A 56,071-nucleotide genomic window follows, 5' to 3' on the forward strand; every position below is an offset into this window, starting at 1 on the left:
GACGGCCGTGGGATTCACATCGTCGCAACACGACGATGTAGACATGATGGTGTCGGGACTCGTCGAATTTCCGAAGCGTATCGGTCTGACGTTTGATTGTGCGATGTGGGCTGCTCCCCGTAACACGCTCGAAATTTTGGGCAGCGATGGGCGGATCGAAGTGGTGAATGCGTTTGTCGGGGAAGATATGTCAATTCAGGTGATCACGCCGCGTGGCGAGCGCGTGGAGGCGTTTCCGAGTTTTGACCCGTACACTTTGCAGGCGGACGACTTCGCCGAAGCCGTGCTCACGGGTGCACCGCTTCGCTTTCAACCTGTGGACGCCATCGCCAATATGCGCGTCATCGACGCGTGCTTGCAGTCGATGGCGTCTTGTCAGCGGATTGAGATCGCGAAGTAATTCAGTTGCCCATCTCCCAAAGTCGGTCAGGCCGCAGGTGTTCGGCGAGCAGTTTACTTTGTTCGCGGTGGCGCTTGCGGGCCTCGGCGCGCGCGGGGGCTGTTTCGTGCAGCTTTTTTTCTTCAGGGGACTCGGGAATCACTTTGGGTACGGGGACGGGACGGCCATCCGGGCCGAGTGCGACAAACGTCAAAAATGCGGTTGCTGCAATCATCCGCTCCCCGGTGCGCAGATGCTCGGCGACGACTTTGACGAACACCTCCATCGAGCTGCGCCCAGTCGACGTCACATACGACGTTAAGCAGACCGAGTGACCTTCGCGGATGGGAAGTAGGAAGTCGACGCTGTCGGTGGAGGCCGTGACGCATTCGGCGCGCGCGTGCCGCTCAGCCGAGATCGAAGCCACATCGTCAATATAGGCCATCAATTTGCCGCCAAACATCGTGTTATGGTCGTTCAAATCAGAGGGGAAGACCCGTAGAATCTTCGTGGCGCGCGATTCTTTGCAAAACTTTTCTTCGCGATTGGGTTCCATCTGAACCTCACCTTTCTTTAGGCTTGCTTGACCCCATTTAGGAACCATTTCATTTCCGAAAAAATTGTATCGCAGCGGGCGTGAACCAGCCAAACAGGTAAAACGGATTCAAGACCTGTCAATTTCGACAAACACACAATTTCGTCATGTTTTAACCAGATCTGCAATCGTCAAAGGCCCCCCTGGGTGCTACCATGCGTGTAGCTTAATCCGGGAGGGCTTCTGGTTGAGGTTTCGCTTGCGGTTTGTTCCGCTCAGTTCCCGCTTGCTGCCTGGCTATGGCACACTCGTTCTCGCCATCACGCTCGTCGGCATTGGGGTTTCCATCACGAGACCCTATTTGTCGTTGTTCGGCACGGACGTCGTCCATATGTCAGCGGCGGAACTCGGGCTATTCATGTGTGTCAACGGCATTGGTGGCATTTTGGCGAGTACCTGGCTTGGCAGGCTATCCGACTTGCGTGTGGCGAAAAAATACATCATGCTCGTCGCGGCAGCCTGTTCTGCCTTGGGCTATGGTAGTTTTCTCGTCATACACAGCTATTTGCCATTACTCATCGTCTCGACGGTGCTGCTCGGCCTTGGTGCCTCCGCGTTTCCCCAGTTATTCGCTTACGCGCGCGAGACGGCCAGTCGGGTGCCGGACGTCGATGCGACGTTTGCCACGTCATCACTCAGGTCGTTTTTTTCGTTGGCCTGGGTCATCGGGCCGTTATTGGGTTCCTATTTGTTGCAGGCCTATCACTTTTCTGGACTCTTTGCCGCGACAGCTTTGTTGTTTGTCGCCGTGCTCGCCATCGTCTTCTGGCGGATAGAACGGCGGCCACCTGCAGGCATTCTGGGTTCACAGCCAGTAAAGTCGTTTGCCGTGTTGCGAGATCGCCATATCGTCACCGCCTGTGTGTCGTACGTCGCCGTATATACTGCGTCCTCGATGAATGGACTGTATATGCCGCTCTTCGTGACGAAGGCGTTACACGGCTCAGACAGAATGGTTGGTTCGGTGGTCGCGCTGAGTGCGGGCCTCGAAATTCCCATTATTCTTGGGCTTGGTGCGCTAAGTGCGCGGCTTGGCAAGCGGCCGTTGTTGCTCTTCGGCTCCTTTTGCGGCGCCTTGTATTACGTCGGAGCCTGGTTTGCACAAAGGCCGTGGGAAATGCTCGCGTTGCAACTTTTTTGTGCGACGTTTATCGCCATCAGTGTGAGTATTGGCATGAGCTATATGCAGGATTTCATGCCTGATGCTCCCGGGTCTGCGACGGCGCTGTACAGCAATACGAACAACCTTGGACAGATGCTCGGCAGCTTGCTGGGTGGCGCCATCGCACAATGGGCCGGGTATCGCGAGGTGTATCTCGTGTGTGCCGCTCTGGCTGTCGTCAGTTGGCTTTTCTTGCTACGTGGCAAACGGTTCAAGGCGCAAGAGCAAAAGGCTCTACGTGCCGCCTTGACATCGCAGGATATCGAGACGACCCAAACACGGCGAGCGGCAAACGGAGATTAGTTGGCCGGGGTCATCACTGATACCGATGGCCGGGCATCGTCATGCCAGGTTGTTGCGCTTGTGGTTGCGATCCGCTCGTATACTGGGCGGCCGGCTGATGGTACGGCACCTCTTGGTAGGTTTGCGCCAGGTTTTGTACAGCTTGGGCAGGTGCCTGTTGCGCCGCATACCAGCCTTTGCGGACTGCGTATTGCCACACTTCAAACGCTTGGTGCGAGCACATCCGGAAGGCGTCCTCTAAAAATGTGCGCATCTGTACGGTGGACGTCTCGAATGCAGCCCAAGCGTATTCGCGGCCGGCCCGCTTGAGTGTCAGCAAATACGACGTCGTAATGGCGCGATCGTCCAGTTGTTGCAACTTGATTTGCGGTTGCACGGGCTGCACGGACATAGGGTGCATCGGCATGGGTTGCATAGACGGCAACGGGGGAACGTCGAGCGTATCGGTCGAACCCTGTTGCTGTTTGGCAAATTCCACTTTCATGTTGTAATCCTGCACGTGCACCGCGTAGTGCCGGGCAATCATGTCGCGCAGCTCTTGATCCTGAGCTTGGTTTAAAAAGAGCGCCATCGATTGAATCGAGTTGGTGCAGCTTAGCAAAAGCTCGTTGAGTTCGGCCATCTCGTGCGTCAACATCTGCATCGTATCATCCTCCAAAAGAGATCACTTGTTTCCTCGTCGATTAACATGTGGATCCTTTTGTGGGTTATACACGAAAAATCCGGATGGAAAGCAAACGTGTGCAGGCGATGGCGCAGGTGAAGATGCTTATGAAGAAAAACAAAAAACCGCCTCCCAATGCTTCGCACATTGAGAAACGGCTTCCTATGTACCCCGTTCTGCCGTGGGACAATCGGTTTTGAACCTGCTCTCACAGGTGGGTATCCTATCGCTTGATTCAACCTTCCACTCACGGAGGCATGGCATCTTCAAGCTGGAGTCGGATTCCCATATTACTCGCCATAGATTAAAACCAAAAAATGTCCCACCAACATCACAGGAGTTTGTGTTCGTCAGTGTAACACGTTTCGCAAGGGATCGCCAGCGAAACGGTGTGTAAATTGTTGGGTATTTAAAGGTGGCGGTTTACGTACGGTCTGGCGTACCCTGCCCGAGAGTTACGGCATGCCTTTTACACGTATGGGCCGTCGAGAAGCACCACTTTGCATCATCTTCGTTCGCCCATGCCCATCGGCGCCGACTTTTATCGCCCACATGCTGTACAATGCGGCCAACAGACACAGGCTTGCCATGAGCCCAAACACCCAGACTTGCCCAAGGGCGGATAACAGCGACACGGTGAAGGGGCCGGCGGCCACGCCTAAAAAGCGAGTGCTGGTATACACCGATGTGATGGAACCACGTTGTTCTTTGTCAATGCTTTCTGTAATAAGCGCGTCGACGGCTGGCAGAACCGCACCAATGCCAATACCGATAACACAAACGGACATGGCGAGCGAAAATGCGCCAGGTACCATCGCACCGCTGACCGAGCCGCCGCATGCGACGAACCCGCCGCCGACTGTAGCGTACTTCATGCGACGTGCGCGATCGCTGATGATATGCCCGACCAGATAGGAGGTCAAGCACAAACAGCAAAGTGGAACCGCGAGAACCAATCCCTTTAAGATGCCATCTAAGTTCCAAGTCGACTCCAGCCTGTCTGACAAATAGACAAGTGTGCCAAACAAAACGAACATGGCCGAGGCACCCATGACAAACACAGCCGATAACCAGCGCAGATGCTTGCGCAAGAGGGACAGTAACACGGCTACGCGGACTGGATGCGGGGGTTTCTCAGCATCGTGTTTAGGCACGCGGACACATAATGCAACCATGCTGCCGGAGATGAGACACAGCACAGGAATGGCGTAAAACGGCAACGAAAACACCCACATAGCCAGTGCCGCGCCAAGGATGGGGCTTAGCACTTTGCCCAACGTGTTGGACGTCTCGATGGTACCTAATGCCTTGCTCACATCTTCGTCGCGCTTTAACATATCCCCGACAAGTGGCATCGCGATGGGCATGGCTCCGGCCGATCCGGCGCCCTGGATGAAGCGTCCTGCGAGTATCCAGCCATAACTGTGCAAGAGACTGGCTCCCATGCCTGCAATCAATCCGCCCGCGGCCGTGACCCCAAGTGCAGGCAGAATGACGCGTTTGCGGCCCACCCGATCCGAGATGAATCCTGCCACAGGAATGAGGACGATCGCGATGATCGAGTACGCCGTGATGACGAGGCTACTTTGGACCGCATTAATGTGGAGCTGACGTTGAAGGATGGGGAGTACGGGGATCATCATGGCATTGCCCAGGGTTATGATGAGTGGAATCGTTGCGATGCTCACGATGCCCCACCGTTTACTTACCTGCATGGCAAATCCCCTCCCAGGCCATGCACACCGAGCGTAAGGTGCGTCGTTCAACCATGAGGGCGTTTAAAGAGAAGCGCCGACATGGCAATAATACCCACGACGTCAAAGTATGCGAGTGAGTGATCGACGACGGAATAGGGACTGGTCGCCCAGGTGACGTTTGTCCAAAACGCTGGACTTAAAATGAGATCCATCGCACACATGACGAGGATTCCCGCGCCGACGCCGCGAAAGCCTCCGAATAAGGCGATGGCACCAAGCACGACGGCCGCTGGTTCAAGTCGCAATACGCCAAACGTGGGAGCGATGGCGCACAAAATAGCGATGGAAAGTGCGATGAGCCCACATATCCGAGCGTATTTAGGTACCGAAGCAGCGGACTGTAGCCATTTCTCCATATCGATTCCCCCAAGGTGGATGATCTTCGGGTCCAAAGCGGATTCAGCAAAAGTATCCGTTTCATCTGCGACGGATGCCTTACAATCTGGTGTGCCACTGGCGAAGGCGCGCTATACCCGTTCCACCTATACTTCACACACGTTTCCACATTTTCATGGAAGATTGGTACAATTACCTGCGGAAGTGATGCCATGATAGGAGTCAAACGCGAATTGGCAGCTTATCAGCAGACGATGAAACCAGAGTCTCTTGCGATGGCCATCGTGGGCCCCGGCAGGGTGGGAACGGCTGTGGCCTGTGCTTGCCAAGAGATGGGTGCCGATATTCTCTGCGCTTTTCGCAAGGACGAGGGCAGTCGCCGCGCTTTCGCATTTCGCCAAAGGACCGGCGTGCCTGTGTTGGATTGGCGTGACGCCGCCCCGGTGGCTCGCGCTGCGGATGTGATTTGGATTACAGTTCCGGATCGCGAAATTGTGAGCGTTGCCGCACAACTGTGCGAGCTCGACGCGATCCGCCCCGGACAAATCGTCATCCATACATCGGGAGCGCTGGCGAGCACAGCCCTCGCCGCAGCTGCGGATTGCGGCGCTCGTGTGGGCAGTGTGCATCCACTGCAGACGTTTGCGGATCATGGAGATGGCGCCAAGGCATTGTCAGGTATCGCGATCGCCGTGGAGGGCCATCCCGACGTCGTGCAGGCAGCTTTTGCTTGGGCAAGGCGGTGGGGGAGCCAGCCTTTCGTGTTGGCTGCCGAGGACAAGGTCGCGTACCACGCCGCGGCGGCCCTCGCATCAAACGCCTTGGTGGCACTTTTGGCAACAGCTTCGCGGCTGGCCCCACTGCCAGACGGTGTGCGCAGCTTGTTGCCTTTGGTTCGTGGCACCATCGACAACGTGCAGCGGCTGGGCATTCCCGAGGCGCTCACTGGGCCCATCGAACGAGGCGACGTCGCAACTGTGGCGAAACACCTCGAGGTTCTCATGGGCCATCCTGAGGCGCGCGCCGTTTACCTCGCATTGGCGCGGGCAACGGTGCCTATCGCCGAGGCGAAGGGGAGCATCGGTGCGGCACAAGCTGACGAATTTATGCAATGGCTTGGATCTAAAACAGGGGGAGACTAAATTGGCAAAGAACGTAACCGTGCGAACACTCGCCAAGATGAAGCAAGCTGGCGAAAAGATTGCCATGATGACGGCGTACGACTATCCCACGGCGCACCTGTTGTCGGAAGCAGGCGTGCATATATTGTTGATTGGCGACTCGCTTGGCATGGTTGTGCAAGGGCAGACGACGACTGTCCCTGTGACGTTGGATCAGATGATTTACCATGCGAGTATGGTGTCGCGCGGCGCGACAAACGGTGCGATGGTGGTTGCCGATCTGCCGTTCTTAACCTATCAGGTGTCACCCGAAGACGCCATGCGCAGTGCAGCCCGCATAATGCAAGAAGGTGGCGTGCATGGCTTGAAGTTGGAAGGCGGCAGGGAACTGGCGCCGACGATTGCCAGACTTGTACGGGCGGGCATTCCTGTGATGGGGCATATCGGCCTCACGCCGCAGTCTGTACACGCGTTTGGCGGGTTTGCCGTGCAAGGAAAGACGGCCGATGCAGCCATGCGCATGATTGAGGATGCAAAGGCGCTTGCGGAAGCAGGGGCGTTTGCCATCGTCCTTGAGGCTGTACCTGCGGAAGTGGCCGCTGCGGTGACCGAGCAGCTCGCGATTCCCACCATCGGGATCGGCGCTGGGCCTCAGTGCGACGGTCAGGTGCTCGTCTTCCACGATTTCATCGGATACACGTCAGGGTACATCCCCAAGCACAACAAGCGGTACGCTTCCATTGCCGAGACCATCGTAACGGCTGCACGGCAGTATGTCGATGAGGTAAAAAGCGGTGCCTTCCCAGGTGAAGAGCAGACGGTTCATCTACAGGCCAGCGAACAAGAGGCGTTTCTCGATTTGTTGCAAAGAAAGGGTGAGCGTCGTGGCTAAGTCGTTTAGGCAAAGTGAAACCATTCTCGACTTGCGCCAAGCGGTCGCAGCGGCAAGAGCGAATGGCCAGCGGATCGCGCTCGTGCCGACGATGGGGTATCTGCACGAGGGCCATCTCGCGTTGGTCGAAGCCGCAAGCCTCGAGGCGGATTTTGTCGTCGTCAGCATCTTCGTCAATCCGCTGCAGTTTGGTGCCAATGAAGATTTGAGTAGCTATCCGCGCGATCTCGCCCGCGATCTGCGCTTACTCGCCGCGACCGGTCAGTGCGATGTTGCGTTCACGCCGGCGGTTGCTGAGATGTACCCGCGGCCGATGGCGACGACCGTCCAGCTCCCAGATATGGCTGCAAAGCTATGTGGGAAAACGCGTCCCGGCCATTTCGCTGGCGTTGCGACTGTCGTCTCGAAGCTATTTCACATCGTGGCACCGGATGTGGCGTGTTTTGGCCAAAAAGACGGCCAGCAACTCGCCATTATCCGTCGCATGGTCGCCGATTTGAACATGCCCATCGAGATTGTCTCCGTGCCGACGGTACGCGAGCCCGACGGGCTGGCGAAAAGTTCGCGCAATATCTACCTTTCTCCCGAGGAGCGCGATCACGCGACTATACTCTACCGCACTCTCAGCTGGGCGCGCGAGCAAATCGCGAATGGCAATCGCGATGGCAAGGCGATTGCATCCGGCATGCGTGAGCGCATTGCGGCAGATCCCATCGCTCGTCTTGATTATGCCGAGGTCGTGTCGCTTGCCGATTTGGAGTCGATCGACGTGATCGAAGGCGATGTTATGCTCGCGGTGGCGGCGTATTTCGGCAAGGCGCGACTGATCGACAATCTACAGTTAAACGTTTGACGATGCTGTAAAAACCACTTGAAAATGTATAGGGAGTCCGGTATGGTGAGGCGGCGAGTTGTTTACGAATGAATTGAGGAGGGAAATCTCGAGTGCGACACACAAACCGCCAAATGGTGACGGTTGCGATGTTGGTCGCCGTGTTCCTCGTCGCTATCGACGTCACGGTCGTCAGTACGGCGATGCCACACATCGTGCGCGAATTGCACGGTCTTAGCCTTTATAGTTGGGTGTTTGCCATTTATACCTTGACAACCAGTGTGACGACGCCCATTTACGGAAAGTTGGCCGATCTCTTTGGCCGGAAAGTCATATTTAGCATTGGTGTTATTTTATTCGTTCTCGGTTCTGCGCTTTCCGGTGCTTCACAGAACATGACGGAATTGGTCTGGTTTCGCGCGTTCCAAGGGATTGGTGCCGGCGCCGTGATGCCCATCACGTTCACCATCATCGGCGACCTCTTTCCTGGCGAACAGCGCGCGCGTATGCAAGGGTTATTCAGCTCCGTATGGGGTGTGGCTGGGCTGCTCGGACCTCTTGTCGGTGGGTTGTTTGTCGATCACGTCAGCTGGCGCTGGATCTTCTATATCAACGTGCCGGTAGGTGCTGTGTCGTTTGTCCTAGTTCTCTTGTTCTTGCATGAAAAGTTTGAACGGCACGCCAAATCTATCGATTATCTTGGGGCGGCCGTCTTCACCGTCGGCGTATCTGCTTTACTGTACGCGCTGTTGAATGGTGGCGGTCAATACGCGTGGGATAGCGGTACCATCATCGGTCTGTTTGTCGCGGCTGCAGTTTTTCTTGCAGGTTTCGTCTGGATCGAGCGAGTGGCAAAAGAGCCGATGTTGCCACTGAGCCTATTTTCGAACCCGGTCATCGCCGTATCAAACATCATCGGCTTTCTTTCGAGTTTCGTGTTGATTGGCGCCAACGTCTATCTGCCCATGTGGATCCAAACCATACTTGGCCACAGTGCAACCAGCTCGGGTCTCACCCTGATGCCAATGTCGATTGCCTGGCCGCTTGGCTCGACGTTCGCCGGTCGTTTCATGTATCGGGTGGGAGCAAAGCGGACCACGGTCATTGGCGCCATTTTAGTAGCCTGTGCAACGCTCTGGTTGTTGGCCGTCGCGTTACACTCGCCCTATTGGTTCTTTGTCGGCATCATGGTGGTCATGGGCCTTGGTATGGGCTACGTGACGACTCCGACGACGGTCATGATTCAATCGGCGGTGCCGTGGCAAATGCGTGGTGCGGCGACTGGTTCGAACCAGTTCTCGCGATCTCTCGGGCAAACCATCGGGGTCACGGTCTTTGGGGCACTCTTTAACGCAGGAGTTCAAGATTACGCCGCGCGACATGCAAATGGGTTAGCAGGGCTCAGTTCAAGCCGGCTCACGGGTATTCTGAACCAACTCAGCGGTGGGGGTTCGGCGACAGGCCTCTCGGCAGGCCTAAAGGCGTTTGTCGATCAAATGCTCGCTCACGCCTTACACCATATTTTCATCACGATGTTCGGCATCGGGTTGCTGACGCTTGTCGTCTCTTGGTTCCTCCCTTCGCACCAAAAGGTGATGGAACAGCAGAAGCAGGTCGCATAAGCCTGTGGTATGGATTGTCCATTCCCGGCTACACTACGTGTGACGATCACATTCGGTAGACGGGGGGATGCCTGTGAAGAGGCCGTATGTGCCAGAGGTGGAAGTTGACCATCGTTTGCACGACGATGGTGAAGGTCTGCGCGTGACGCGCGAGCAGATCCGAGATGTCTACTTTGCCGGCACCAGTGACGGCATCGTCTTTCTTGACGAGGGCCGCGTACGGAATTTGCAGGCGACAGCCGGCATCCCGGATGACGTCGAATGAGGATTGTCTGAACACAGGGCGGACTGGCCATCACGTGTGGCGAGCCGCCCTGTTTTGCGTCTTCTTGCCGCCGTTCGGCGTTTTGTCCATGTCAATCCGGGACAAGGCCGCATTGTATACGGTGTGTTCGCTTCCATGGGGCGGGCACAAATGGCAGGAAGGCAGGTGAAGGAACGTGAAAACGGCAACCGTGGTTTTGACCATTGACAACCGGACGAATCGGGTCCTGCGCTCCATCAGCAGTGCAGGGGCTCCGAAGTTCCGCCGTGGTGCGCTGGCGCGCACGGCCATCTATCGCCTCTTGCACAACGGCTACGTCGAGGCGTCGAGCTTTGAGGGCAAGTTCTACACTGTCCTTGGCTTCGTCGAAGAAACCGAAACAGGCATCGAGGAATAACCTGGAACAGGCGAGGAGGCCGACCTTTGGGGTCGGCCTCTTTGTCGTACGCATTTCCCTACATGTCGTTAAACCGCCAATCGTTTTTCAATCTAGGCAGGCTATACTGGTTAATGTTTATTCATGTGGGGGCGGGTGTTGTGGATGGCCAAGCAAATGAGCAAGCAGCTCATTGCCATGTGCACGGTAGCGCTCGGCGCAATGTATGCAGCGGGCTATGCCGTCACCGCACCATTTGCAGATCAACCGGTGGCCGGCGTGCCAAACGGATCGAATACAACGCAGCAACGCGCCGAGTCTGCTTTGACGGACAAGACAAACGATGCAACCACAAACGGCAGCGGCGGGACAAGCTCCGTGAAATCGGCCAAGTACATAGATGGTACGTATCAAGGCACGGGATCCGATCAAATAGGCACGGTCGACGTGGCGGTGACCATCCGGAACGGCAAGATTGTGCGGGTGGAGATCACTGAGTGCGACACGCATTATCCGCAAAGCGATATCGATCCCGTGCTGCCAAACGAAGTGATTGCGAAGCAGAGCGCCAATGTGGACTTCGTCTCTGGCGCTACGCTCAGTTCGTACGCGTTCGCGATGGCTGTCCAACAGGCCCTGAGTCAGGCCCAGAATCCAAACGACAAAGGGTGATGCAAATGGGGCGGCCGGCCTTAGTACAAAAGGAGTTCGTCGCGATGGACACGCGTGTTGCCATCACTGGGGTTTCGCGAGCGCATTCAGAAGACGCCATCAGACAGCGCATCGACAACGCAATCACGCTGTTTTATGACGTCGAAGCGAGTTGTTCGCGGTTTCGGCCTGACAGCGAGGTGAGGCGGTTGCTTCTGTGCGTCGGCGAACCTGTTGCGGTGTCGCCTTTGTTGTATCACCCGCTGCGGTTTGCGCTGACAATCGCCGATATCACCGCGGGTCGCTTCGATCCCGCCGTCGGCCGCCGCATGGAGCAGCTTGGTTTTGTGGTCGACTATCAGTCCGGTCGTTCTATCGCGAGCTCATCTGCGCCGGAAGACGCGTCGTACCGGGACATCGAATTGGACGACGAGCACCAGACGGTCACGTTGCATAGACCTGTTGTTATCGATCTCGGTGCTGTCGCCAAGGGGTTTGCCGTCGATCTTGCTGCCTTGCAACTGCAGGCACTCGACGGGTTTGTGATCGATGCAGGTGGCGACATTTACGCCGGCGGAGTTCGCCCGAGCGGCGAGCCGTGGCGGGTAGGGATCCGGCATCCGCGCATCCCTGACGCCATGGTGACGACATTAGCCATATCCAATCGCGCGGTCTGCACATCGGGCGATTACGAGCGAAGAAGTCCTGTTGTACCAGACGCATCGCACATTGTGTTGCCGAGGGGCGGGGGCAAGACGCCGATAAGTGCGACTGTGATCGCCCCCTATGCCATGATGGCGGATGCTTTATCGACCGCGGCGATGCTCCTGCAGCCCGACGAGGGACGAGCCCTACTTACCGATTGCGGTGCCGAAGGGTTGCTTATCATGCCAGACTTATCAACTTGTTGCACGGACAGGTGGGAGGTGTACATCCATGAGTGAAACGCGGACGGTACCGCTAGAGCGGCGGCGGCGCACAGGTCTTATGCGCTATTTGCGGACGCCAAAAGGGTTGGTACTCACGCTGTTGTGTCTGTTATTGTGCATAGGCGCCATCGACAGTGGAACGCTGCACGGTATTTTCAACGTCTGTGTCGCGGTCATCACTGCTGTTGTCTGCGATACCATCGCGCTTTGGTTGCAGCGCTACCCCATCCGCTTGTCTGACGGTGGGCTGGTGACGGCCCTGATCGTCGGGCTGGTGCTTGCCGCAGACACGCCGATTGCAGTTGTGATCGCGACGACGGCCATCGCCATCGCGTCCAAGCATGTGCTGAGAATTGGCCGCAAACCCATCTTCAACCCGGCGGCGGTCGGCCTGCTTGCCGCGATTGTGGGGTTTCACGCAAGCGAAAGTTGGTGGGGGGATTTGTCCGCGATGCCAGCGTGGAGCGCCGCGATCGTGCTTGTCGTTGGTTACGCCATCGTCCAACGCGTCAACAAGTTCCCGCAATTCTTCTCCTTTTTTGCAGTCTATTTAGCCTTTTTTGCGTTCGAAGGCGCTTTTCACGTCGCCTTGGCTGCGGATGCGTTTCGCAACCCTATCATCAACTCCGCTTTGTTCCTAGCGTGTTTTATGTTGACGGATCCGCCCACTTCACCGGCGCGCTATCGGCATCAGATTGGCTTTGGTGCCATCTCGGCCATCGTCAGCGGTCTCATCTATCTGACGTTTGGCGGCCTTTCGTATTTATTCATCGGCCTCCTCTCGGCAAATCTGTGGAAGCTTTGGATAACGCGTCAGAAAAGTGTGATAGGATAGGTAGGAACGGAGGCGAATATGGGATGCGCTTAGAAGCAAACAGCAAACTCGTGATGATTGGCGACTCCATCACTGACTGTGGCCGCCAGCAACCGATTGGCGAAGCGCCCCGCGGAGGGCTTGGTTTTGGCTATGTTGCGTTCGTCGACGGTATGCTACAGGCACTATATCCAGACCGGCCGATACGTGTCGTCAACGTCGGGACGAGTGGCAACACCGTGGTCGACTTGCAAGAGCGCTGGCAGCGCGACGTGATCGATCAACGCCCTGACTACGTGTCGGTGATGATAGGCGTCAACGATGTTTGGCGGCAGTTTGACGCGCGCCTATTGTACGAGAACCATGTCAGCCTGGATCGCTACCGAGAGACATTGCGTTCCCTTGTGGCGAAGACGCTCCCGCGCGTTAAGGAGATGTTCTTGTTAAGCCCATTTTTCCTCGAGCCCAACCGCAGCGATCCGATGCGTGCCATGGTGGACGCATATGCGGCTGCGATGAAAACGGTTGCTGATGAGACCGGCGCGACGTTCATCGACGTGCAGGCCGAATTCGATGAGCGCCTGCAACATCTGAACACATGGAGCTGGTCTGGCGATCGCGTCCATCCATACATCAATGGGCACATGGTCATTGCCAGGGCATTTTTGCGTGAAATTGGCGCGCAATGCTAGGCATCATGAATGGTTATCGGCGCCGGGAGATACGCACCCGGCGCCGATTGGCCAATTCACTTACCAGGCATAGGCTTCGGGCGCAGGCTTGCCCGGGCCAGGGAAGATTTCCTGTAGACGTTCCATCACGTCGTCGGTCAGCTTGACTTCGACGGCGCGCAGCGAGTCCTCAAGCTGCTCTATCGTCCGCGGTCCAATGATGGGAGCCGTGACGGCTGGATTGGCAAGAAGCCAGGCGAGCGCAATCACATCTTGAGGTTCACCGAGTTCGTCGGCCAATTTCTTGAACGCTTCCAATTGGGCTCGGTGTTTCTCGACTTCCGCATGTGCGCGCGCACTGCGCGATCCGGTCCGATTCAAAGCATTGCGCCCGAGCAAACCGCCGCCCAGCGGGCTCCAAGGAATGACGCCGATGCCGTGTGCCTGTGCACTCGGCAACACTTCAAGTTCCGGTTCACGACACAGCAAGTGGTATTTATGTTGTTCGGAGACGAGTCCGAGGAAGTTGCGCTGTTTTGCGGCAGCTTGGGCGACAGCCAAATGCCATCCGGCAAAGTTACTTGCACCTACATAACCAATTTTGCCTTGGTAAACGGCAACTTCGAAGGCACCCCAGAGTTCGTCCCAGGTGACACGCAAATCGACGTGGTGCATTTGATACAGCTCAATATGATCGGTCTGCAGGCGTCGCAAGGAGCCCTCGAGGTGTCGACGAATTTTGTAGGCCGAAAGGCCGCGTCCCTCATTCGGTCCATCGAGTGGATCTTCCATGATGTTGTAAACCTTGGTCGCGAGTACAACCCGTTCGCGGCGCCCACCTCCCTGCGCGAACCAACGGCCGATAATTTCCTCTGTCCGGCCACGGTGACCTTCGCCACCGTACACGTTCGCAGTATCGAAAAAGTTGATCCCAGCGTCGAGCGCTGCGTCCATAATGCGAAATGCGTCCTTTTCATCGGTTTCGGGTCCGAAGTTCATTGTGCCAAGGCACAGTCGGCTGACCATCAGCCCAGTTCGGCCAAGCTTGGTAAATTCCACACAAGACACCTCTTTCGCATCGTGATATCATGTCTATCAATAGCACGTTCGGGTAACGCTTTCAAATATGAATCGGCGAGAAAATTGGAAAGCGCGAAAATTTCTCATAAATAGCAGCTCATGAAAAGGGATTTGCTTGCGATTCACGAAGGTATACAATGTGACTAAGAGGTGCCGAAAGCGATTTCGGACGTTGCTTGAGCGCGCCAGAGGATCATGCTGGCAGGCATTTAGAAAGCTTGATTTGCGCAACGGGCCAAAGCACAGCTGGGGCTGGGTGATTGACACTACAGAGAAAAAGGAAGTTGTTGCAATGACCACTATCTATGATATTGCGAGGCGAGCTGGCGTATCGGCTACGACTGTCTCCAAGGTCTTAAATGGATATCCCGATGTCAGTGCCAAGACGCGCGAAAAAGTGCAACGCATCACCAATGAACTCGGTTACCAGCCGAGTGCGGCCGCACGCGGTCTGGTCACGCGCAGATCGATGTCCATCGGTGTTTTCTTTCAAGATGAATCGGGGATGGGTTTTCGCCATCCGTTCTTGCACGATATCATTGCCAGTTTTCAGGATGTCGTGGGTGCAAGCGGTTACGATGTGCTCTTTTTCTCGCCCACCAACGGATCGAAAACGCCACAAGGGTTTGAGGCCCGGGCGCGCCACCGCGATGTCGATGGGCTATTTTTGCTCGGCGTACCCCGTACATCGCCAGGGCTGACCTCGCTTTCCCGTAGCCGTATTCCCATCATCTCGGTCGATCTCGACCTTTTAGGCTCTCGTGCCAGCTATCTGGTGTCCGACAATATTGGCGGCGCCCGCGTGGCTGTAAGCCACCTCGCCGAACTGGGGCATCGTTATATCGGTTTCGTCGGCGACAGAACGGGGACAAAACCTGGACATGACAGGACACTGGGGTATCATCAAGCGATGCAGGAACTCGGTCTGCCATTTCGTGCAGAATGGGTCTTGGAGGGGGACTTTACCGAAGAATCGGGCTATGAAGCCATGCAGAGAATGCTCGCCTTGCCGGAAATGCCAACGGCGGTTTTTTTCGCTTCGGATATGATGGCCATTGGCGCAATGCGGGCTTTGCGCGAGGCGGGGTTGACGCCTGGGGACGACGTTTCGTTAGTTGGCTTTGACGATGTCCAGCTTGCCGCGTATGTCACACCGGCCTTGACCACCATTCGTCAGAATAAAGAGGAGATGGGCCGCATGGCAGGGCACGAGTTACTTGAGCTCATGCAGAACCCGAACAAACCTCCGGCTGTGTTGACGGTTCCTATCGAATTGGTGGTCCGTTCGAGTGTCAAAAGAATTGGTATTGGTTCAGCTCCGCAACTTTCAGCAAGCCTTCGCAGGGCGTAATCGCTTTCGAGTCATTCCCGTCTTTCTACTGATCTAATCATGTTTAGAGAGAGACGGGAATATCAAGATTCCGTTCAAAATCCCTATTTGCCATTTGAAAATTTTCTTTTGCCGGCATATTGAAAGCGCTTTATGACAAGTGCTAAGATGTTGTCGTCAGAAATCTTATCCAACAGGAGGGGGTAGCTGGCAGGTAATTCGAAAGCGGTTTCTATTGTGGCTATCTAGAAATCACTTGATTACGACAAAGATTGTAGGGGGATTCATATGTCAAAAAAGGCATGGGCAGTCGCATTAACAGCGCCTGCGGCGGCGCTGATCGCCCTCTCGGGGCTTGCTACGACAGCTTCTGCAGCATCTGCACCAACCACGTTGACGGTCGTGCCAAACGTGTTGGCTACCTGGCAGGACAACTTCAATCCGTTTGCCGGCACCAACAGCGTTTCCGGTACTTTGGGTAATATTTACGAAACCCTTTTCTATTTCGACAACACGACTGGCAAGCAGTTTGACTTGCTCGGCAAAAGTTTCACGTTCAGCAACGGCAACAAGACGTTGACCGTCAACCTGCAAACGAAGGCGAAGTGGACGGACGGAAAGCCGTTCACCGCACAGGATGTGGTCTTCACCTTCGATGAGTTGAAGAAGTACCCTGACGCCGACACCAATGGCATCTGGCAACAGTTGTCCAGCGTGAAAGCGGAAGGAAACTACAAAGTCGTCTTCCAGTTTAAGCAACCCAATATTCCCTTTGCAGAGCAGTACGTGCTTGGCGGTACATACATCGTACCTCAACATGAATGGGCGAACCTTGGCGACCCCGCCAAAGCCAAAATCACGCACGATAAGGCAATCGGTACAGGCCCGTTCAAGTTGATGTCCTTCTCGACGCAAGACGTCAAATACGAAGCCAATCCAAGCTATTACAACGGGGCTCCGAAGGTTCAAATTCTGAGCTATCCAGCGTACGCGACCAACCAAGCTGCCGATCTCGCTCTAGCCAGCGGGCAAATCCAGTACGCAGGTATCAACATCCCGGACATTCAGAAGACGTTTGTGGCGGCAAATCCGAAGCACAATCACTACTACTTTCCGCCCAACAACCCAGTGGAGCTGTACCCGAATTTGAACAATCCGCTATTGGCACAACTCCCGGTGCGCGAGGCCATCAGCGCGGCTATCAATCGGACACAGCTGTCGGTAAAAGGAGAAACGGGATACGAGAGCGTCGCATCTCCCAATGGCCTCGTATTGCCGCCGCAGAAGTCTTGGCTTGATCCGAAATTGCCAGCCGCCGACAAAACATTCACACAGAGCGATGCGAAGGCGGTCAAGCTGTTGACTGCGGCCGGTTTTAAAAAGGACAAGAACGGCATTTTCGCGAAAAACGGCAAAGAATTGTCGTTTAATCTCTTGGTTGTCGCCGGTTGGAGCGATTGGGACGAAGACGCGTTGCTGATCAAGCAAGATCTTCAGAAGATTGGTATCAACGTCAACGTCCAGCAGGAACAGTATTCGGCATACTACAACCAGATCGATCCTGGCGCAGGGCAGAAGCCAACCTACGATCTCGCCATCTCCTGGACGAATGTCGGCCCAACGCCATACACCTTGTATTACGACATGCTGGACTCGAACGGCTCGTTTAATATCGAGGGGTACAAGAACGCGACGGTCGATGCGGCCCTGTCGGACTTCTCCAAGACGACAAACGTCACGCAACAGAAGAACGATATCTACAAGATTGAGAAGATTGCCGCCGAGCAACTGCCGGTTATTCCACTTCTCAACGGTGCGTTGTGGTATGAGTACAACGACGCACAATTCACGGGCTGGTCAACACAAAGCAACCTCTGGATTGATCCATCGCCGTACAATTATCAGTCGGCAGCCATTGTCATGGATCATCTTAAGCCCATTGGTTAAGTCGCCAGATCAAAACAGCGCCGGACGAAGTTCATCCGGCGCTGTTTGTCTACATTGTGGCTGCGCACGGTTCATCTGCGACGTGATCACACTGGGCGCGTATGCTCTTTCGATTTCAGAGACTGCCGGCGAGATCGCGCCGCGAAGAGCCGACGCCCGAACACCAGCAAAAACAAGGCGCTCGGCACTGCATAGATCAAAATCGCCCATGGCTTTCCTGTATCCGTGCCTGAGAAGAGCCCATGCAGTGTGACGGCGATGAACATGGGGAACGCGAGGACGTGGATCGTTCGCCAGACCTTGGCGTTTAGCTTCTCCCGAAAATAGGATGTGACGATGAGCAAAATCCATCCATACATGACGAGAATACCTAGGCCAACGGCGAGTGCGCGATAGCCTGCATCAAACGGAATGAACAGCGATGGCAGCGGGAACGGCACCATGGTATCGGCATGCAGACCCCATAAGTGAAAGAAAAGAAACGGAAACACAAGCAGGGCAGAAAACTGGTGTAGCTGCGTCGTCAGTTTACGCAACTTCCACCGGTCAAAAAGTCCGGTTGAACTCGACGCCCCAAGCAATACTGCAATCGCCAGCAAGATATACGCCGTCATACCAGACGCCCTCGCAACGTACCAGTGCATCCGATTGGCAGATGCCGGCGCCGGGTCTGTGAGAAAAACCAGTGCATACGATCCCGCGATGACGGCAGCGACAACCACCCATGTATAGATAAAAGGCAATCGCTGTGGCTTTACAATGAGTTGCATCGATGTACGACCTCCCGCGAACTCGTGATGAGCACCCACTCATCGCAATCCTGCTGGGACAGCCAATTTTGGCCCAGCTCAAAACCTAGTAAAAGGGCTACCTTTGCCTGTACCTCAGCGCGAACCAAGTCGCGATGTACAATCGTACAGGAGACGACATCGCTCTCGGTGGGTAGACCTGTAAATGGATCGAGCAGATGGTGTGCAGGCCCGTTTGTCGTCATCCAGCGCCGGCGGTATGTCCCACTTGTCGCCACGGCGCGATCGCGCACAGAAAGGGTCAACGAGGTTGCCTGTGGGGCAAACGGATCCTGCACCCCAATGGTCCACGGCTCGTCCCCGTTCATGCCGCGGCAAACCATGTCACCACCCGCGTTGCAAATGAATGCAGTCAGTCCCGCTTGTTCGAGCCACTGTGCGGCTTGCCTGACAATCCATCCTTTCCCGATACCTCCCAGATCGACTTCGTACCCCGGTTCAAGACGGGCACGCGAGGCCGTGGCATGGAGGGTGAGGGGTGAATCGCTGGGGGCGATGCGATCGCTGACCTCCAGTGGACGATAGGTGACGGTCAATTGCTCGAACGACAAATCGTAGCCTATACGGCGAATGTCTTCCCCGAGATATGGATCAAACCAGCCGTGCGTTTCGGCGAACGCCTGGTCGGCAAGTCGGAGCACTGCGGCGAGACGAGGATCGACGTCCACCCAATGGCCGTTCGTGCGGTTGAACCGGGATAGTGCACTGTCTGGGTGAAAGCGAGTCAGAATCGACTCCCATTCGGAGATGAGTCGTTGTACGCCGTCTGCCAACAGCTCACCGACGTCATCCGGCACATGGTACACGTCGGGTACATGCACCGTGACGTCCGTGCCCATCGCCCGAAACCGTGCAATGTCCATCTTGCCCACCTCAAGATGCCGAGGTGATGGCACTTGGTGGAGTTTGCACAGAGCTTGCCGGCGGCACGTAGGTACTGGATGTGTTGGAACTGTTCGATCCGCCGCTTTGTGCGCTTTGTGCAGCTGGCTGCTGGACAGTCGGCGCCTGAGTCGTTTGTGTAGATTGCTGTTGGGTTGGTTGTTGGCTTGCCACTGACTGTGTGCGTTGAGTGCGTAGGGCTTTCTGTAGCGCTTGTAAGGTCTTGCGATCCACGGTACCTGTTTCAGGCAAGCCCACAGACGATTGAAAGGCTGAGACAGCCTGCTCCGTAATGGGGCCATAGTCGCCCGTCACGGCATACGAGAAAAATCCCAAAGTGGTGAGTTCTTGTTGGAGTGCTTTGACTTTGCTACCGGTATCGCCGACCTGTAATACAGTATCGTTCGAGACATGACTGCTGATTGTGTGAACCGTGCTTGTTGTCGATCGGGGTTGCGCGTGAGCCGCACTGTGTGTGGAAGTCGTCGTGGCTTGTGTCGACGCACCTCCCGCAATAGCGTGCCAAATCGCAAAAAAACCACCAAACGACACGGCTGGTAGCGTCCACGACAGTCCCGCCAGCCACCGGCGAATGCGCCTTTCGCGTTGTTGGTTGGCCAGTTTTCGCTCCTCAGGTGTCATGCCTAATCCTCCTCACATGTCTGTAGCGGGTGGGGCTCTGCCTCCAAGCATCGCATCGCAACCTTGAATTTGAATTTGATTGACCGCGCTCGCGATGCGGAGCGTTTGGCATGGATGCGTGGGCGAGGTATGATCAACGAAACATTATGTAGACGTGTAGCAGAACGGATGGGAGAGCGATCATGTGACAACTGTATTTATCGGTACATATGGGGGAGAAGACGACCAGTCCATTCAGATTCTTCAATTTGATCCACAAACGGCTAAGCTAAGGCTGACGGGCGGTATATCGGGAATCGCAGCGCCTTCCTATCTCTTGTATAACCAAGCGAGGCGCTGCCTGTATGCTGTCAGCGAAACGGCGAACGGCCACGTCGCAGCATACCGCTATGAGCCGTCGGCACAAGTTTTAACGCCGCTCAATCGCCAATTGGCTAATGGTGATTCGCCTTGCCATCTCGCCTTTGGCGAAACAGATGTCGTTTATGTATCTAACTACATGTCTGGTAGCATCTCTTTGCTACCCATTCACGACAGCGGGTGGCTCGAACCTGCTGCACAGGTGGTGCGTTTTTTTGGAAATGGGCCCAACAGCGAGCGCCAAGAAGGCCCCCATGCGCACTCTGTCGCCATCGATCCGCTGACCAAACGCGCCTTTGCTGCGGATCTCGGCACTGATCGCATTCACGTCTACGAGCAGAGCGGGCGATATCTTGTCTATTGCGACGAGATCGTCCTGCCACCTGGAACCGGGCCGCGCCATATGGCGTTCTCTGCGACTGGAGAGGTGTTGTACGTCGTCGGTGAGTTGAATGCCACAGTCAATGTGTTTACGCGTGCCGCGCAAACGTTCAAACTTGCCCAAGTATTGCCGCTTTATGGCGATCCAGCGAGTGTGCGGTGGGCGGCCCATCTTCAACTCAATGCGCGGGAGACGTGCTTGTATGTCACAAATCGCGGTGCGGACACCTTAAGCGTCTTTGGGATCCAATCAGATGGGCAATTGCAACCCATGTACGAGGTGTCGGCAGGCGGCAAGACACCACGTCACTTCTGCTTGTTGCCGGATGACCGCCATCTCCTCATCGCCTACCAGGACGATGACGCGATTGGCGTGTTTGCCATCGACGAAAGGGGCAAACCTGTGGACACAAGGTTGCGCTATCACGTAAAAAAGCCAGTTTGTGTGCTGTCGGTGTAAGGAAAGTGACTTCGGAAGGGAGTGCGGTGTGGTGTACGGCGTGATCGTGGTCGAGGTATGTGTGAGCAATCCGCTGAGCGCCTACCCGCTCGCAGCACTGGAGGAAGAATTTCCGGGAGTTTCTGTCTTGGAAAGCGAGTGCCTGAGTTTGTGTGGGCTCTGTCAGCATAACGCGTATGCATACGTCAATGGCAAACTGGTTTTCGCGAAGGATGCGAAAACGTGCTACGAACGATTGCGCCAGCGCATTGCAGAAGAACAGGCGTGGTTGTTGGACGAACCTGAATCGTAACGTGCAAACTGTAGCGACGGGTGACGGACGCCTTTCTGTAAGGCGCCCGCCCCGTCTTTTTTCAGATACTCCTACAATAAAGCATAGCAGGGCCACTGTTAGCGATCTTGGTACCAGTCTTTGTAGCGACGGCGGCGCAGCCACTCGAGGCGATGATACAGAAAGCGGCCAATCTCGAGCCCTGTCGAGATTTTACCGAGTACATTCAAAATCGGCTCCAAGGTCCAGTAAATGGTCAATGCGACAAACGCAATGATGGCGAGACAGATGACGGCGAGTCCGAGCAGGACGACAAGTGCGATGGTGAGCAAATGCATCACAGCACCTCGTTTCTACATTGATAGTCTCGCTGCGTTAGGCAACGAAAGCCTTAAAATCATTGTACGGCATGGTCAGGGAAAGACAAAGTGGAACTTTCAGGGGCGGTATCTGAGTTCTTGTGAGGGGGATGATCGTGGAAAGCGTGAGATTGGACAAGTGGCTGGCCACCGCAGGCATTGGCACGCGCAGTGAGGTCAAAAAACTGTGCAAAGCTGGCCGCGTACGCGTGAATGGCGAGGTTGTGAAAGACCCCGCAGTGCACGCCGTCGTCGGCCGGGACGTGGTTGAGTGCGATGGTGAGCCTATTCCATACGAGCAATTTGTTTATTTCATGATGTACAAGCCGCAGGGCGTGTTAAGCGCAACGGAGGACGTGCGTCAGCCGGTCGTCACAGAGTTGCTGGCTGCCAGGGATCGTTCGTATGGCGTGTTTCCTGTCGGACGCCTCGACAAAGATGCGGAGGGGCTGCTTCTTCTGACGAACGATGGCCAACTGGCGCACAGCCTGCTCTCGCCCAAACGCCACGTGCCAAAGCGTTACTTCGTGCGCGTCGAGGGTTGTCTCGATGAGCGCGATCGCGATGCTATCGCGGCTGGTGTCATGCTTGAAGATGGCTACGCCTGCCTGCCAGGGCGCCTCGAAATTCATGTAGCCGGCGATGAATCGGAGGCATCCATTGAAATCTATGAGGGCAAATTTCATCAAGTGAAACGGATGTTTCAGGCGTTAGGTAAACAAGTGACCTTTTTGAAGCGGGTGACGATGGGTCCGCTTGTTCTCGATCCGGGCTTGACCCCTGGCGCATACCGGCCGTTGTCGACGGCAGAGCTTGAGCCACTGTTGAAATTGCGTGCGTAGACTGGGAACGTGGTACACTATTGGCAACAAGCCGTGCGCGTGTGAGCCGCACATCATAAGGTAGTCACACAGCGGAATTGCGAAGTGAGGTGCACGATGTTGGAAGACTCCTTCAAAAAAGTTCTCGATCTTGGCGTTGGATTGATGTCGTATAGCCGCGAGCGATTGTCGGAGGCCGCCAAGCAGTGGGCTGAAGAAAAGCGGATGACGCCGCAACAGACGCGGGATTTTGTGCATGAGATGATCGAGCGTGGCGAACAAGGTCGGATCGAACTGCAGAATGCGGTACAGGACAATGTGCAAAAGGCCTTGACAAAGCTTGGTGTACGTGAAGATCAGGAAGGCATTCGCGCCGAATTGGCGAGCCTTCGCCAGTTGCTGGAGCGATTGGATACCCGCGTGCAGCAGCTTGAGGCGAAATTGTCCGGGAATGGCGTTGCCGACACCGCGAGCGCGGCAGACAAGCTCGAACACGTCGATTGACCCAGGCTGACGTCGGCAGGCAAAGGAGATTGGCATGGTTGGAGGACAGATTCTCGGCAAGCGGGTTCGCCATTTGTCGCGGTATAAGGACATTGCACAGATTCTGGTCGCCAACGGCTTTGGCTGGTTTATTGACGAGATCGGACTGTTCGACATTTTATCCTTGCCGCGGCGCATTTTTTCGGAGCGGCGCGAGCGCGAGACCATTTCGACGTATGAGCGGATGCGTTTGGTCATTGAGCAGCTTGGGCCGACGTTTATTAAGCTTGGGCAAATCGCCAGCCTGCGCGCTGATGTGTTTCCTCCCGAGTTCATCGAGCAGTTGACGAAGCTGCAGGACGAAGTGCCCCCCGTGCCGTTTGATCAGATTCGCACCATCGTCGAGACCGAGATGGGGCAACCCCTTTCGGATATGTTTCGTGCGTTTGACGAAGTTCCGGTAGGCGCCGCTTCCATCGGCCAGGTACACCGCGCCGAATTGCAGTCCGGTGAAGAGGTGGCCGTCAAGGTACAGCGCCCTGACATTCAACAAAAAATCGAGATCGATCTCGACATTTTGATGGATTTGGCGCGCCTGGCCGAACGTCATTTCGAATGGGCGGCACACTATGAACTTAGCCAAGTGGTGGAAGAGTTTCGTTACACTCTGCTCAACGAGTTGAACTATACGATTGAGGGTCGCAATGCCGATCGCTTGCGGAACATTCATGACGGTGATGCGACTGTACGCATCCCGAGGATCTTCTGGGACTGGACCACGTCGCGCGTGTTGACGATGGAATATGTGCGCGGGATCAAACTGACCAATGGAGCGTTTCTGCGCGAATCGGGCTATCGCACCGGGGAAATCGCTCAACGTGTGGCCAACGCCGAGTTCACGCAGATGCTGATGCACGGTTTCTTTCACGCGGATCCCCACCCTGGAAATCTTGCCGTGCTGCCAGACCACAGCGTGCTGTTTATGGACTTTGGTATGGTTGGGCGGCTGACGCCGGAGATGAAGCGGCATTTGTCCGCTTTGATCATCGCGCTCATGCGCCGCGACTCAGACGCCATCGTCCGCGTGCTTTACCGCATGGGCGTGGTCCCCAGTGACGTCGATGACAGGCGGTTGCACCGCGACGTCGACAACCTCCGCGAAAAGTATTACGATCTGCCGTTCACACAAATCAGTCTTGGCGACGCGGTCAGCGAATTGTTCTCCGTCGCGTACCGCCATCGCATCAAAATTCCTTCCGATCTCGCGCTGGTCGGCAAGACGCTCGTCACGGTCGAAGGCGTGGTCGAAGGCCTAGACTCATCGTTTCGTATCCTGAATATCGCCGAGCCGTTCGGACGTGCGTTGTTGCGCGATCGCATGAATCCGCGCCAGTTTGTCGGCAAGGCGTTCAAAGGGGCCGTCGACACGGCCGAGCTCTTGACGGACGTCCCCAGGCAAATCCGAGGCATTTTGCGTGAATGGCGACGAGGCAAAGTGCGCGTACAACTCGAAATGGCAGAAGTGGATCAGTTGATGCGCCAACTTGTCCGCATTGGCAATCGCTTGTCGTTCAGCATCACGTTGCTCGCGTTCAGCATCTTCATGGCAGGCCTTTTGATTGCGACGGTACTCAAACGCTCATCTTCGGCACTTTGGTCATTTCCGACCACTGAGGTGGGTGTCGCTGTAGGTCTATTTATGGTGTTCATATTGATTGTATCCATCTGGAGATCGAGTAAATAGACGACAAGGAGGCGAAAAGGATGCGGGAAGTCGAAATTTTTCAGGTCGACGCGTTTACGAAGGAGCCATTCTTGGGCAATCCAGCCGGTGTTGTGCTCGATGCGGACGACCTGACGGCCGACATGCGGCAGTGCATTGCGCGCGAGATGAACTGTTCGGAGACCGTTTTTGTCGTGCACTTAGGGGAACATCACTACGATTTTCGTTACTATACGCCAGCGACCGAGGTGGATCTTTGTGGGCATGCCACCATTGCCGCTTTGCATCTTTTGCGGGAATGGTCGGAGGTCATTGGGGATCTCCTTGTCCAGACGAATGTGGGCCGATTGCGCATGCGGATCGAAGACTCCGGAATGGTGTGGATGGAGCAGGCCAAGCCGCAGTTTCGCGACTTGGAGCAAGTGGAGAAGGCACAAATTCTTGAGGCGCTAGGTATGTCAGATAAGGACGTCGCGCCAGAATTGCCTTTCGCCATGGCATCGACCGGTTTGTGGCAAGTTATGGTGCCTGTCGCAAGCCGACGTACGCTTTTAGCTCTTGAGCCGCGCATAGATCAGTTGGGTGTCGTATCGCGCCAGCTTGGTGCCGCTTGTGTGCACCTGTACGCACGCGATCCTGTGGCACCGCAGTCCGCGGCTCACACACGTGATTTTGCGCCAGCCGTCGGTGTCGCAGAGGATCCGCATACAGGTACGGCAACCGGGGCACTGGCGGCTTTGTTGGTGCATCGCGGAATCATTGAGCCAGGTCGGCACGTCTTTGAACAGGGATGGAGCGTCAAGCGGCCTGGCCACATATGGGCTGAAATCAATTCCACGGATCTTTCGTCGGTTTGGGTTGGTGGGGAAGCGGTCACTGTGTTGCGCGGTGAGATGCGGCTGACCAAGTAGCGCTCACAGGGGACATACCCCTACATAGAAGAGGAAAGCTGACGAACACAATCTCCGTACCATGTGGCGAGCCATGCCGTGAGGGCTTCGTCGAGTCCGCGTAAAGGGAGAGCTCCAGCGTATATAGACTGCACGGCGGGTGCGACACGGTCTTCGGCTATGCCCGGTGAAGTAAAAGAAGCGTAAACCTCTACGGTCGCATCGGCTCTCACCTCGGCAATCAGGACCACGGCGGTGACAGCGCCGGTGTGGCTGTGAAAGACCACCTCGATGGTGTGCTCGTTGCGCGTATATGCGAGCCGGTGGTCAAATGTGCAAATCATATCGGAAATGGCCTCCATCCGGTCGAGAATAGGGGCTAATGGCGCGCTCTCAAAATTCATATTTTGTATGCCTCCAGAAAGTTGTGGTTAAATTGACCCACTTAGGTTACACTATAGGTGTCACCGATGTCTCGGTCGACGGCACGGGCCCGAAGCCGTTATATGAACAGCGGGATCGACCGCCTGTGTGGAATTTGAAAGCGTGCATTGAGCACCATGGAGGAATTGATTTTGCAGCACGGTACAGTGAAGTGGTTCAACGCAGAAAAGGGTTACGGTTTCATTCAAGTCGAAGGCGGCGAAGACGTATTTGTTCACTTCAGCGCCATCCAAGGCAGCGGCTTCAAGACGCTTGACGAAGGGCAAGCTGTCGAGTTTGACATCGTGGAAGGCCCGAAGGGTCCGCAAGCAGCCAACGTGTACAAACTGTAATCTGACGTACTACGAATAAACTGCTTGTTTATTCGATGTATGTACAAACGAGTCCACGAAGTGGGCTCGTTTTTGTTGTTGGGCGTAAAACACAGGAACGCGCGCATAAGCCGCGCGCATCAGAAGGAAAGCTTTATATGTCCTCTTGAAACTATAGGGAAAACAGTTGATTCCGCAGTGCAAACGAATTTGGTAGCGGCGAGTGGACTCGAACCACCGACACCACGGGTATGAACCGTGTGCTCTAACCAGCTGAGCTACGCCGCCATAGAAGAGTAGAGCATTGCCGACCATCGAAGTGACATTTGAACAGAGAACACTGAAAGGGGAGAAACCCTTTATTGGAACTCCTCGCTTCGACGGAGGACGGCAACACAGGAATGGTGGCTCGGGACGGAATCGAACCGCCGACACGAGGATTTTCAGTCCTCTGCTCTACCGACTGAGCTACCGAGCCAAATGGTTGCGGGGGCAGGACTTGAACCTGCGACCTTCGGGTTATGAGCCCGACGAGCTGCCAACTGCTCCACCCCGCGGCAAGAATGGTGGACGTTGACGGGCTCGAACCGCCGACCCTCTGCTTGTAAGGCAGATGCTCTCCCAACTGAGCTAAACGTCCACGAATGAAGATGAAGAATGGTGACCCCAGCGGGATTCGAACCCGCGTTACCGCCGTGAAAGGGCGGTGTCTTAACCACTTGACCATGGGGCCGCAATTTGGCTCCCCGAGTAGGATTCGAACCTACGACCCTCCGGTTAACAGCCGGATGCTCTACCGCTGAGCTATCGAGGAAAGTGGTGGAGGTAGACGGATTCGAACCGACGACCCCCTGCTTGCAAGGCAGGTGCTCTCCCAGCTGAGCTATACCCCCACAATGGCGTGCCCTGAGAGATTCGAACTCCCGACCTTTTGATTCGTAGTCAAACGCTCTATCCGGCTGAGCTAAGGGCACATATGGCTGGGGAAGAAGGATTCGAACCTTCGCATGACGGTACCAAAAACCGTTGCCTTACCGCTTGGCTATTCCCCAGCATGGGGTGAGTGATGGGATTCGAACCCACGAATGCCGGAACCACAATCCGGTGCGTTAACCCCTTCGCCACACTCACCATACGCGTATTCAGCTTTTCCCAAACGTCCGAAATTCAGACGTTGGTGGAGGGGGTAGGATTCGAACCTACGAAGCATTCCGCAACGGATTTACAGTCCGCCCCATTTGGCCACTTTGGTACCCCTCCGCGTTGGGAAACTGCGTTCTCGCAACGCGCAATGAGTACATTACCATGTGGTTTGGACGAAAGTCAAGTGGTAACATGGAGGAGGAAAAAGTGTGCAAGAAAAGAGGGGAGTTCCGCATGCAGAAGGCCATCGAATTGGCAGTTGACGGACTCGTGTTGCGCGGGATGGAACATGTGCCGGATCAGGCGGCGACAAGGCCGGTGCCGGCGGCCATTTTGTTTCACGGGTTTACCGGAACGCACATTGAAGCCCATCAAATATTTGTCAAGCTGAGCCGTGCGCTTGAAGCAAAAGGGATTGCAGCGTTTCGCTTCGACTTTGCCGGAAGCGGCGACAGTGACGGCGATTTCCAAAACATGACCGCCACTTCCGAAATTCGCGACGCCAAAGCCATTCTCGAATGGGTGAAAGCAGATCCGCGCATCCTCTCTGACCGAATCAGTCTCGTTGGCCTGAGCATGGGCGGCTACGTCGCTTCCATCGTCGCCGGGGATATGCCTGACGCGGTGGATCGACTCGTCCTTTGGGCTCCAGCCGGCAGTTTGCGCGAAGCGATGCAAAGTGCGGCAGAGGAACAACGCGTGGGTCGCAATGACGACGTGTTTGATCTCGGGGGAAACCTCGTGGGGCGCGCTCTATACGAGGACGTGCTCGCGATCGATCCATACGAACGGGCTCGTCCATTCCGGGGCCGTGTACTCATCCTGCATGGCATGGAGGACGCCACGGTGCCATACGAGGTCGCACTGAAATATCAGGAGGACGTGTATGGAGAGCGGGCGCGCTTGCACCTACTTGAAGAGGCGGACCACACATTCAACAACCAACATTGGGAGAGCGAAGTGATCCGCGAAACAGTGGCCTTCCTGACCGACGTGGAACGCTGACAGAACATTCGCCCAAAAAGACAAAAGCTAGGAGACAGGAGGAGAACGCGTGGACGACATCTTCATACTGGGCGCCGGTGCGATGGCCGAATCGTTTATCAAGGGTGTTGTGGCTCAACAGGCGGTCGATCCGGCGCGCATCCGCGTGCTCAACCGCACAAACCGCGATCGGCTTGTACAATTGCAGCAAATGTATGGCATTTCGCCTGCCAGTTCGCTCTCCGAAGTGCGCCGGGCCAGCGTCGTCATTCTCTCGATCAAGCCTTATGACGTGCTGGCTGCCTGCAAGAATATGGCCGAATACCTGTCTGGGCAGACGCTCATCTCGTTTGCCGCAGGCATTTCGATCGCGGCCATCCAAAGCGCCTCTGGTGGCAAGGCGCAGGTGGTGCGCACCATGCCAAACGTGCCGGTTGCCGTAATGGCAGGCGCGATTGCGCTTGCTGCCGCCCCTGACGTCAGTGCCAAGCGGCTCGATGAAGCGGTGCACCTGTTGTCACAATTGGGCGAGGTTGTCGTCATGGAGGAAGCGATGATCGATGCGGCGACCGCCGTATCGGGGAGCGGCCCAGGTTTTCTCAGTTACTTGCTTGAGGCAATGGAACAGGCCGCTGTCGAACTCGGCTTTACGCCCGAATTGGCGCGGCGTCTTATCATTCAAACCGTGATTGGCACGGCGCACGTGTTGCGCGAGTGGGAGCTAAGCCCGGCCGAACTGCGCAAACGTGTGACGTCGCCCAACGGCACGACGCACGCCGGGCTCGCGGTATTGGCGGGGCGCGGCGTGCAACAAGCGATTGTCGATGCGATGCGCCAGGCAGCGATGCGGGCCGAGGAAATGGGACTGGAATACACCCGGCAAGAATAAGTATGGAGTGCGGCTTAATGCCGATGTTCGGTGTGACCCATCAGCAGGTCCACCACGTGTTTGAGCACTGGGCGCACGACCGCAAAACACTCTTCGACGGCTTTGGCACTGCCAGGAAAGTTGACGATGAGCGTGCGACCGGCACTGCCCGCGACTTGGCGCGACGTCATGGCAAATGGCGTCTCCTGCAACGACTCGGCGCGCATCGCCTCGGCGATACCGGGAATTTCCCGTTCGATTACGTCGCGTGTTGCTTCCGGCGTGACATCGCGCGGGCCAAGCCCGGTACCGCCAGTCGTCGCAACCACGGCCACGCCTGCTGCCACGTGTTGGCGTAGAACGTCGGCAATTTGCGGTCGTTCGTCGGGGACAACAGTTTGCGATGTGACCACAAACCCAAGCTCTGACAAAAGCCCAGCGAGCAGTGGGCCACTTATGTCCTGACGCCGCCCCGCTGCGGAGGAATCACTCACCGTCACGACGGCAGCTCGATAGGGGTTCATCGCATTCTTCCTTTCTCAACGCTTCTTACAGCCGATGCGGGCTAGTTGAGCCGCTGATGTCACTGTGACACAATATCCATGGAGGTGGCAAATATGTCATTACATACTGAATGGATTCGCTATGGCAAGAACGGTGAACAACTGGGCTATTTGGCAAAGCCGGAGCGTCTGCCCAACGGGCAGCCAGCCGTCATCGTTCTGCAGGAGATCTGGGGCGTGGACGATCACATCCAAAACGTCGCCAACCGCTTTGCAGAGGCAGGCTATGTCGCACTCGCACCGGATTTGTACGCCGTCGATGGCAAGCGCAAGGAAGGCTTTGAAGCCGACGCGATCGACGCCGTCAAGAAGTTCCTTGAGACCGTGCCACCACAGGTTTGGAACGATAGTGAAGCGCGTGATCGCGCTATGGAAACGCTCCCCGAACCGCAGCGGACGCAGGTTCGTCGCACATTTGGTGCTTTGTTCGGCGGGCTTAATCTCGATGCGTACAACGAGCAGTTGCTTGCGGCATCCTCGTTCCTGCGCGATACATATCCAGGCAGCCAGGGCCAACCCGTCGTATCCATCGGGTTCTGCATGGGCGGCGGCTTATCGGCGCGGCTTGCGACGCTCGATCCGAAGCTGGCAGGTGCCGTCATCTTCTACGGCCAAGCCCCTGGTGAAGACCGCATTGCAAGCATTCAGTGCCCAATTCGCGGCTTTTACGCATCGCTCGATCCACGCATTACCGACGCGGTTCCGGCTTTTGCAGAGCAGATGCAGCGCGCGGGCAAGGATTTTGCGTACCGCGTTTACGAAGGGGCGCATCACGCGTTTTTCAACGATTCTCGCGCGTCGTATCACCCCCAGGCCGCTCGTTCGGCGTTTGCTGAAGTGCTGACCTTCTTCAACCAGGTGACAGGCGGCGTATGAGGGCGAGTTAGCCGGGGCAGACGGCGAAACATCCAAATCGAAGGAGGCGTGATCGAAGATGACCGCGTTTGACGCAGCGAAGGAGTATCAACATTGGCTCGATCAACCGCACCTACCTGCCCAGATGCGCGATGAACTCAAGAGCCTGACGGACGAGGCGGAGATTCGCGACCGCTTTGGCGCAGATCTCGATTTTGGCACAGGGGGCTTGCGCGGTGTCATGGGTGCGGGGCTCAACCGGATGAACATCTACACGGTGCGCCGTGCGACGGCTGGACTCGCACTCCATCTGCAGGCGCAAGGTGAGGATGCGGTCAAGGCAGGGGTAGCCATTGGGTACGACTGTCGCCATCATTCGCAACTGTTTGCCGAGATCGCAGCGTGCACGTTGGCCGCTTACGGCATTCGCGCGTATGTTGCACCGTTGCTCTGTCCGACTCCTGAGCTGTCGTGGACGGTTCGCCGTCTGCAGGCGGCCGCAGGCATTATGATCACGGCCAGCCACAATCCGCCAAAATATAACGGGTACAAGGTCTACAACCGGCATGGTGGGCAGTTGCTTGAAGCGGATGCAGACGACATTAAAGCCCGTATGGCGTCCTTTTCCGACATCTTTCAGGTGCCGAGCCTGACGCGTGACGAAGCGGAAGCAAAGGGCCTTTTGCAGACGGTTTCGGCGAACGTTCGCGCCGCGTACGTCGAAACGGTCGTCCGCGAACTGCGCGATCCACGTCTCGGCGACGAGCGCAAACAACTCGCTGTCGTCTATACGCCACTGCACGGCACGGGCAACGTCCCTGTCCGCGAAGCGTTGCGGCTCGCCGGGTATGAGCGGGTTGCCTTAGTCGCATCCCAGGTTGAGCCAAACGGCGATTTCCCGACCGTAAAAAGTCCCAATCCAGAAGAAGGCGAGGCCCTGTCGCTCGGTTGTCAGCTGGCCGACGAAGTGGGTGCCGATCTCGTCATGGGGACCGATCCGGATGCGGATCGCGTCGGCATTGCGGCCCGCGACAAGACAGGTCAGTTGAAGTTACTGACAGGCAATCAAGTTGGTGCACTGCTCGTCGACTATATGTGTGGGCGCTTGCAAACGGGGGACCAGAAAGGACAGCCACCCATCGTCTTTAAGACCATCGTCACTTCGGACTTTGGCCGTGCCATTGCACAATCACATGGTGTCGCTGTCGAAGAGACGCTCACGGGCTTTAAGTACATCGGGGACAGGATTACGGCCTATGAGGCGAGTGGATCCTATCGTCTCCTCGTCGGCTACGAAGAGAGCTACGGCTACTTGTTAGCGCCCATAGTCCGCGACAAGGATGCGGTGCAGGGGTGTTTGGCGATTGCCGAAATGACTGCGTACCACAAGGCGCGGGGCGAAACCTTGTTCGACGTGTTAGAACGCCTGTACGGACAGTTTGGCTGGTATGGCGAAAAGCTGGTCAATGTCGAACTGTCTGGAAGTGACGGGGTGGAGCGGATGAAGCGAGCCTTACAGGCTTTGCGCGAACAGCCGCTGCAGGTCGACGGATTGCAGTTGATGGCGGTTGAAGACTATTTGTCGGGAGAGCGCCGCTATATCGCGGATGGCAAGACGGAACGTCTGACCTTGCCGACCTCCGATGTACAGAAATTCCTGTTTGCCGGGGGACATTGGGCTGCCATTCGACCATCGGGCACTGAGCCCAAGATGAAAATGTACGTCGGTGTACGCGGTAACAGCGCCAGTGAACGGGATGATGTGCTGAACCGAATTGTCGAGACGTTGCGGCGAAGGGTCGCCGATTGACATGGCTGTATGGAAACGCACGCTCGTCATTTTGTGGTTCGCCAATTTTTGCGTGACGATGGGTACGAGCCTCATCATCCCGTTCATCCCGCTATATTTGGCGCAACTGGGCGTGCACACGGAACAAAGCATCGACCGTTGGTCGAGCTGGGTGTTTTCTATCCAGTTTGTGACGTCCTTCATCTTTCAGCCAATTTGGGGGGCATTTGCCGATCGCCGTGGACGCAAGTTGATGTTGTTGCGCGCGGGCTTTGGCATGGGCGCGATGACCGCCTGTATGGGCTTGGTCAACGCGCCATGGCAATTGCTCTTGCTGCGTTTCATCAACGGTATTTTCTCTGGGTTCATCTCCATGGCGATTTCCTTACAAGCGTCCGTGACGCCCGCCGAACAGTCGGGCAAGGCACTTGGTACTTTGCAGACCGGGAACATCGCCGGATCGCTCATCGGACCGCTTATCGGTGGTGCGCTTTCCGAGTGGCTGGGCTTCCAAGGTTGCTTCTTTTTCACCGGCGCCCTTTTGGTGGTTGCGAGTCTCATCGTCCTCATCTTTGTGCATGAACCAAAGGTCAAGCGGGAGGTTAAGGCCAAACAACGCGGATCATGGCGTAGCCTGGTCGGCCTATGGCCGGTATTCTTGGGTTCGTTCATGACGCAGTTGGCGATGATGAGCATCGAACCGATTGTCACCATCTTCACGCGCCATATCTATCACGGCCCGCATTTGTCGCTGGTTGCCGGCTTGGTCATTGCGACTTCCGGCATCGCCAACCTCATTGGCACGCCAACGCTCGGTCGGATCGGCGACAGGATTGGGCAGTACCGCATTCTCTTGGTCGCGTTTCTCGGGGCGGCCATCGCGTTTATTCCACAGTCGCTCGCACACAATTTGGCGCTGTTACTTTGCGGGCGATTTTTGCTTGGATTGTTCATCGGCGGCATGTTGCCGTCTTTGCAGGTGCTTGTGCGCAAGCTCGCCCCTCTTGAAAAGCAGGCGACCGCGTTTGGCATGAATTCGAGTGCGACGTTCTTTGGCAATCTTGTCGGACCACTCATCGGCGGCAGCGTCGCCGCGAGCTATGGCATTCGTTCTGTGTTTTACGTGACGATGTCGCTGCTTGTCGCAAACGCCATCGTGATCGCGTTCAATCGCAAAGCGCTCTCGCCACGCACGGAGGAGATGGCCGTTTAAGCGTCACTTGTCGTCTGGCGGTTTAGCGTTCGTTTGTGCGGGGCAAAACTGGAGAAGGCAGGGCTGTGTAGCCCTGCCTATTCTCATATGGGGATGCGATCCGAATGAAGGCGCCGCGCAGCCGAATTTTCCACATTGTGATCTCGGTCGTCGCACTCATGGTCACGGCCGTCTCTGTCGCCTCCATTGCTTTGGAATTGTCTGTCGCTCGTCTCTTGTCCTAGCGCGCGGCCTCTTTGCGCGTGGTATGATGGATGCGATAGATTCGGAAAGTGGAGGCTGGCGACGTGGCTGTACAAGGTTTCGCGAAAGATGTCGTCGACGTGCTGGGCGTGCGCTTCCATCGCGTAACGACAGCGGAAGCGGTCGAGAAAATCCTGTACTGGACGGGCGATGGCAATCATCACTTGGTCGTCACGGCCGGCCCTGAGTTTGTTATGCAGTGTCAATTGAGCGAGTCTCTATTGCGCCTTGTCAATTCTGCGGATTTAGTCACGGCCGATGGCATTGGAGTCGTCTGGGCGGCGGCAAAACGCGGCCGGCCCGTGCCCGAGCGCGTGACTGGCGTGGAGCTTTTGCCTGCCGTCTTTCGGGCGGCGGAGGAGCGTCGCCAAAGCCTGCGCGTCTATTTGCTGGGCGCCAGCGAGGCGTCGCTTGCGGCTTGTCTTGCACAGTTGCAAAGTGCTTATCCGACGCTTACATTTGCTGGTCATCATGGCTACTTCTCGCCGTCGGAAGTCGAGTCCATTTTGCACGAGGTACGGGCGTTTGCACCGCATCTGTTTCTCGTCGGTATGGGACAACCGCGTCAAGAACAGTTTTTGCGCGATGTGCTTGGGCGCTTGCCCGCGTGCGTGGGCGTAGGCGTGGGGGGCTCGATTGACGTATGGGGCGGCACGGTCACACGTGCGCCAGATGTGTTTCAACGCCTGAACTTGGAGTGGCTATACCGTCTATTGTCTGAGCCGAGGCGCTGGCGCCGCCAACTCGCCCTGCCAAAGTTTGCACTGCGCGTGTTGATGACGGGTGGCAAGGCGGAAATTGCAGAATCCAAATAAAAAACGGCGCCCCCTGGTGTTGGCAGTGACTAGCGGTTGACTCTGATTTTTTCATATACTACGATATGTTTTGTTTTGCACTCGGACAAGCTGGCCGCAGATGCCGCCGCTTGGAACTAAAGGAGGTTCCAGATTGGGACAACGACGCCTGTTTACCTCAGAATCTGTGACAGAGGGACATCCAGATAAGATTTGTGACCAAATCTCTGACGCCGTGTTGGATGAGATTTTGACATATGATCCGAACGCGCGCGTGGCGTGCGAGACGACGGTGACGACCGGGTTGGTGCTCGTTGCAGGTGAAATTACGACGAGTTGCTATGTTGACATTCCGAAGGTCGTGCGCCGGACCATTGCCGATATCGGCTACACGCGTGCAAAGTTTGGCTTTGACGCGGAGACCTGCGCCGTCATCACGTCCATCGACGAGCAGTCTCCTGATATTGCGCAGGGTGTCAACCAGGCACTTGAGGTGCGCGGTCAGTTGAGCGATGCCGCCATCGAAGAAATCGGCGCCGGCGACCAAGGTTTGATGTTTGGCTTTGCATGCGACGAGACGCCAGAATTGATGCCTTTGCCGATTTCGTTGGCACACCGCCTGTCGCGCCAGTTGACGGCGTTGCGGAAGAGCGGCGAATTAGCGTATCTGCGGCCAGACGGAAAGACACAAGTCACCGTCGAATACGATGGCGATGTTCCGGTTCGCGTCGATACCATCGTCATTTCGACACAACACGACGAGCAGACGGATCTTGCCACAGTGGAACGCGATATGATTGAACGCGTCATCCGTCCCATCGTTCCGACGGAACTGCTTGATGCTGAGACCAAGTACCTCATCAACCCGACGGGTCGCTTCGTCATCGGTGGGCCGCAGGGCGATGCAGGATTGACGGGACGCAAGATCATCGTCGACACCTACGGCGGTTACGCCCGACACGGAGGTGGAGCATTCTCCGGCAAAGATCCGACAAAGGTCGACCGCAGCGGCGCATATGCGGCGCGCTATGTTGCGAAGAACGTCGTCGCCGCAGGGCTTGCACGCAAGTGTGAAGTACAGGTCGCCTATGCGATTGGCGTTGCCCGCCCAGTGTCGATTTCGGTCGATACGTACGGTACAGGTCAGATCAGTGACGAGAAGATTGTCGAGATCATCGGGCAAGTATTTGATTTGCGCCCAGCGGCCATTATTCGCGATCTCGATTTGCGTCGCCCCATCTATCGACAGACGGCGGCTTATGGGCACTTCGGCCGTGCGGATCTCGATCTGCCATGGGAACGGACCGACAAAGTAGCCGAGTTGCAGAAGCTCGCGTTACGCTAAAGGGGCTCTGACCCTCATAAACGAATAGGGCAGACCGTATGATATAGCATCACCCTTACACCCCATGATTTGCACCTCTTTGCCAGAACCGTTCTGGTGAGAGGTGCTTTTTTCTGACGCTTATGCGGGGGATTTTGATATGATGAGACAAAGACGAAACACCTGAGCTTAAGGTAGCTCAGGTGATTGTGGGGAGTACGCTCGGGGGAACAACATGAGTGAACAAGTCATTCGCGTCGCCATCGCGGACGATAATGAGGCATATCGCCTCACTATGCGCGACGTGCTTTTGTATGAACCGGGGATTGAAGTGGTCGCTCTTTGGCCGAGCGGCGTCGAGGTCCTGGGCGAAATCGAGCGGGTCCGGCCCGACGTGCTATTGTTGGATATCACCATGCCGCACGTCGACGGTCTTACAGTGCTGACGGCATTGCACGAGCGGCATTCGCGCGTGCGCGTTGTCGTGCTCACCATGCATGATCAGTCATCTGTGGTACTTTCCGCCGTGCGCTCGGGAATCAGCGGCTATGTCGTCAAAGACGCGCCTCTTGAGGATGTCGTGCGCGCCATCCGCGAGGCGTTCGCCGGCCACGCCCTGATCCATCCGCAGGTCATGCCAGCGGTGCTCGGCGAGATCGAACGTCAGCATCAGTTGAGCGATGGTTGGAAGTCTCTCTTGACCGCGCGCGAGTTTGATGTGCTGTGTCAACTGGCAGCGGGAAAGAGCAACGAGCAAATCGCGGAAAGCTTACATATCACCGTGAAGACGGCGAAGAACCACGTGTCTCATATCCTTGCAAAATTGCAGGTGGCAGATCGCGGTCAGGCAGTTCTGTACGCGTATAAACAGCGGTGGTTGCAGCCTGAATGGTCATAGCCACAGTGTCCGCCTCCTTGGCTACCACATATCTTGTGGCAAAGGAGGTGGGCCAGCATGTGGCCGAAGTTGGTGCTGTTGGCGGCAGTCCTCATTTACTTGGCTTTGTCTGTCGCTGGGAGCGGGCTCGCTGGACTGGCCAGGCGGAATGCAAACGACAAACGCGCGTCGCTGTACGTGCTTTTGGCCGACAATGCAGAACAACACATGGAGGCCGTGCTGCGGCGTTTGCAAAGAGTCGCACGACGGCGTGCGCAACCGCTTTCGGTCGTCGTGATCGACGTCGCCTCGACCGATCAAACGGCGGCCATCGCCCATCGCTTTTCCGATCCGGCCTTGTCTATCGCCTATGTATACGTGGCAGACTGGCCGCATGCACGGGCAGAGGCGAGCCGTATCGCAGACCAAGCGCCAGCCGATTGCGACGTTCGGACACTCGAATTGCGATCCGGCAGGCCTTCCTTCCAACAGGTGATGTGAGGGCTGTTGCCCATTCACTCATCAACTCCAGAACGGCAACGCCGGCCGCGCCCCTACGGCAAGCTCCTCCATTTTGCGGCAGTACGCGAGGACGCGGTCGACGTCGCCTAGGTCGCCATACCACATCGTCAGCAAGGCGCATGCACGGCGCCGATGCTCCGGATTGCCCCAGTTTGGATACTCGGCTTCGTATTGCACGAGCCTTTGCAGACTCGCTTCCCGCTGTCCACTCACCGCCGCGAGTTCGATTTCCAATAAAGCTAATTCTAACGCGATGTCCCGGTTGCTAGGCGAGTCGGGTTCTTCCGTCAGCGCAAGCAACGCCTTGACCTCCTCGATCAACTCCGCCGCCTTTGCCACCTCCTCGCCTTGCAGGCACTTCCGAATTTGCTTGCAGGCTTCATGCAAGCGCGATCGCGGATGTATCGCAGTCATAGCGAACGCAGTCTGTTCAATCGTCTGCAAATCGTTCGTCGAGAAATTGTTCTGTTCGTCGTTGGGATCCGCCGCTTCCTGCGCTCGTGTGCGCACCGCAATGCTCGTTTCGATCAACTGCGCGTACGTCACCAACGCGTTCGCTTGTTCCGCCCAACGGCGTGCCGTCGCTGGATCAATTGGCATCAGCGCCAACGCTTCTTGCGCGAGCCGCTCAGACACCGCCCAAAGCGTCGGCATCCGCTGTGCAAAAGCTTGTGCCTTTGCAAGATGAGGCCGCTTCTCGGAGGTGCAATCGCTAATGATATCATTCTCTTCAAGTGAAATTTCCGGAATCCCCGCCATTTCTGGCGGCGTGGCGAGAGCGGGAAGCAACGCCGACGTCGGGCGCTGCCACGGAACGCTAAAGCCCTTTCCACCGGGATCTAACGCGTCCAGATGCAGATGAAGTTCAATTAAGCTTTGTGTCCATTCGAGCGGCGAGATACCGCTTTTTCCTTCCATACGATCCGCCAATGCGACCGCTTCCCGCCATTCGCACAAGGCTCCCTCGAGATTGCCGCGATCGTACTCGGCTTGCCCGGTTTCGCGCAATACGTAAAACAAAAGACGCCAATCCTGCGCGCTGTAGGCGTGTTCCCGCAGTTGCTCCAGTTCCCGCACAGCCTCTGGGTATTCTCCACACGCGCGGTGCACGCGCGCTAAAGTGAGTCTGTATTCGGCCAGGTTGCGCGTTTGCAACGATGCGCGCGGCAAGTTCTCGATCAACTGGCGGGCGACCTGCGGCCGTCCTGTCGCCAACTCATACTGCGCGAGGCGGATATTCGCCTGTAAAAGAAAATGCGGATCGAGTTCTGAGAGAAACGTTTCCACGGGCTCACCCAAGCGTTTTGCGAGCTCGATTAGCAACGTGTAAGATGGTTTCACCTTGCCAGACTCGATTTGACTGATCATGCTTGGCCTGACCAGATCATCAGCGAGATCGACCTGGCTCATGCCGCGTTGAATGCGAAGATCGCGAATTTTCTCACCGATTGACACACAGACACCCGCTTCCCCTAACATATGAGTAGAGTTTCACATATTGGCATTGTTTTGACAAGAAGCGATAGGGTTCTACAAAACAGATCTGGCTGTTGTTTGGCGAAACTTGCTACAATATGGACAGGTCAATGAGCGGGGGGAACCTTGTGCCGACAGTACTGGTTGTCGACGACGAAGCGTCCATACGGACATTGGTGGAATACAATTTTAGCCGCTCTGGGTTTCTTGTGGAGGGAGTCGCAGACGGTAAGACAGCTTACGACATCCTGAGCACGGATGCACGCAAGTATGATCTCGTCGTATTGGATTTGATGCTGCCCGGCATGGATGGCATGGAGGTGTGCCGACGGCTCCGCCAAGAGGGTGTCAAGATTCCCATCATCCTTTTGACAGCGCGCGATGAAGAAGTGGACTTAGTGCTTGGCCTCGAACTCGGTGCGGACGACTATGTCACCAAGCCATTCAGCCCGCGCGAGTTGGTGGCGCGCGCACGAGCTGTCCTGCGCCGCAGCGAAGCAAAGGAGTCGGAAGCCAAGCCCAATGCCGCAGGCAAAGTGTTGCGCGCCGGGCGGATTGTGCTCGACGTCGCGCGCCACGAGGTTCGCGTCGACGGCGTGCTCATGGACTTCACGCCGAAGGAGTTCGATTTGCTCCAATACTTTATGGAGAATCCGGAACATGTCTTGTCGCGGGATCAACTGCTGGATCGCGTTTGGGGTTACAGCAGCGCCACCGATACACGCATTGTCGACGTCCACGTTTCACACCTGCGGGAGAAAATCGAGGAGGATTCGAAGAATCCCGTTTACATTCGAACGGTCCGCGGCATCGGCTACAAATTCACGGAAGGCGTGTCTGCGAAATGACCAGCTTTCTGCTTGGACTGGCCATTGGCTTGGCTCTGTTGGCAGCGGGAATGTTGGTGCAGGCGGCGGCGTTTCGCAAATTGCGAAGCTATCTGCGCGATGCGATGGATGCCATTGTCGAGGGGCGCTACGACGTGCGCATGTACGACTATCGCAACAGGCCTTCCGAGGTCGTATTGTTTCGCCAGTTTAACCGGATGGCGGAGCGGATTGAAGAGACGCTCGCCGATATGTCGCAGGAGCGCGATATCTTGCGGCATATTCTGCAGAACATGACCACAGGTGTCATTTACCTGCGCAGCGATGGGCAGGTGCAGATGGTCAACCATGCGGCAGAACGCCTTTTTCGGCGCCCCAGTGAACAGTGGCAAGACCGGGACCATTGGATGGTTTTTCGCAACTACAATCTTGGCAGTGCCATTGATCACGCATTGCTTTTTGGCACCCCGTGGTCAGGTGAACTCGTCATCCGCGAGGGTGTCACGCTGACCGTTCGGTTGGTGCCCATCTCTGCCGATCCGCGCTTGCGTGCCAAGGCGGACGGCGCTCACGACGTGCTCATGCTCGTCAACGACGTCTCCGAGTGGCGTCGGCTCGAACGCATGCGCAGTGAATTTGTCGCCAACGTCTCGCACGAGTTGAAGACCCCCATCGCCGCCATCCGCGGTTTCGCAGAGACTTTGCTCGACGGCGGCGTCGACGAGGAAGCCCAACAAAAGTTTCTGCAGACCATCTACGACGAATCGATGCGCATGGGTAATCTGGTGTCTGACTTGCTTGAATTGTCGAAGTTAGAGGCAACCGACAGCCGTGTCGATCCAGTCGCCGTCGATCTCTACGAGGTCCTCGAACGGGCGGTGGATCGCATCGGGCCGACTGCCAGTGAGCGCGGCATTCGCATCGTCATACCACCGCGCGATCCGGTTCAGGTCTGGGCCGAACCAGACATGTTATTGCAGGTTTTCTTAAACCTTTTGGCCAACGCCATCCACTATTCGCCGCCGCAAAGTACCATCCGCGTCACCTGGGACGTGTTGGTGGACCGCATTAAGGTACACGTGCAGGACAACGGCATCGGGATTCCGCAAGAGTCGTTGGATCGCGTCTTTGAACGTTTTTACCGCGTACATAAGGATCGCAGCCGTGCTTCGGGAGGGACCGGTCTTGGCCTCGCCATCGTCAAGCACATCATCTCGTCGCTTGGCGGCGAGGTTGGCGTGGAGAGCGAGGAAGGGAAAGGGAGCGATTTTTGGTTTACGCTATCGCGACTTGATCGGCCGGTATCGGCGCGATCGCGCTGACGGACAGGGGGCGCGCCTGTGCATCGAGGTCTGACTTCTCGCTTTGCGTGGAAACGCCGCCTGAACGGGGTGTTGAACTGGGTCTTCCCGTCGGATGCAACGACATGTGCCATTTGCGGGCGCCCTGCCTTTACTGTCGGAGCTTCTTCTCCCTGGCCATCGCAATCGGAAAACTCGCGCCTGTGCGCGTTTTGTGTGCAGGATTTGGAGCGATGCCAGGTTGCGGTGGAGCGCCATGCGTTGCAGGTGGAGAACGCGCCCAATAGGCGGATTGATGTGTACAGTGGCATTGACTACGACGCCTTTGTGCGGACGTTGTTTCGATCTTTTAAGTACGACGGCGTCATTGAACTTGCACCGTTTTTTACGCATGTCTTGTTCGCCTGTTGGCAGGCGCTTGACGAGTTTGCTTGTGATTGCATCGTACCCGTGCCGACAGCGGCGGATCGAATCCGCAAGCGAGGGTATGATCACGTTCGCATTCTCGCAGAACGACTTGCCGGTAATGTACAATTACCCGTCCGTCCGGCATTGCTTCGCGTGCCGCACGCGGGTGCGTTTACACAGTCGCAGACGGCGAAAAATGCGGAGTTGCGGCGCCGGGAATTAGAAGGTGTCTTTGTCGCGAATTCGCGCGAGCCGATTCGCGGTCGGACCGTCCTTTTGCTCGACGACGTGGCGACGACCGGTGCCACGCTTGCGGCATGTGCGGACAGTCTGTTTGCCTTCGGTGCTAAAGGCGTGATCGCCATCGTCGCGGCGCGCGTGCGATAGCATGGCAGGAATTTGTCGAGAAAGCGCGAAACATGGGGGATAGGGAGGTCATTGGCATGGCTATCGCCAATTGTAAGCGGTGCGGGCGCTTGTACAACCGCGTAGGGCGCGACATGTGCCAGGATTGCATCCGCAAGGAAGATGATGTCTTGCTTGAGATTCGGCAGTATTTAAAGAAGCATCCGCAGGCGAACATCTATGAAGTTGCGGACGGCACGGCTGCGACGTATGAGGAGATTGTCGATTTTTTGCGCGATGGGCGCCTCATTCTGCGTGACAATCCGAATATGGCATACCCGTGCGAGCGGTGTGGCACGTTGACGCAGTCGGGGCGCTTGTGCGCCAATTGCACGCAGGCGCTGACTCAAGGATTGGGACAGGCAGCGGCTGCACTAAAGAGAGACGAAACACAAGGCAAGCGGGGAAAGGGATTTTTGAGCCGGTAAACCGTTGCCGGCGGGTGGAGAGTTAGGTGTCAGCGGTGGAAGCCGGAATGAACTTCGAAGATTATACCCAGTATGTGAATCGGCTTGCGAAGCGTCTGATTCGGTACCGACGGAGTGCCATGATTGATGAGTCAGATTTAGCTTCGGCTGCGCTCACGGCTTTATGGCAGAAGCAGATGGACCGTGGGCTTGTGGATATGACCTATGCTAAGCAAATTATCAAGTATGCGATGCTAGAAGTCTTGCGAAACTCTAACCTTTTAAAGACGCCGCGATCGGTGCCGATGCGACAAGCAATTCAAGCCTATCAGCGGTCTGTGGAGCAATCGGCGGCAGAACACCTTGCCACAAGCGATCCGATTGAAGAATGGGAGCAAGAGGAACTCATTCGTGAAGTCGGGGGAGTCATCGGCTCATTCGTTTACGAAGACCAATTGCTGCTGTCATTGGTGTTTGAGCAGGGACTCAGCTTTCGCGAGGTTGCGGAGGTGCTGGGGAGCACGAAGTCGGTCGTATATCATAGATATCGGGAACTCATCGCGGAGCTTCGCACAAAATTGGCCGTAGATCAGTTTGATAGCGCCAAGCGTTTGTAATGTAAATTCCATTGAAACGTTACGTAAGCAGGAGCGGTTCTCATCGCTCCTTTTCAATTTCTATCAACTCTCTCTTCATGTTGTTCGACAAAAACAAAAAAATTTTTACTCTGCTCGAACGATACGACAAATCGTGACGTTGTTATAGGTGAAGGGGCAAGGAGGGAAGCTCGATGTGGTCTCCGTCCAACTCGTTTGATGTCACTGGGAGTCGGCAAATATCTCAGACAACGAGTTCGCAAATTGCAGATGCGAGTCGATCGGACAAGATTAGACAACTGCAAGAAGCAATTCGTAACGGCACGTATACAGTGAATGTCAGTCATATCGCTAAGGCCATAGTTCAACAAGGGGTTCTTGATTCGGATGGCTGATGTCATAGATGCAGTTGCGCAATTAGAAGCGGCGACAGACCGGGTGCTTGCGGCTCTGAAGTCGGGCCGGACAGATGGGCTGTTGGAGCTTCTTACAGATCAATGTGCTCGATTGCAACAGGTAAAACCTGTCGAGATGGAACGGTGTTCGGAAGCGATGCATCGGATTGCACAAAAGGTTCGGATTCAGCAAATGTTGATCGAACAAGGGTTGAGTATTTCTGAGCATTTCCTAAAAAAGCTTTATCAAGGTCGTTCTTATAGTCAGTTGGCCTAAGGTTTTCGGTGAGGAGGTGACCAAAGATGGGTGTCTCAACGTTTATGCCGCTTTATGTCGGTTTGTCCGGGTTGGAAAGCATGCAACAAGCGGAAAGTGTCGTGGGTAACAATATTGACAATGCAAGTACGCCTGGCTATGCACAAGAACAGGTTAATTTTGTGGAAAATGAGCCGTTTCCGGCTGTGCCTGGTTCAGGTCCGGCTATTGCTGGTCAATTCGGTCAAGGCGTCGCAGTGGGGTCGGTTACTCGCCAGGATGATGCCTACTACGACGAGCAGGATCGTCAAAACCAAGGGACATATCAAATGTACGCGACGCACAGTTCCGTGCTGACGCAGATTCAAGGCATATTGAATGAGCCGAGTTCTACCAGTGTTCAAAACGCGGTGGACCAGTTTTTCAGTGCCTGGCAGGAACTTTCGAACAATCCGTCCGATGATGCTGCGAAGCAAGCGGTTATTACACAGGGGCAGGTTGTAGGACAAACGTTTCAGGTTGTTACACAACAACTTCAACAGTTGCAGAGTAACCTCACTGGAGTCGTCAATGGCCAACTGGCACAACTGAACCAATACGCACAGCAATTGGCGGACCTAAACAAACAGATTACACAGGTCAAACAGTCGGGTGAAAATCCAAACCAACTACTTGATGAACAAAGCAACATCCTGGACAAGATGTCGCAGTTGGCTGACATCACCTATACGCCCGACTCCGCTGGCGATGGCGGTGTGGATGTTACTGTAGGCAGCGGATCGAATGCGGTTCAGGTGGTCAAGGATGATACGTATTCGCCGTTCCCGAATGCTACAACAGCTTCGTCGCTGTCAACCAGTACGCCGGTCTCGCTTTCGTCATTGCAACCGCAACTGTCTGCTATCACATCGGGACAGATTGCAGGTAATGTGCAAGGGTACGACGATGCGAGCAACCTGCTCGGCAACATTGACTCTTTCTTGAGTAATTTTGCAAGCCAAGTGAACAGTGCGCTTGGCGGGCAGTCGTTTTTCTCCTACAGTGGTGGCGTTCTCTCCGTTGGTATCACATCGCCATCAGCATTGCAAACGGGACCTTCCGGTAATGCCGGCGATAATACCTACGCCATTGCGATGGTGAATCTGCAGACGACTACGTGGACTATCAATTGGAATTACAGCCAGCAGGCCAATGGGGGCTCGTCGGTATCCCAAAGTGTAACAGGTACTCCGGATCAACAACTGGCGGCGATGGTATCTGGCGTTGGTACGGAAGCGTCAGGTGTTACGTTTAGTGAGAATACGGCGAATGCCTTGCAGGAGCAAAGCTCGCAACTGCGCCAATCTGTCTCAGGTGTATCACTTGATGAACAAGCTTCATACATGGTGGAGTTTCAAAATGCCTATGCGGCTGCTGCTAAGTACATCACGACTTTTCAATCGATGATGCAAAGTCTACTGAATATGGTTCAGTCCTAAGGAGGTGAAAGTGGGATGCGCGTGACGCCGTGGATGGAACAGCAGCAATTCCTGTATAACATCACGAACATCGATACTGCAATGCAAAATACGCAAGAGCAGTTGTCGACCGGCAAGACATTGAATAAGGCGTCAGACAATCCCTTGGCTGTATCCGAGGATATGAACTTGGCCTCGGAGGTTCAGGAGACATCGGGTTACCTGTCAACGATCTCGACAGGACTTACATGGATGAACAATACATCCACCGCGCTCCAAGGGATCATTTCTCAACTGCAAGAAGTCCAGTCCGATGTGGTACAGGCTTTGAACTCGACCAACATGAGCGCCGGCGGCCAGCAAGGGCTTGCGGATACGGTTGGCCAGTTGATTCAAGGAATCTATCAAACGGCAGATCAGCGCCAGGGGAACAACTACATTTTTGGGGGACAAGCATCTCAGACTCAACCAAGTACATACCTCAAAAAAACACCGTCCGACTCCCCGGCAGCGGTGCCGAGCGGCGCGGCGTCGGAAATCAACTATCAAATCGCTTCGGGCGTCAGCGTCTCGATTTCGGTGACGGCTTCGGACATTTTTCTTACGGCGCCAGGCTCTTCGCCGAACTTGCAAGATACACTGAACAGCATTCAGGCTGACTTGTCGTCGGGCAATCACGCCAATTTGCAACAAGACTTGAATGACCTGAATGCCAATCTCACACACGTGATTAACCTAAATGCTGACTTGGGGTCGCGTATCCAGAGGTTTACGACTGCTCAGAATCAGCTACAACAATATAGCACCAATCTTACCAACGAGAAGGGGGGGATTGAAGGGGCGGATATGGCGCAGGTGATCACGCAGTTCACCACCGACCAGACCGTCTACACTGCGGCTTTGCAAATGGGTGCGCAAATCCTACTCCCCTCTCTCGTAAACTATTTGCCCAATTCATAATTTTGGGTAAAATAACTTTTCATCCTTTGAGGAGGTCTTATCATGGCTCTTGATTTCAGTGTGAACAACAATGCATCCGCATCGAGTATTCTTTCGAATCTGTCCGCAGTCAATAACGCGCTCAACACCTCGTATACGCAATTGTCGACGGGTAACAAAATCAACAGTGCAGCAGATGATCCGGCGGGCTATGCCATTGCCCAGCAGATGACGGCGCAAGTCAACGCTTTGAACCAATCCGTGCAAAACGCGCAAAATGGCATCAGCATGCTTCAGACCGCGTCCGGCGCGATGAATCAGGTCAACAACATTCTTCAGACTATGAACACGTTGGCTGTAGAAGCGGCTAACGGAACAGAGAACAGCACAGATCTCTCGAACTTGAATCAAGAGATGGCTGCTCTGCAGAATCAGATCAACAATATTGCGTCCCAGACGAAATTTAATACGATGACGCTGCTTGATGGTTCTCTTGCAACCAGCGGCGTTACATTCCAGATCAACACCGACGGTACAACAAATTCTCAACTGAGTATTACCATTGCGTCTGTTAAGGTTGGTGCCTTGTTCGGAGGGACTATTAACATTACATCGCAAACGCTCGCGCAACAAGCCATCACTTCGATTCAAAATGCGATTACAAGCCTGTCTGCTTACCAGGCGAACGTAGGTGCTGTGGAAGACCAACTGAATTACACCGTGTCGAATCTGCAAAACACGGCGGAAAACCTGCAGAACGCTCAGTCCACCATTACCAACACAGACATGGCGCAGGCGTACACGCAGTTCAGCCAACAACAAGTGCTTCAACAGGTCGGTCTGGCAATGCTTTCACAAGCGGATCAGCAGCCGGACGCAATCCTCAAGCTGTTGCAATAAAATTGAGTCTGTCATCGGCCGATATGTATATCGGCCGATGGACCTTTGAAAGGGTGGATCTCCTGTGTCAATTTCATCAACCAGTTCCAACTCAATGGCTAACTTGCTTCAGCAGTTGAATACTCTGTCAAATCCAAGTGGGACAGGTTTGCCGGTGTCCCAGTATGCCCAAGATTTACAACGAATTTTGACGCAAGAATTAGAAACCCCCTCTAATAATGAATTGTCGCAATTAAGTTCACAACAAACCGCATTAACCGGGCTACAAACAGCCTTGCAGACATTTGAACAAGCTACCGAAACGTTATCCAGCTTGCAAAGTTGGAGTACAGTGACTGGAACATCGAGTGATCCAACTTCGTTCACGGTCACCGTGCAACCGGGTGCACAGCCAGCCATGTATTCCTTGCAAGTGACATCTCTGGCAAGCAGTCAAACATCGATTCAGAATCTCTCTTCACAATTCCAGACGAGTGCTGACGGTAGTTCGAACCTTTCTTCGGGTACCATTGTTCTCACAAACACTGTGAACAGCAGTAAGACGGCCACGATTAATGTGTCGACAGGGGAATCATTAAACGATATTGCAGCGGCCATCAACCAACAGACATCGACCACAGGTGTACAGGCTTCTGTGTTAACGAACGGGCAAAATCAATACTTTTTGTCGCTGTCATCGGTCAATACGGGAACGGCAAACGGATTTACCATCAGTGGAAGTTTAATCGGCAGTGGAACTGGCCAAATCCAATTCGCTACCACGAATGCGACGGATGCATCTATCACGCTTGACGGGCAAACCATGACGTCGTCGACCAACACGTTTCAGAACTATATTCCCAATGTAACAATCCAGGTGTCACAGACGATGTCGAGTGCCGGAACGCTCACACTTTCTACGGATGCAAGTGGAGCGGAGAAAGCTGTTCAGACGTGGATGACAGCATATAACACATTGATGGACACGATTAACAAGGACACTGCGTACACCCCGCCTTCGGCAGGGAGTTCGTCGACACAGGGAACCGCAGGGCCATTGTTTGGCGATCCGCTAGCCATGGATTTGTTGCGCCAATTACCGGCGGCTGTGAGCGCGTCGATATCGACGTCAAGTTCTGCAATTAACTCATTAGCGTCCATTGGTATCGTGATCGATCCTTCGAATGGACACTTGGAGTTTCAGTCTACTTCTGGTTTTTCCAGTGCAGCGGGAACCTTGCCTGATGGGCAAAGCATGTTTGAATCAGCTTTATCTTCCGATCCCACTGCAGTTCAACAGCTTTTCGGTGTCGTTTCCACGACCGCTAGCACGGCAATTCCACAATCCGGTGTGCTCGGAAATGTGTACAACCTGATGAATAACCTGCTTTTGGGGAATTCGAGTGGTAGTGGTACAAGTCCAATTGAGGGCGAGTTGAATGCCATTTCTGCACAGCAGACGAGCATTCAAAATTACTTAAACCTTGTTCAGCAGCAGATTACGAATCAAGTCAACAACTACACGAACCAGTTGAATCAGTTGAATTCTGTGATGGAACAAGCACAGGCGCAGATGAAACAAATCTCGGCCATGTTTGGAACGTCGGCGTCGTCCTCATCAGGTGGTATACTGTAATGCCGAATGTCATGCAATCTGAGGATGCCACAGCAGAACGACTTCGGGTGTTAGGGCAATTGGCGATTGACTTGTTGATGGAGCACAGGCTGCAGGAAGCCGTCGCGGTCATGATGACCCGGGGTAATATGCTTGCAGGTTGGTCGACTATCGATACTCGGAACATCAGAGATGGTGTTTTAGAAAGAATCCTAGACCAAACGAACCAAATTTTTGTGCTAGCAACCCGGTATCATGAGGAGATCTCGGAGCGACTACTAGCCCTGTTAGATGTTTCACCTGCCATGAAGGCCTATGCAAAGGTGCAGTTTATATCGTCAAGTCATTCAAAAGCGCAAATAAGATAGGAGATCAAGATGTTACTTTCAGCCTGCTTGATCACGAAGGACGAGGAATTGACTCTAGCGAGATGTCTAGATTCCCTTAAAGGTGTTGCTGATGAGATTATCGTGGTCGACACGGGTTCTCAAGATAAGACAGTTGAAATTGCACGTGCCTACGGTGCCAAAGTGTATTTTCATGAATGGGATGGCGACTTCGCCACGGCTCGAAATGCTGCGCTTGAGCGTGCATCGGGTGAGTACGTACTGGTGATAGATGCCGACGAGTTTTTGGATTCCGCGGATAAGTGTCATATTCGCGCTAAACTCTTGGAATCTAGGGCCGAAGGTTATTTCGTTGGCATCGTGAATTACATGGGGACTTCGGCGAGGTATCAGACTTCCTCTCCTGTTCAGGTACTCCGGATTTTTAAGAATGGATATCGATATTCAGGCTCGATTCATGAGCAAGTATTGCCGGCCGTGATAGAAAGCGGAGGTCGCATCGAGACACTAAATCTGCGAGTTCACCACTTGGGGTACCTGCATGAATTCGTTGTGTACAAGGGAAAGCCAGCGCGGAATATGGAACTTTTGCAAAGAGAACTGGACAAAGATCCGGATAGCTTGTTTCACATCTCTAATATGATGGCTGAGTGCATGCGTGTACAGAGCTATGAAGAGGTTGTGAAGCTTGGTAAGCATGGATTTGAGGTTTTCCAAAAGAACCCGAATCACGCTACTCACCTGCTTGCTCGGCTTTTGAAAATGTTGGTTGTGGCCCTATCGATGACGGGTGAAACGACCGAGGCTATCAAGTATGCGGAGCGGGGGGAAAATATCTTCCCGTACCTCCCTGATATCCGCATGGATCATGCACACGCGCTCATCGAAGTCGGTCGCATTGATGAGGCGTTGCCTATACTGCTTTACTGCAGGGAATTGGGGGATGTGAAGAATCCTTTGATTGACACGGTTCCCGGGCTAGGCAGCTTTCTTGCGGCCGCAGAATTGGGAAAGGCATGGCTGCTCTTAGGCGACACATTTTGTGCTACTGAATGGTATTTGACGAGTTTGCAAGAGAACGTTAGGCAGGAGAACATTGTCTGGTTTTTGGTAAATCTTCTACCTTTAGAACATGATTCAGTCCGCGTACGGTTGTACGATATATGCAAACAGGATTCTGTTTGTTTCGCGTATTTTGTTCAGGCGTGTGCCGTTCAAGGCGTGAAGGATTGGCACCATTGGATATCACAAATTCCACGTGGTCCACTGACAGAGACGCTGATCGAACGGTTGCATTGGATCGAAGCATTGACGGCATCCAAGCAATCTATGGATGTGTATACGAAATCGAATCCGTGTGCCGAAGCCCAGATATTACTGGGTTTATATTATCTGGAACACGGTGATACACAAGCAGCTCAAGAATGGCTGGCGAATACTGATTCGCGCGGCCAAATGATTCTCCAGTGGCTTTCAGACGGACATACCGAGGTTCAGATTGCAGACGTCTTGATGGAACTCATGCTTTTGCATGCTAGGAGATTACTAACCGCATGGTTGCCGAGAGCTGCGGATAAGTATACGGTACTCCCAACGATACTTGCCAGCCCCTTGCGTGATGTACTCATTGAGGTGGAGTGGGTAGGAGAACACGGGTGGGAGTGCGAATTTCGGGCAAACCGCGCTTTCCAACATGGCGATATTACGGAAAGCGTATCCTGGCTAGAGAAAGCGATGGAGTATCCACCCAGTGTACGTCGTGTTGTGATCGAAGCTGACATTGCGTTGGCTCACGGGAATGTGGAGCTTGCACGCAGTGTTGTAGAGCAGGGGGTAATGATCTTCCCGTCATCAGAACTGCTCAAACGAATTGCGAGCCAATTGGAAGTCCGTCAGCGTCGTGTAAAACAGATGGACGAATTGTTGCAATGGATCGAAGGAGATGAGGGCATGAATCCACATCGTGCATATCAGTCATCTGCATTGACCATGCCTTTGCAGGTTAAGCTTGTGAAACTTCACGAACGCGCAGTTGAGTGCGTGGAACAAATCCGTATTCTCAGTGAACAAGGAGAGATTATGGAGGCTCGTAAATACATTCAATATGTACAAGATATTATTACGTTCCTCAGAAGTAGTACGGATTGCTCGACAGAGGCCGGAAAGGCAGCGGACGCGTCGTACGCATTTTATTATAAAATGTTGGTTAAGTGGTATTTACAACCAAGACTTATTCCAGAAGAGATGGATTCTATGCGTTCATTTTGGGAATCCTGGATCGATACGTGGAAGAGCGTGACGCCTAAAGTGTGACAATGGCAGGCGTACTGAAAAATCATTGCTCTTCTGCTGAAATTAGAAATGCCGCTCGAAATTCGGGCGGCATTTCTTACTCCTATATTTTGCTGTCAATCCTCACGGGCGCTTTCCAATGGTAATCAGTTCAGAATTGGTGACATAACTCCATCGCCCAGAGTCCTGGTGCAACTCTGATATGAGCCTTTCGAATTCCTCATTTGTAATAAGTCTGTTTGCAATGATGTGCTCTTTACTTTCCATAAACTGTTGTATAGCCATCTGCGTGGCCATACCATCGTGTGAAACAAAGGAAAATTGCGCTTGTGGCAGTACAAGCGTATTCACGACTTGAAATCCATTGCTGTGCAGCATAATTGGAATCTTTCGGCCGATTATTCGGTCACCACCTCTTAGGGATTGCAATTTAGCAAAAAGGCTTCTCAGCTGTACGAAAGCAGTAGGCTCCTCGGGATATGTGATGGAGAGCTGGTCATCGATGTCTATGATGCAAACCAAACCACCCGGTCTAAGCACACGAAAAATTTCTTGCAACGCATGTTGCGGGTCTGATAAATGTTGGAATACAAAACGACTGACCACATAATCAAAGGTGTCGTTCGAATACGGGAGCTGGTACACATCGCCGACTTCACAAGTAACTTGTGAAAGCGGATGTAGCCCTTGTGACGCTTGAATATCCGCCAACATACTTGTGGCTAATTCGATGGCGGTCATGTCATGGTCCATTGCATGCACCACTACACCTGAGGAGGCAGCGATATCGAACGCTAATGCGCCGAAACCCGTTCCTAAATCCAGGACTTTCATCCCTTCTTGAATATGGAGAACAGGCAGTATGGCTCTTCGCGTGAGCGCGGTTTTCAGAGTTTGCTCCAGTAACCAGTGATGCGGCAGATCCCTTTGCTGTGTATAGGCTTGCCAAACTGAATCGATGGCTTGAAATCTATCATGTAAAGAGTTCAAAGTACTCATGCTCCTTTGTAAATCCTGCAGACACTGTAAGTTCGTCCACCTGCGTCGTTACTTGTCAGTATACAGGTGAAGCACCCTCTGAGGAATCAAATCTGACCATTCCTCTTTTCGGCCGTTAGGTCTATAATGTAGCCACCACGAAGGAGGAGTTGTCAATGAAGATTCAAGTTCATGGCGACAACATTTCTGTCACTTCGGCTCTTCAGGAATACGTGGACAAAAAGATTGGGCGTTTGACCCGGTATTTTGAGGGTGAGGCGGACAAGCAGATTCACGTAACGATGGCGGTTGAAGGAACGTACCACCGCGTTGAAATGACAGTGCACGTACATGGTGTCATCTTCCGAGCGGAAGAGAAGTCGCAAGACATGTACGCCTCCATTGATTTGGTCACAGATAAACTTGAAGAACAGGTTCATAGATATAAACAAAAACTGAATCGACGCTTTCGCGCTCGCGGCCTGCGCACACAAATCCGGCATCGTGGATGGTCTGACGATATCCTGGATGTAGATGAAGATTTGCGCGTCGTCCGCGTCAAGCGCTTTCCCATCAAGCCGATGGACGTCGAAGAGGCCATTATGCAGATGGATCTCCTTGGCCATGATTTCTTCGTTTTCACCAATGCCGAGACGGAAGAAGTCAATGTCGTGTACCGCCGTAAACGGGGCGATTACGGTCTCATCGAGCCACAAGGTTAATCGAGTTTGGCCTCGAGATGTGACTCTCGCGTGAGGCTATATCAGTGGCGTGAATGCTTTGCTTGACTACACTTTTAACAGCAAGGGGCTTCCCGCACCAGAAACATGGGGCCGGGAAGCCCCTTCTTACATAGAGGAATTTTGGGGAACATGGTGTCCTATTTCTTTATGTTGTGATATCCTGCATCGCTACGGTACAATCTTTAGATAGAAGTTGATCGCGATATGGGGGTGTAACCGTTCGGTGGGACTCCTCAAACAGGTCTTTAATTCGAACGAACGAGATATTGCCCGATTGCGCCGTAAGGTGGATCGGATTAATGCGCTCGAATCACAATTCGAGGCAATGACAGATGCGGAATTGCAAGCGATGACACCCGCGTTCCGGGAGCGGCTTGCCAACGGAGAAAAGTTGGACAATCTGTTGCCTGAGGCGTTCGCAGTCGTACGTGAGGCCGCCAAGCGCGTCTTTGGTCAGCGCCATTATGACGTGCAGCTGATGGGTGGCATGGTACTACACGAAGGCCGGGTGGCCGAGATGAAGACCGGTGAAGGTAAGACGCTGGTGGCGACCTTGCCTTCATACCTGAACGGGTTGACGGGAAACGGCGTGCACGTCGTTACGGTCAACGACTACTTGGCCAAACGCGATGCGGAATACACCGGTCAAGTGCACCGTTTCCTCGGCCTTACCGTCGGCTACAACGGACACGACATGACCCCGGCGCAGAAACGTGAAGCGTATATGGCCGACATCACGTACGGGACAAACAACGAGTTTGGGTTCGATTATCTGCGCGACAATATGGTGATGACACTCGACGACATGGTACAGCGCCGCCTACATTTCGCCATCGTCGACGAGGTGGACTCCATTCTTATCGACGAAGCAAGGACTCCCCTCATCATTTCCGGGCCGGCCGAGAAGTCCGCGGATCTTTACTTCCGCGCGGACCTGCTCGTGCGCCGCTTGAAGCCTGAGGAAGACTATGAAGTCGACGAGAAGATGCGTACCGCCAACCTAACCGACTCTGGCGTCCGCAAGGCAGAGTCTTACTTCGGCGTGAGCAATTTGTTCGATCCGGACAATGTCACGCTCATGCACCACATCACGCAGGCTCTGAAGGCGCACGGTCTCATGCACCGTGACAAAGACTATGTCGTGATGGGCGACGAGATTTGCATTGTCGACGAGTTCACCGGTCGTCTGATGGAAGGCCGGCGTTACAGCGAAGGTCTGCACCAGGCCATCGAGGCCAAGGAAGGCGTCCGCGTCCAAAACGAGTCGAAGACCTTAGCCACCATCACGTTGCAAAACTACTTCCGCATGTACGAGAAGTTATCCGGCATGACGGGTACAGCGAAGACGGAGGAAAAAGAGTTCGTCGAAATTTACGGTATGGATGTCGTCGTTATCCCGACGAACCGACCTCTTGCCCGCAAAGACCTGGGCGATGTCATCTACAAAACGGAGCGCGCCAAGTTCAATGCGGTTGTCAACGACGTCGTGGAGCGACATCGCGTCGGGCAACCTGTCCTCGTAGGTACGACTTCCATCGAGAAGTCGGAGATCGTATCGCACCTTCTGCACCAGCGTGGTATCCCGCACCAAGTGCTGAATGCGAAGCACCATGCGCGTGAAGCGGAGATCGTCGCACTTGCAGGCCAGCGCGGTATGGTCACCATTGCCACCAACATGGCAGGGCGCGGTACCGATATTCTGCTCGGCGAAGGTGTGCCGGAATTGGGTGGCTTGCACATCATTGGCACGGAGCGGCATGAGAGCCGGCGTATCGACAATCAGCTGCGCGGTCGTGCAGGGCGCCAGGGAGATCCCGGTTCATCACAGTTCTTTCTGTCGCTTGAAGACGATTTGCTGCGTCTATTTGGTTCCGAGAACATTCGCCGCCTGATGGATCGCCTTGGTCTCGAAGAAGATCAACCGATTGAGCACAAGATGTTGACTGGCGCCATGGAGCGTGCACAGAAAAAGGTCGAAGGTAATAACTACGATCTGCGCAAACACGTCCTCCGCTACGACGACGTGTTGAATAAACAGCGCGAGGTGATTTATCGCCAGCGCCGCCAGATTCTTGAGCGTGACAACCTACGTGAAGTCGTCGAGGGGATGTTAGACGATCTCGTCGATCACATGCTTGAGGTCTATTGCTCCGAAGAGCAAATTCCTGAGGATTGGGACATTCCGGCGCTGATTCAGTATGCGGAAAACCATTTCCTCTTACCAGGGCAGGTCGACGAATCATCGCTGCGCAAGCTCGATCGCGATGAAATCAAGGCCCATTTGCTCGAACTGGCAAAATCCAACTATGATGCGCGCGAGGAAGAGCTACAAGGCTTTTTGCGCGAGCTTGAACGGGTCGTCTTGTTGCGCGCTGTCGACTCCAAATGGATGGATCACATCGACGCGATGGATCAGTTCCGGCAAGGCGTCCATCTGCGTTCATATGGCCAGGCCGACCCTCTGGTGATTTACCAGAAGGAAGGCTTCGAGATGTTCGAGGCGATGATCCATTCCATCGAAGAAGAGGTTGTGCTTTACGTCTTCAAGGCGACGTTGCAGGCGGCACCACAACCGATTCAGGCGCATGGTGCAGTGCCTGTGCAGGGCGGTTGAGTCCGTCGTCCCTCGAAAGGCGCAGCGTCGCTGCGCCTTCTTGTTTTGGAGAGGTAAATGGATGAAGCGTGTCACAGAGTTATGGGTGTCTTTGATACAATACCTTGGGAAAATTACGCGAGGAGTGACGAGTTCATGGCAGAGACGTTTGGCGAGCTTCGCCAAGACTTAAAGACAATGGCCACCAGGTTGGCGGATTTCGGGAGGTCTCTTTGACGTCCCTAATAAGGAAAACCGTATTGCGACGCTTGAGTCGCTGATGGCCGAACCAACCTTTTGGGATGATCAAGAAAAGGCGCAAAAGATCATCGGTGAGATGAATGCACTCAAGTCGGTCGTCGACAAGATGAACGAGCTGACAAGTTTGCATGCCGATGCAGAAGTCGCCTTGCAACTTGC

Annotated in this window: 59 protein-coding genes, 11 tRNA genes and 1 other RNA gene (2 of these 71 running past the window's edge); 46 read left to right on the top strand and 25 right to left on the bottom strand. The window is 54.8% G+C overall.

The window, feature by feature from the left end; all coding sequences use genetic code 11:
* Positions 1–400, top strand: partial view of a Gfo/Idh/MocA family protein gene (locus tag QMF38_RS13985; RefSeq protein WP_281759790.1) — the 3' end only. Its footprint begins 599 nt before the window's first position; the window shows 400 of its 999 coding nt (coding positions 600–999); its start codon lies beyond the left edge, outside the window; the stop codon is at positions 398–400.
* A gap of 1 nt (position 401) precedes the next feature.
* On the opposite strand, the gene QMF38_RS13990 is transcribed toward QMF38_RS13985, so the two are convergent.
* Entirely contained in the window at positions 402–935 is a 534-nt protein-coding gene (locus tag QMF38_RS13990; RefSeq protein ID WP_040290375.1) for an acyl-CoA thioesterase, read from the bottom strand.
* 226 nt (positions 936–1,161) lie between these two features.
* Here QMF38_RS13990 and QMF38_RS13995 point away from each other — a divergent pair, with 226 nt between their 5' ends.
* Positions 1,162–2,439: a sugar efflux transporter gene (locus QMF38_RS13995; RefSeq protein ID WP_281759791.1), complete on the top strand. Its 1,278-nt coding sequence runs from the start codon at positions 1,162–1,164 to the stop codon at positions 2,437–2,439.
* Between the two features lie 13 nt (positions 2,440–2,452).
* Here QMF38_RS13995 and QMF38_RS14000 read toward each other — a convergent pair whose 3' ends face one another.
* The 4 genes from QMF38_RS14000 to QMF38_RS14015 form a co-directional block, all read right to left on the bottom strand.
* Positions 2,453–3,082: a spore coat protein gene (locus QMF38_RS14000; protein WP_040290331.1), complete on the bottom strand. Its 630-nt coding sequence runs from the start codon at positions 3,080–3,082 to the stop codon at positions 2,453–2,455.
* A gap of 185 nt (positions 3,083–3,267) precedes the next feature.
* Positions 3,268–3,446: non-coding RNA, 6S RNA (gene ssrS / locus QMF38_RS14005), on the bottom strand.
* Between the two features lie 112 nt (positions 3,447–3,558).
* Positions 3,559–4,818, bottom strand: a complete 1,260-nt coding sequence (locus tag QMF38_RS14010; RefSeq protein WP_281759792.1) for an MFS transporter — start codon at positions 4,816–4,818, stop codon at positions 3,559–3,561.
* 47 nt (positions 4,819–4,865) lie between these two features.
* On the bottom strand, positions 4,866–5,216 hold the full coding sequence (locus QMF38_RS14015) for a hypothetical protein (protein ID WP_281759793.1): 351 nt from the start codon (positions 5,214–5,216) through the stop codon (positions 4,866–4,868).
* 192 nt (positions 5,217–5,408) lie between these two features.
* Between QMF38_RS14015 and QMF38_RS14020 the strand changes: the two genes are divergently transcribed.
* The 10 genes from QMF38_RS14020 (at position 5,409) to QMF38_RS14065 (ending at position 13,390) form a co-directional block, all read left to right on the top strand.
* On the top strand, positions 5,409–6,338 hold the full coding sequence (locus QMF38_RS14020; RefSeq protein WP_281759794.1) for a Rossmann-like and DUF2520 domain-containing protein: 930 nt from the start codon (positions 5,409–5,411) through the stop codon (positions 6,336–6,338).
* Position 6,339: 1 nt separating this feature from the next.
* Positions 6,340–7,209 (top strand): 3-methyl-2-oxobutanoate hydroxymethyltransferase, encoded by an 870-nt coding sequence (panB, locus tag QMF38_RS14025; RefSeq protein ID WP_281759795.1) that lies wholly within the window; start codon positions 6,340–6,342, stop codon positions 7,207–7,209.
* On the top strand, positions 7,202–8,062 hold the full coding sequence (gene panC / locus QMF38_RS14030; protein WP_281759796.1) for a pantoate--beta-alanine ligase: 861 nt from the start codon (positions 7,202–7,204) through the stop codon (positions 8,060–8,062). The genes panB and panC overlap by 8 nt, the downstream gene beginning before the upstream one ends.
* A 92-nt stretch (positions 8,063–8,154) precedes the next feature.
* On the top strand, positions 8,155–9,663 hold the full coding sequence (locus tag QMF38_RS14035) for an MDR family MFS transporter (RefSeq protein WP_281759797.1): 1,509 nt from the start codon (positions 8,155–8,157) through the stop codon (positions 9,661–9,663).
* Positions 9,664–9,736: 73 nt separating this feature from the next.
* Positions 9,737–9,928: a YozQ family protein gene (locus QMF38_RS14040; RefSeq protein ID WP_143027532.1), complete on the top strand. Its 192-nt coding sequence runs from the start codon at positions 9,737–9,739 to the stop codon at positions 9,926–9,928.
* A 175-nt stretch (positions 9,929–10,103) separates the two neighbouring features.
* Entirely contained in the window at positions 10,104–10,325 is a 222-nt protein-coding gene (locus QMF38_RS14045; protein WP_281759798.1) for a hypothetical protein, read from the top strand.
* 144 nt (positions 10,326–10,469) lie between these two features.
* Positions 10,470–10,976 (top strand): FMN-binding protein, encoded by a 507-nt coding sequence (locus QMF38_RS14050; protein WP_281759799.1) that lies wholly within the window; start codon positions 10,470–10,472, stop codon positions 10,974–10,976.
* 44 nt (positions 10,977–11,020) lie between these two features.
* Complete coding sequence (locus tag QMF38_RS14055; RefSeq protein WP_281759800.1) at positions 11,021–11,899, top strand: FAD:protein FMN transferase; 879 nt, start codon at positions 11,021–11,023, stop codon at positions 11,897–11,899.
* Positions 11,892–12,719 carry an RnfABCDGE type electron transport complex subunit D gene (locus QMF38_RS14060; protein ID WP_281759801.1) on the top strand — a complete coding sequence of 276 codons (828 nt, stop codon included), beginning with the start codon at positions 11,892–11,894 and terminating at the stop codon, positions 12,717–12,719. The genes QMF38_RS14055 and QMF38_RS14060 overlap by 8 nt, the downstream gene beginning before the upstream one ends.
* A 23-nt stretch (positions 12,720–12,742) precedes the next feature.
* Entirely contained in the window at positions 12,743–13,390 is a 648-nt protein-coding gene (locus tag QMF38_RS14065) for an SGNH/GDSL hydrolase family protein (protein ID WP_281759802.1), read from the top strand.
* 60 nt (positions 13,391–13,450) lie between these two features.
* Here QMF38_RS14065 and QMF38_RS14070 read toward each other — a convergent pair whose 3' ends face one another.
* The gene (locus QMF38_RS14070) at positions 13,451–14,395 is read right to left on the bottom strand and encodes an aldo/keto reductase (RefSeq protein ID WP_390854764.1); all 945 of its coding nucleotides are present in this window, start codon (positions 14,393–14,395) and stop codon (positions 13,451–13,453) included.
* Between the two features lie 346 nt (positions 14,396–14,741).
* Between QMF38_RS14070 and QMF38_RS14075 the strand changes: the two genes are divergently transcribed.
* The gene (locus QMF38_RS14075) at positions 14,742–15,800 is read left to right on the top strand and encodes a LacI family DNA-binding transcriptional regulator (RefSeq protein WP_281759804.1); all 1,059 of its coding nucleotides are present in this window, start codon (positions 14,742–14,744) and stop codon (positions 15,798–15,800) included.
* A 267-nt stretch (positions 15,801–16,067) separates the two neighbouring features.
* Positions 16,068–17,726, top strand: coding sequence for an ABC transporter substrate-binding protein (locus tag QMF38_RS14080; RefSeq protein ID WP_281759805.1), 1,659 nt, complete (start codon positions 16,068–16,070; stop codon positions 17,724–17,726).
* 86 nt (positions 17,727–17,812) lie between these two features.
* On the opposite strand, the gene QMF38_RS14085 is transcribed toward QMF38_RS14080, so the two are convergent.
* From QMF38_RS14085 to QMF38_RS14095, 3 genes are read right to left on the bottom strand one after another with little or no spacing between them, the layout of a single operon-like run.
* Positions 17,813–18,496: a ferric reductase-like transmembrane domain-containing protein gene (locus QMF38_RS14085; protein WP_058095126.1), complete on the bottom strand. Its 684-nt coding sequence runs from the start codon at positions 18,494–18,496 to the stop codon at positions 17,813–17,815.
* On the bottom strand, positions 18,481–19,398 hold the full coding sequence (locus tag QMF38_RS14090; protein WP_058095125.1) for an FAD:protein FMN transferase: 918 nt from the start codon (positions 19,396–19,398) through the stop codon (positions 18,481–18,483). The genes QMF38_RS14085 and QMF38_RS14090 overlap by 16 nt, the downstream gene beginning before the upstream one ends.
* Before the next feature lie 10 nt (positions 19,399–19,408).
* Positions 19,409–20,059 (bottom strand): peptidoglycan-binding domain-containing protein, encoded by a 651-nt coding sequence (locus QMF38_RS14095; RefSeq protein WP_281759806.1) that lies wholly within the window; start codon positions 20,057–20,059, stop codon positions 19,409–19,411.
* Between the two features lie 184 nt (positions 20,060–20,243).
* Here QMF38_RS14095 and QMF38_RS14100 point away from each other — a divergent pair, with 184 nt between their 5' ends.
* Both QMF38_RS14100 and QMF38_RS14105 read left to right on the top strand, forming a co-directional pair.
* Complete coding sequence (locus QMF38_RS14100; protein ID WP_058095123.1) at positions 20,244–21,260, top strand: lactonase family protein; 1,017 nt, start codon at positions 20,244–20,246, stop codon at positions 21,258–21,260.
* Positions 21,261–21,291: 31 nt separating this feature from the next.
* Entirely contained in the window at positions 21,292–21,552 is a 261-nt protein-coding gene (locus tag QMF38_RS14105; RefSeq protein ID WP_232302310.1) for a DUF1450 domain-containing protein, read from the top strand.
* Positions 21,553–21,650: 98 nt separating this feature from the next.
* Here QMF38_RS14105 and QMF38_RS14110 read toward each other — a convergent pair whose 3' ends face one another.
* Positions 21,651–21,869, bottom strand: coding sequence for a hypothetical protein (locus QMF38_RS14110; RefSeq protein ID WP_058095122.1), 219 nt, complete (start codon positions 21,867–21,869; stop codon positions 21,651–21,653).
* Between the two features lie 131 nt (positions 21,870–22,000).
* Between QMF38_RS14110 and QMF38_RS14115 the strand changes: the two genes are divergently transcribed.
* The 4 genes from QMF38_RS14115 to QMF38_RS14130 all read left to right on the top strand — a co-directional run bounded on the left by QMF38_RS14115 (position 22,001) and on the right by QMF38_RS14130 (position 25,828).
* A complete protein-coding gene (locus QMF38_RS14115; protein ID WP_058095121.1) occupies positions 22,001–22,732 on the top strand; it encodes a pseudouridine synthase in 732 nt (243 codons plus the stop codon).
* Positions 22,733–22,828: 96 nt separating this feature from the next.
* Entirely contained in the window at positions 22,829–23,215 is a 387-nt protein-coding gene (locus QMF38_RS14120; protein ID WP_232302309.1) for a phasin family protein, read from the top strand.
* A gap of 34 nt (positions 23,216–23,249) precedes the next feature.
* On the top strand, positions 23,250–24,938 hold the full coding sequence (locus tag QMF38_RS14125) for an ABC1 kinase family protein (protein ID WP_058095120.1): 1,689 nt from the start codon (positions 23,250–23,252) through the stop codon (positions 24,936–24,938).
* 20 nt (positions 24,939–24,958) lie between these two features.
* A complete protein-coding gene (locus QMF38_RS14130) occupies positions 24,959–25,828 on the top strand; it encodes a PhzF family phenazine biosynthesis protein (RefSeq protein WP_058095119.1) in 870 nt (289 codons plus the stop codon).
* A gap of 20 nt (positions 25,829–25,848) precedes the next feature.
* On the opposite strand, the gene QMF38_RS14135 is transcribed toward QMF38_RS14130, so the two are convergent.
* The gene (locus QMF38_RS14135; protein ID WP_058095118.1) at positions 25,849–26,211 is read right to left on the bottom strand and encodes a hypothetical protein; all 363 of its coding nucleotides are present in this window, start codon (positions 26,209–26,211) and stop codon (positions 25,849–25,851) included.
* 156 nt (positions 26,212–26,367) lie between these two features.
* On the opposite strand from QMF38_RS14135, the gene QMF38_RS14140 reads away from it, so the two are divergent.
* Positions 26,368–26,583 (top strand): cold-shock protein, encoded by a 216-nt coding sequence (locus tag QMF38_RS14140; protein WP_058095117.1) that lies wholly within the window; start codon positions 26,368–26,370, stop codon positions 26,581–26,583.
* Between the two features lie 190 nt (positions 26,584–26,773).
* Here the strand turns inward: QMF38_RS14140 and QMF38_RS14145 are convergent.
* The 11 genes from QMF38_RS14145 to QMF38_RS14195 all read right to left on the bottom strand — a co-directional run bounded on the left by QMF38_RS14145 (position 26,774) and on the right by QMF38_RS14195 (position 27,822).
* Positions 26,774–26,850, bottom strand: a tRNA-Met gene (locus QMF38_RS14145).
* A 114-nt stretch (positions 26,851–26,964) separates the two neighbouring features.
* Positions 26,965–27,040 (bottom strand) — tRNA-Phe (locus QMF38_RS14150).
* A gap of 3 nt (positions 27,041–27,043) precedes the next feature.
* Positions 27,044–27,119 (bottom strand) — tRNA-Met (locus QMF38_RS14155).
* Between the two features lie 7 nt (positions 27,120–27,126).
* Positions 27,127–27,202: transfer RNA gene (locus QMF38_RS14160), tRNA-Val, on the bottom strand.
* 18 nt (positions 27,203–27,220) lie between these two features.
* Positions 27,221–27,295: transfer RNA gene (locus QMF38_RS14165), tRNA-Glu, on the bottom strand.
* Positions 27,296–27,301: 6 nt separating this feature from the next.
* A tRNA-Asn gene (locus tag QMF38_RS14170) sits at positions 27,302–27,376 on the bottom strand.
* A 3-nt stretch (positions 27,377–27,379) separates the two neighbouring features.
* Positions 27,380–27,455 (bottom strand) — tRNA-Ala (locus QMF38_RS14175).
* 4 nt (positions 27,456–27,459) lie between these two features.
* Positions 27,460–27,536 (bottom strand) — tRNA-Arg (locus tag QMF38_RS14180).
* A gap of 3 nt (positions 27,537–27,539) precedes the next feature.
* Positions 27,540–27,614: transfer RNA gene (locus tag QMF38_RS14185), tRNA-Gln, on the bottom strand.
* A gap of 3 nt (positions 27,615–27,617) precedes the next feature.
* Positions 27,618–27,693: transfer RNA gene (locus QMF38_RS14190), tRNA-His, on the bottom strand.
* Positions 27,694–27,737: 44 nt separating this feature from the next.
* Positions 27,738–27,822: transfer RNA gene (locus tag QMF38_RS14195), tRNA-Tyr, on the bottom strand.
* A gap of 117 nt (positions 27,823–27,939) precedes the next feature.
* Here QMF38_RS14195 and QMF38_RS14200 point away from each other — a divergent pair.
* A complete protein-coding gene (locus QMF38_RS14200; protein ID WP_281759807.1) occupies positions 27,940–28,710 on the top strand; it encodes an alpha/beta hydrolase family protein in 771 nt (256 codons plus the stop codon).
* Between the two features lie 49 nt (positions 28,711–28,759).
* A complete protein-coding gene (gene proC, locus QMF38_RS14205) occupies positions 28,760–29,578 on the top strand; it encodes a pyrroline-5-carboxylate reductase (protein WP_281759808.1) in 819 nt (272 codons plus the stop codon).
* A 14-nt stretch (positions 29,579–29,592) separates the two neighbouring features.
* Here proC and QMF38_RS14210 read toward each other — a convergent pair whose 3' ends face one another.
* The gene (locus QMF38_RS14210) at positions 29,593–30,081 is read right to left on the bottom strand and encodes a MogA/MoaB family molybdenum cofactor biosynthesis protein (RefSeq protein ID WP_281759809.1); all 489 of its coding nucleotides are present in this window, start codon (positions 30,079–30,081) and stop codon (positions 29,593–29,595) included.
* A 93-nt stretch (positions 30,082–30,174) separates the two neighbouring features.
* Between QMF38_RS14210 and QMF38_RS14215 the strand changes: the two genes are divergently transcribed.
* From QMF38_RS14215 to QMF38_RS14245, 7 genes are all read left to right on the top strand, one after another.
* Positions 30,175–30,996 (top strand): dienelactone hydrolase family protein, encoded by an 822-nt coding sequence (locus QMF38_RS14215; protein ID WP_281759810.1) that lies wholly within the window; start codon positions 30,175–30,177, stop codon positions 30,994–30,996.
* A gap of 58 nt (positions 30,997–31,054) precedes the next feature.
* Positions 31,055–32,785 (top strand): phospho-sugar mutase, encoded by a 1,731-nt coding sequence (locus QMF38_RS14220; RefSeq protein ID WP_281759811.1) that lies wholly within the window; start codon positions 31,055–31,057, stop codon positions 32,783–32,785.
* Between the two features lies 1 nt (position 32,786).
* The gene (locus QMF38_RS14225) at positions 32,787–33,977 is read left to right on the top strand and encodes an MFS transporter (RefSeq protein ID WP_281759812.1); all 1,191 of its coding nucleotides are present in this window, start codon (positions 32,787–32,789) and stop codon (positions 33,975–33,977) included.
* A 287-nt stretch (positions 33,978–34,264) separates the two neighbouring features.
* Positions 34,265–35,035, top strand: coding sequence for a WecB/TagA/CpsF family glycosyltransferase (locus tag QMF38_RS14230; RefSeq protein ID WP_281759813.1), 771 nt, complete (start codon positions 34,265–34,267; stop codon positions 35,033–35,035).
* 100 nt (positions 35,036–35,135) lie between these two features.
* A complete protein-coding gene (gene metK / locus QMF38_RS14235) occupies positions 35,136–36,359 on the top strand; it encodes a methionine adenosyltransferase (RefSeq protein WP_390854737.1) in 1,224 nt (407 codons plus the stop codon).
* Between the two features lie 214 nt (positions 36,360–36,573).
* Complete coding sequence (locus QMF38_RS14240; RefSeq protein WP_281759815.1) at positions 36,574–37,236, top strand: response regulator; 663 nt, start codon at positions 36,574–36,576, stop codon at positions 37,234–37,236.
* A gap of 57 nt (positions 37,237–37,293) precedes the next feature.
* Positions 37,294–37,716, top strand: coding sequence for a hypothetical protein (locus QMF38_RS14245; RefSeq protein WP_281759816.1), 423 nt, complete (start codon positions 37,294–37,296; stop codon positions 37,714–37,716).
* A gap of 21 nt (positions 37,717–37,737) precedes the next feature.
* Here the strand turns inward: QMF38_RS14245 and QMF38_RS14250 are convergent, their stop codons facing one another.
* Positions 37,738–39,192: a helix-turn-helix domain-containing protein gene (locus QMF38_RS14250; protein WP_281759817.1), complete on the bottom strand. Its 1,455-nt coding sequence runs from the start codon at positions 39,190–39,192 to the stop codon at positions 37,738–37,740.
* 131 nt (positions 39,193–39,323) lie between these two features.
* Between QMF38_RS14250 and QMF38_RS14255 the strand changes: the two genes are divergently transcribed.
* The 13 genes from QMF38_RS14255 to QMF38_RS14315 all read left to right on the top strand — a co-directional run bounded on the left by QMF38_RS14255 (position 39,324) and on the right by QMF38_RS14315 (position 51,358).
* On the top strand, positions 39,324–40,061 hold the full coding sequence (locus tag QMF38_RS14255; protein ID WP_452038983.1) for a winged helix-turn-helix domain-containing protein: 738 nt from the start codon (positions 39,324–39,326) through the stop codon (positions 40,059–40,061).
* Positions 40,058–41,362: a HAMP domain-containing sensor histidine kinase gene (locus QMF38_RS14260; protein WP_281759819.1), complete on the top strand. Its 1,305-nt coding sequence runs from the start codon at positions 40,058–40,060 to the stop codon at positions 41,360–41,362. The genes QMF38_RS14255 and QMF38_RS14260 overlap by 4 nt, the downstream gene beginning before the upstream one ends.
* Positions 41,363–41,380: 18 nt before the next feature.
* Entirely contained in the window at positions 41,381–42,136 is a 756-nt protein-coding gene (locus tag QMF38_RS14265) for a ComF family protein (protein ID WP_281759820.1), read from the top strand.
* 56 nt (positions 42,137–42,192) lie between these two features.
* Positions 42,193–42,582, top strand: coding sequence for a hypothetical protein (locus tag QMF38_RS14270; protein WP_281759821.1), 390 nt, complete (start codon positions 42,193–42,195; stop codon positions 42,580–42,582).
* Between the two features lie 26 nt (positions 42,583–42,608).
* The gene (locus QMF38_RS14275) at positions 42,609–43,178 is read left to right on the top strand and encodes a sigma-70 family RNA polymerase sigma factor (RefSeq protein WP_281759822.1); all 570 of its coding nucleotides are present in this window, start codon (positions 42,609–42,611) and stop codon (positions 43,176–43,178) included.
* A 173-nt stretch (positions 43,179–43,351) separates the two neighbouring features.
* Positions 43,352–43,552 (top strand): flagellar biosynthesis anti-sigma factor FlgM, encoded by a 201-nt coding sequence (locus QMF38_RS14280; RefSeq protein WP_281759823.1) that lies wholly within the window; start codon positions 43,352–43,354, stop codon positions 43,550–43,552.
* On the top strand, positions 43,545–43,829 hold the full coding sequence (locus QMF38_RS14285; RefSeq protein ID WP_281759824.1) for a hypothetical protein: 285 nt from the start codon (positions 43,545–43,547) through the stop codon (positions 43,827–43,829). The genes QMF38_RS14280 and QMF38_RS14285 overlap by 8 nt, the downstream gene beginning before the upstream one ends.
* A gap of 26 nt (positions 43,830–43,855) precedes the next feature.
* Entirely contained in the window at positions 43,856–45,286 is a 1,431-nt protein-coding gene (gene flgK / locus QMF38_RS14290; RefSeq protein WP_281759825.1) for a flagellar hook-associated protein FlgK, read from the top strand.
* Positions 45,287–45,301: 15 nt separating this feature from the next.
* The gene (locus QMF38_RS14295) at positions 45,302–46,225 is read left to right on the top strand and encodes a flagellin N-terminal helical domain-containing protein (RefSeq protein WP_058095617.1); all 924 of its coding nucleotides are present in this window, start codon (positions 45,302–45,304) and stop codon (positions 46,223–46,225) included.
* Between the two features lie 42 nt (positions 46,226–46,267).
* Positions 46,268–47,104, top strand: a complete 837-nt coding sequence (locus QMF38_RS14300; RefSeq protein WP_281759826.1) for a flagellin N-terminal helical domain-containing protein — start codon at positions 46,268–46,270, stop codon at positions 47,102–47,104.
* 64 nt (positions 47,105–47,168) lie between these two features.
* The gene (gene fliD, locus QMF38_RS14305) at positions 47,169–48,719 is read left to right on the top strand and encodes a flagellar filament capping protein FliD (protein ID WP_281759827.1); all 1,551 of its coding nucleotides are present in this window, start codon (positions 47,169–47,171) and stop codon (positions 48,717–48,719) included.
* Complete coding sequence (locus QMF38_RS14310) at positions 48,719–49,066, top strand: hypothetical protein (protein WP_281759828.1); 348 nt, start codon at positions 48,719–48,721, stop codon at positions 49,064–49,066. The genes fliD and QMF38_RS14310 overlap by 1 nt, the downstream gene beginning before the upstream one ends.
* Positions 49,067–49,075: 9 nt before the next feature.
* Positions 49,076–51,358 (top strand): glycosyltransferase, encoded by a 2,283-nt coding sequence (locus QMF38_RS14315; protein WP_281759829.1) that lies wholly within the window; start codon positions 49,076–49,078, stop codon positions 51,356–51,358.
* Positions 51,359–51,460: 102 nt separating this feature from the next.
* Here the strand turns inward: QMF38_RS14315 and QMF38_RS14320 are convergent, their stop codons facing one another.
* Complete coding sequence (locus tag QMF38_RS14320; protein WP_281759830.1) at positions 51,461–52,327, bottom strand: class I SAM-dependent methyltransferase; 867 nt, start codon at positions 52,325–52,327, stop codon at positions 51,461–51,463.
* A gap of 164 nt (positions 52,328–52,491) precedes the next feature.
* On the opposite strand from QMF38_RS14320, the gene hpf reads away from it, so the two are divergent.
* From hpf to prfB, 3 genes are all read left to right on the top strand, one after another.
* Positions 52,492–53,037, top strand: coding sequence for a ribosome hibernation-promoting factor, HPF/YfiA family (gene hpf / locus QMF38_RS14325; RefSeq protein WP_058095611.1), 546 nt, complete (start codon positions 52,492–52,494; stop codon positions 53,035–53,037).
* Between the two features lie 244 nt (positions 53,038–53,281).
* Positions 53,282–55,672 carry a preprotein translocase subunit SecA gene (gene secA / locus QMF38_RS14330; RefSeq protein ID WP_281759831.1) on the top strand — a complete coding sequence of 797 codons (2,391 nt, stop codon included), beginning with the start codon at positions 53,282–53,284 and terminating at the stop codon, positions 55,670–55,672.
* Between the two features lie 135 nt (positions 55,673–55,807).
* Positions 55,808–56,071, top strand: a protein-coding gene (gene prfB, locus QMF38_RS14335; RefSeq protein WP_281759832.1) for a peptide chain release factor 2 whose coding sequence is annotated in 2 segments (ribosomal slippage) — positions 55,808–55,885 and positions 55,887–56,071 — 1,146 coding nt in all; it runs 883 nt beyond the window's last position. Because the reading frame shifts where the segments join, the coding sequence is not laid out codon by codon here.

Source organism: Alicyclobacillus hesperidum subsp. aegles (genome assembly GCF_027923525.1).
GTDB lineage: Bacteria > Bacillota > Bacilli > Alicyclobacillales > Alicyclobacillaceae > Alicyclobacillus > Alicyclobacillus aegles.

What these genes read in the sequence shown, in the direction of transcription:
- QMF38_RS13990 (WP_040290375.1), bottom strand. Translation starts at nt 935, where the DNA reads ATGGAACCCAATCGCGAAGAAAAGTTTTGCAAAGAATCGCGCGCCACG.
- QMF38_RS14000 (WP_040290331.1), bottom strand. Translation starts at nt 3,082, where the DNA reads ATGCAGATGTTGACGCACGAGATGGCCGAACTCAACGAGCTTTTGCTA.
- QMF38_RS14010 (WP_281759792.1), bottom strand. Translation starts at nt 4,818, where the DNA reads ATGCAGGTAAGTAAACGGTGGGGCATCGTGAGCATCGCAACGATTCCA.
- QMF38_RS14015 (WP_281759793.1), bottom strand. Translation starts at nt 5,216, where the DNA reads ATGGAGAAATGGCTACAGTCCGCTGCTTCGGTACCTAAATACGCTCGG.
- QMF38_RS14020 (WP_281759794.1), top strand. Translation starts at nt 5,409, where the DNA reads ATGATAGGAGTCAAACGCGAATTGGCAGCTTATCAGCAGACGATGAAA.
- QMF38_RS14050 (WP_281759799.1), top strand. Translation starts at nt 10,470, where the DNA reads ATGGCCAAGCAAATGAGCAAGCAGCTCATTGCCATGTGCACGGTAGCG.
- QMF38_RS14055 (WP_281759800.1), top strand. Translation starts at nt 11,021, where the DNA reads ATGGACACGCGTGTTGCCATCACTGGGGTTTCGCGAGCGCATTCAGAA.
- QMF38_RS14060 (WP_281759801.1), top strand. Translation starts at nt 11,892, where the DNA reads ATGAGTGAAACGCGGACGGTACCGCTAGAGCGGCGGCGGCGCACAGGT.
- QMF38_RS14065 (WP_281759802.1), top strand. Translation starts at nt 12,743, where the DNA reads ATGCGCTTAGAAGCAAACAGCAAACTCGTGATGATTGGCGACTCCATC.
- QMF38_RS14070 (WP_390854764.1), bottom strand. Translation starts at nt 14,395, where the DNA reads ATGGTCAGCCGACTGTGCCTTGGCACAATGAACTTCGGACCCGAAACC.
- QMF38_RS14075 (WP_281759804.1), top strand. Translation starts at nt 14,742, where the DNA reads ATGACCACTATCTATGATATTGCGAGGCGAGCTGGCGTATCGGCTACG.
- QMF38_RS14080 (WP_281759805.1), top strand. Translation starts at nt 16,068, where the DNA reads ATGTCAAAAAAGGCATGGGCAGTCGCATTAACAGCGCCTGCGGCGGCG.
- QMF38_RS14085 (WP_058095126.1), bottom strand. Translation starts at nt 18,496, where the DNA reads ATGCAACTCATTGTAAAGCCACAGCGATTGCCTTTTATCTATACATGG.
- QMF38_RS14090 (WP_058095125.1), bottom strand. Translation starts at nt 19,398, where the DNA reads ATGGACATTGCACGGTTTCGGGCGATGGGCACGGACGTCACGGTGCAT.
- QMF38_RS14095 (WP_281759806.1), bottom strand. Translation starts at nt 20,059, where the DNA reads ATGACACCTGAGGAGCGAAAACTGGCCAACCAACAACGCGAAAGGCGC.
- QMF38_RS14110 (WP_058095122.1), bottom strand. Translation starts at nt 21,869, where the DNA reads ATGCATTTGCTCACCATCGCACTTGTCGTCCTGCTCGGACTCGCCGTC.
- QMF38_RS14115 (WP_058095121.1), top strand. Translation starts at nt 22,001, where the DNA reads ATGATCGTGGAAAGCGTGAGATTGGACAAGTGGCTGGCCACCGCAGGC.
- QMF38_RS14120 (WP_232302309.1), top strand. Translation starts at nt 22,829, where the DNA reads ATGTTGGAAGACTCCTTCAAAAAAGTTCTCGATCTTGGCGTTGGATTG.
- QMF38_RS14125 (WP_058095120.1), top strand. Translation starts at nt 23,250, where the DNA reads ATGGTTGGAGGACAGATTCTCGGCAAGCGGGTTCGCCATTTGTCGCGG.
- QMF38_RS14130 (WP_058095119.1), top strand. Translation starts at nt 24,959, where the DNA reads ATGCGGGAAGTCGAAATTTTTCAGGTCGACGCGTTTACGAAGGAGCCA.
- QMF38_RS14135 (WP_058095118.1), bottom strand. Translation starts at nt 26,211, where the DNA reads ATGAATTTTGAGAGCGCGCCATTAGCCCCTATTCTCGACCGGATGGAG.
- QMF38_RS14140 (WP_058095117.1), top strand. Translation starts at nt 26,368, where the DNA reads ATGGAGGAATTGATTTTGCAGCACGGTACAGTGAAGTGGTTCAACGCA.
- QMF38_RS14200 (WP_281759807.1), top strand. Translation starts at nt 27,940, where the DNA reads ATGCAGAAGGCCATCGAATTGGCAGTTGACGGACTCGTGTTGCGCGGG.
- QMF38_RS14210 (WP_281759809.1), bottom strand. Translation starts at nt 30,081, where the DNA reads ATGAACCCCTATCGAGCTGCCGTCGTGACGGTGAGTGATTCCTCCGCA.
- QMF38_RS14215 (WP_281759810.1), top strand. Translation starts at nt 30,175, where the DNA reads ATGTCATTACATACTGAATGGATTCGCTATGGCAAGAACGGTGAACAA.
- QMF38_RS14220 (WP_281759811.1), top strand. Translation starts at nt 31,055, where the DNA reads ATGACCGCGTTTGACGCAGCGAAGGAGTATCAACATTGGCTCGATCAA.
- QMF38_RS14225 (WP_281759812.1), top strand. Translation starts at nt 32,787, where the DNA reads ATGGCTGTATGGAAACGCACGCTCGTCATTTTGTGGTTCGCCAATTTT.
- metK (WP_390854737.1), top strand. Translation starts at nt 35,136, where the DNA reads ATGCCGCCGCTTGGAACTAAAGGAGGTTCCAGATTGGGACAACGACGC.
- QMF38_RS14240 (WP_281759815.1), top strand. Translation starts at nt 36,574, where the DNA reads ATGAGTGAACAAGTCATTCGCGTCGCCATCGCGGACGATAATGAGGCA.
- QMF38_RS14245 (WP_281759816.1), top strand. Translation starts at nt 37,294, where the DNA reads ATGTGGCCGAAGTTGGTGCTGTTGGCGGCAGTCCTCATTTACTTGGCT.
- QMF38_RS14255 (WP_452038983.1), top strand. Translation starts at nt 39,324, where the DNA reads ATGAGCGGGGGGAACCTTGTGCCGACAGTACTGGTTGTCGACGACGAA.
- QMF38_RS14260 (WP_281759819.1), top strand. Translation starts at nt 40,058, where the DNA reads ATGACCAGCTTTCTGCTTGGACTGGCCATTGGCTTGGCTCTGTTGGCA.
- QMF38_RS14270 (WP_281759821.1), top strand. Translation starts at nt 42,193, where the DNA reads ATGGCTATCGCCAATTGTAAGCGGTGCGGGCGCTTGTACAACCGCGTA.
- QMF38_RS14280 (WP_281759823.1), top strand. Translation starts at nt 43,352, where the DNA reads ATGTGGTCTCCGTCCAACTCGTTTGATGTCACTGGGAGTCGGCAAATA.
- QMF38_RS14285 (WP_281759824.1), top strand. Translation starts at nt 43,545, where the DNA reads ATGGCTGATGTCATAGATGCAGTTGCGCAATTAGAAGCGGCGACAGAC.
- flgK (WP_281759825.1), top strand. Translation starts at nt 43,856, where the DNA reads ATGGGTGTCTCAACGTTTATGCCGCTTTATGTCGGTTTGTCCGGGTTG.
- QMF38_RS14295 (WP_058095617.1), top strand. Translation starts at nt 45,302, where the DNA reads ATGCGCGTGACGCCGTGGATGGAACAGCAGCAATTCCTGTATAACATC.
- QMF38_RS14300 (WP_281759826.1), top strand. Translation starts at nt 46,268, where the DNA reads ATGGCTCTTGATTTCAGTGTGAACAACAATGCATCCGCATCGAGTATT.
- QMF38_RS14310 (WP_281759828.1), top strand. Translation starts at nt 48,719, where the DNA reads ATGCCGAATGTCATGCAATCTGAGGATGCCACAGCAGAACGACTTCGG.
- QMF38_RS14315 (WP_281759829.1), top strand. Translation starts at nt 49,076, where the DNA reads ATGTTACTTTCAGCCTGCTTGATCACGAAGGACGAGGAATTGACTCTA.
- hpf (WP_058095611.1), top strand. Translation starts at nt 52,492, where the DNA reads ATGAAGATTCAAGTTCATGGCGACAACATTTCTGTCACTTCGGCTCTT.